Source organism: uncultured Marinococcus sp., from assembly GCF_947493875.1.
GTDB lineage: Bacteria > Bacillota > Bacilli > Bacillales > Marinococcaceae > Marinococcus.
This window is the reverse complement of record NZ_CANLSU010000001.1, coordinates 170,385-226,495: the sequence shown is the minus strand read 5'-3', so window position 1 is coordinate 226,495 and position 56,111 is coordinate 170,385. Positions and strand designations below refer to the sequence as shown.

The 56,111-nt window shown below is 47.0% G+C and carries 62 protein-coding genes and 1 riboswitch (2 of these 63 cut by a window edge); of the genes, 23 read left to right on the top strand and 39 right to left on the bottom strand.

Going from position 1 to position 56,111, the window contains the following annotated elements; genetic code table 11:
- Positions 1–148: the beginning of a DUF488 domain-containing protein gene (locus Q0757_RS01120; protein ID WP_022794027.1), read on the bottom strand. The gene continues 227 nt to the left of window position 1, outside the view; only the first 148 of its 375 coding nucleotides appear in the window; the start codon lies at positions 146–148; its stop codon lies beyond the left edge, outside the window.
- Between the two features lie 11 nt (positions 149–159).
- On the bottom strand, positions 160–867 hold the full coding sequence (locus Q0757_RS01115; RefSeq protein ID WP_022794028.1) for an aspartate/glutamate racemase family protein: 708 nt from the start codon (positions 865–867) through the stop codon (positions 160–162).
- 165 nt (positions 868–1,032) lie between these two features.
- On the opposite strand from Q0757_RS01115, the gene Q0757_RS01110 reads away from it, so the two are divergent.
- Positions 1,033–1,485 carry a flavodoxin domain-containing protein gene (locus Q0757_RS01110; protein WP_022794029.1) on the top strand — a complete coding sequence of 151 codons (453 nt, stop codon included), beginning with the start codon at positions 1,033–1,035 and terminating at the stop codon, positions 1,483–1,485.
- 67 nt (positions 1,486–1,552) lie between these two features.
- Here Q0757_RS01110 and Q0757_RS01105 read toward each other — a convergent pair whose 3' ends face one another.
- The 4 genes from Q0757_RS01105 to tenA are packed head-to-tail and all read right to left on the bottom strand — an operon-like array spanning position 1,553 to position 5,247.
- Positions 1,553–2,329, bottom strand: a complete 777-nt coding sequence (locus tag Q0757_RS01105) for an energy-coupling factor transporter transmembrane protein EcfT (RefSeq protein ID WP_298783856.1) — start codon at positions 2,327–2,329, stop codon at positions 1,553–1,555.
- The gene (locus Q0757_RS01100) at positions 2,304–3,962 is read right to left on the bottom strand and encodes an ABC transporter ATP-binding protein (protein ID WP_298783854.1); all 1,659 of its coding nucleotides are present in this window, start codon (positions 3,960–3,962) and stop codon (positions 2,304–2,306) included. Before Q0757_RS01100 ends, Q0757_RS01105 begins: the two co-directional genes overlap by 26 nt.
- A complete protein-coding gene (locus Q0757_RS01095; protein ID WP_298783853.1) occupies positions 3,959–4,552 on the bottom strand; it encodes an ECF transporter S component in 594 nt (197 codons plus the stop codon). The genes Q0757_RS01100 and Q0757_RS01095 overlap by 4 nt, the downstream gene beginning before the upstream one ends.
- On the bottom strand, positions 4,552–5,247 hold the full coding sequence (tenA, locus tag Q0757_RS01090) for a thiaminase II (RefSeq protein ID WP_298783851.1): 696 nt from the start codon (positions 5,245–5,247) through the stop codon (positions 4,552–4,554). The genes Q0757_RS01095 and tenA overlap by 1 nt, the downstream gene beginning before the upstream one ends.
- Before the next feature lie 137 nt (positions 5,248–5,384).
- Positions 5,385–5,488: riboswitch (TPP riboswitch) on the bottom strand.
- A gap of 118 nt (positions 5,489–5,606) precedes the next feature.
- On the opposite strand from tenA, the gene Q0757_RS01085 reads away from it, so the two are divergent.
- Together Q0757_RS01085 and Q0757_RS01080 are read left to right on the top strand one after the other, a co-directional pair.
- Positions 5,607–6,035 carry a MerR family transcriptional regulator gene (locus tag Q0757_RS01085; RefSeq protein ID WP_298783848.1) on the top strand — a complete coding sequence of 143 codons (429 nt, stop codon included), beginning with the start codon at positions 5,607–5,609 and terminating at the stop codon, positions 6,033–6,035.
- 7 nt (positions 6,036–6,042) lie between these two features.
- Positions 6,043–7,206 (top strand): MFS transporter, encoded by a 1,164-nt coding sequence (locus Q0757_RS01080; protein ID WP_079475932.1) that lies wholly within the window; start codon positions 6,043–6,045, stop codon positions 7,204–7,206.
- A 34-nt stretch (positions 7,207–7,240) separates the two neighbouring features.
- Here Q0757_RS01080 and Q0757_RS01075 read toward each other — a convergent pair whose 3' ends face one another.
- Positions 7,241–7,801, bottom strand: a complete 561-nt coding sequence (locus Q0757_RS01075) for an NADPH-dependent FMN reductase (RefSeq protein WP_298783840.1) — start codon at positions 7,799–7,801, stop codon at positions 7,241–7,243.
- A 64-nt stretch (positions 7,802–7,865) separates the two neighbouring features.
- Positions 7,866–9,170: a DUF2254 domain-containing protein gene (locus Q0757_RS01070; protein ID WP_298783838.1), complete on the bottom strand. Its 1,305-nt coding sequence runs from the start codon at positions 9,168–9,170 to the stop codon at positions 7,866–7,868.
- A 116-nt stretch (positions 9,171–9,286) separates the two neighbouring features.
- On the opposite strand from Q0757_RS01070, the gene map reads away from it, so the two are divergent.
- Positions 9,287–10,042 carry a type I methionyl aminopeptidase gene (gene map / locus Q0757_RS01065; RefSeq protein WP_298783836.1) on the top strand — a complete coding sequence of 252 codons (756 nt, stop codon included), beginning with the start codon at positions 9,287–9,289 and terminating at the stop codon, positions 10,040–10,042.
- A 43-nt stretch (positions 10,043–10,085) separates the two neighbouring features.
- On the opposite strand, the gene Q0757_RS01060 is transcribed toward map, so the two are convergent.
- Entirely contained in the window at positions 10,086–10,247 is a 162-nt protein-coding gene (locus tag Q0757_RS01060; protein WP_176967731.1) for a hypothetical protein, read from the bottom strand.
- A 145-nt stretch (positions 10,248–10,392) separates the two neighbouring features.
- Positions 10,393–10,728: a metal-sulfur cluster assembly factor gene (locus tag Q0757_RS01055; RefSeq protein WP_022794038.1), complete on the bottom strand. Its 336-nt coding sequence runs from the start codon at positions 10,726–10,728 to the stop codon at positions 10,393–10,395.
- A 219-nt stretch (positions 10,729–10,947) separates the two neighbouring features.
- On the opposite strand from Q0757_RS01055, the gene Q0757_RS01050 reads away from it, so the two are divergent.
- Positions 10,948–11,334, top strand: coding sequence for a sulfurtransferase (locus Q0757_RS01050; RefSeq protein ID WP_298783827.1), 387 nt, complete (start codon positions 10,948–10,950; stop codon positions 11,332–11,334).
- A 139-nt stretch (positions 11,335–11,473) separates the two neighbouring features.
- Here the strand turns inward: Q0757_RS01050 and Q0757_RS01045 are convergent, their stop codons facing one another.
- A complete protein-coding gene (locus Q0757_RS01045) occupies positions 11,474–11,776 on the bottom strand; it encodes a hypothetical protein (protein WP_298783826.1) in 303 nt (100 codons plus the stop codon).
- 238 nt (positions 11,777–12,014) lie between these two features.
- Here Q0757_RS01045 and Q0757_RS01040 point away from each other — a divergent pair, with 238 nt between their 5' ends.
- The gene (locus Q0757_RS01040; protein ID WP_298783824.1) at positions 12,015–13,391 is read left to right on the top strand and encodes a sodium:alanine symporter family protein; all 1,377 of its coding nucleotides are present in this window, start codon (positions 12,015–12,017) and stop codon (positions 13,389–13,391) included.
- Between the two features lie 48 nt (positions 13,392–13,439).
- Here the strand turns inward: Q0757_RS01040 and Q0757_RS01035 are convergent, their stop codons facing one another.
- Positions 13,440–14,408, bottom strand: coding sequence for a D-glycerate dehydrogenase (locus Q0757_RS01035; RefSeq protein WP_298783822.1), 969 nt, complete (start codon positions 14,406–14,408; stop codon positions 13,440–13,442).
- 2 nt (positions 14,409–14,410) lie between these two features.
- The gene (locus Q0757_RS01030) at positions 14,411–15,256 is read right to left on the bottom strand and encodes a 50S ribosomal protein L11 methyltransferase (RefSeq protein ID WP_298783820.1); all 846 of its coding nucleotides are present in this window, start codon (positions 15,254–15,256) and stop codon (positions 14,411–14,413) included.
- Between the two features lie 198 nt (positions 15,257–15,454).
- Here Q0757_RS01030 and fumC point away from each other — a divergent pair, with 198 nt between their 5' ends.
- On the top strand, positions 15,455–16,843 hold the full coding sequence (gene fumC / locus Q0757_RS01025) for a class II fumarate hydratase (protein WP_298783819.1): 1,389 nt from the start codon (positions 15,455–15,457) through the stop codon (positions 16,841–16,843).
- 49 nt (positions 16,844–16,892) lie between these two features.
- Here fumC and Q0757_RS01020 read toward each other — a convergent pair whose 3' ends face one another.
- Positions 16,893–18,125, bottom strand: a complete 1,233-nt coding sequence (locus Q0757_RS01020) for a YeeE/YedE family protein (RefSeq protein ID WP_298783817.1) — start codon at positions 18,123–18,125, stop codon at positions 16,893–16,895.
- A 129-nt stretch (positions 18,126–18,254) separates the two neighbouring features.
- Entirely contained in the window at positions 18,255–19,367 is a 1,113-nt protein-coding gene (locus Q0757_RS01015; RefSeq protein ID WP_298783815.1) for an NADH:flavin oxidoreductase, read from the bottom strand.
- 206 nt (positions 19,368–19,573) lie between these two features.
- Here Q0757_RS01015 and Q0757_RS01010 point away from each other — a divergent pair, with 206 nt between their 5' ends.
- Positions 19,574–20,953: a Glu/Leu/Phe/Val dehydrogenase gene (locus Q0757_RS01010; RefSeq protein WP_298783812.1), complete on the top strand. Its 1,380-nt coding sequence runs from the start codon at positions 19,574–19,576 to the stop codon at positions 20,951–20,953.
- A gap of 105 nt (positions 20,954–21,058) precedes the next feature.
- Here the strand turns inward: Q0757_RS01010 and Q0757_RS01005 are convergent, their stop codons facing one another.
- The 4 genes from Q0757_RS01005 to Q0757_RS00990 all read right to left on the bottom strand — a co-directional run bounded on the left by Q0757_RS01005 (position 21,059) and on the right by Q0757_RS00990 (position 25,595).
- On the bottom strand, positions 21,059–21,721 hold the full coding sequence (locus Q0757_RS01005; protein ID WP_298783810.1) for a type 1 glutamine amidotransferase domain-containing protein: 663 nt from the start codon (positions 21,719–21,721) through the stop codon (positions 21,059–21,061).
- A 154-nt stretch (positions 21,722–21,875) separates the two neighbouring features.
- Positions 21,876–23,318 carry a YfcC family protein gene (locus Q0757_RS01000; RefSeq protein ID WP_298783808.1) on the bottom strand — a complete coding sequence of 481 codons (1,443 nt, stop codon included), beginning with the start codon at positions 23,316–23,318 and terminating at the stop codon, positions 21,876–21,878.
- Between the two features lie 224 nt (positions 23,319–23,542).
- Positions 23,543–25,018 (bottom strand): Na+/H+ antiporter NhaC family protein, encoded by a 1,476-nt coding sequence (locus Q0757_RS00995; protein WP_298783806.1) that lies wholly within the window; start codon positions 25,016–25,018, stop codon positions 23,543–23,545.
- A gap of 154 nt (positions 25,019–25,172) precedes the next feature.
- Entirely contained in the window at positions 25,173–25,595 is a 423-nt protein-coding gene (locus Q0757_RS00990; protein ID WP_298783805.1) for a universal stress protein, read from the bottom strand.
- A gap of 239 nt (positions 25,596–25,834) precedes the next feature.
- On the opposite strand from Q0757_RS00990, the gene Q0757_RS00985 reads away from it, so the two are divergent.
- The gene (locus tag Q0757_RS00985; protein WP_298783803.1) at positions 25,835–26,302 is read left to right on the top strand and encodes an NUDIX hydrolase; all 468 of its coding nucleotides are present in this window, start codon (positions 25,835–25,837) and stop codon (positions 26,300–26,302) included.
- Positions 26,303–26,339: 37 nt separating this feature from the next.
- Here Q0757_RS00985 and hemG read toward each other — a convergent pair whose 3' ends face one another.
- Positions 26,340–27,725, bottom strand: coding sequence for a protoporphyrinogen oxidase (hemG, locus tag Q0757_RS00980; protein ID WP_298783800.1), 1,386 nt, complete (start codon positions 27,723–27,725; stop codon positions 26,340–26,342).
- Between the two features lie 181 nt (positions 27,726–27,906).
- Here hemG and Q0757_RS00975 point away from each other — a divergent pair, with 181 nt between their 5' ends.
- Positions 27,907–28,728, top strand: a complete 822-nt coding sequence (locus tag Q0757_RS00975; protein WP_298783798.1) for an SDR family oxidoreductase — start codon at positions 27,907–27,909, stop codon at positions 28,726–28,728.
- Between the two features lie 96 nt (positions 28,729–28,824).
- Here the strand turns inward: Q0757_RS00975 and Q0757_RS00970 are convergent, their stop codons facing one another.
- Both Q0757_RS00970 and Q0757_RS00965 read right to left on the bottom strand, forming a co-directional pair.
- Positions 28,825–29,010, bottom strand: a complete 186-nt coding sequence (locus tag Q0757_RS00970) for a hypothetical protein (protein ID WP_022795241.1) — start codon at positions 29,008–29,010, stop codon at positions 28,825–28,827.
- 143 nt (positions 29,011–29,153) lie between these two features.
- Positions 29,154–29,708, bottom strand: a complete 555-nt coding sequence (locus tag Q0757_RS00965; RefSeq protein ID WP_022795240.1) for a phosphatidylglycerophosphatase A — start codon at positions 29,706–29,708, stop codon at positions 29,154–29,156.
- 127 nt (positions 29,709–29,835) lie between these two features.
- Here Q0757_RS00965 and Q0757_RS00960 point away from each other — a divergent pair, with 127 nt between their 5' ends.
- Both Q0757_RS00960 and Q0757_RS00955 read left to right on the top strand, forming a co-directional pair.
- Positions 29,836–30,561, top strand: a complete 726-nt coding sequence (locus tag Q0757_RS00960) for an esterase family protein (protein WP_298783792.1) — start codon at positions 29,836–29,838, stop codon at positions 30,559–30,561.
- 19 nt (positions 30,562–30,580) lie between these two features.
- A complete protein-coding gene (locus Q0757_RS00955) occupies positions 30,581–31,009 on the top strand; it encodes a GNAT family N-acetyltransferase (protein WP_298784481.1) in 429 nt (142 codons plus the stop codon).
- 10 nt (positions 31,010–31,019) lie between these two features.
- On the opposite strand, the gene Q0757_RS00950 is transcribed toward Q0757_RS00955, so the two are convergent.
- From Q0757_RS00950 to fabI, 3 genes are all read right to left on the bottom strand, one after another.
- On the bottom strand, positions 31,020–31,319 hold the full coding sequence (locus Q0757_RS00950; RefSeq protein WP_298783789.1) for an HNH endonuclease: 300 nt from the start codon (positions 31,317–31,319) through the stop codon (positions 31,020–31,022).
- Between the two features lie 52 nt (positions 31,320–31,371).
- Complete coding sequence (locus Q0757_RS00945) at positions 31,372–31,596, bottom strand: hypothetical protein (RefSeq protein ID WP_298783787.1); 225 nt, start codon at positions 31,594–31,596, stop codon at positions 31,372–31,374.
- A 148-nt stretch (positions 31,597–31,744) separates the two neighbouring features.
- Complete coding sequence (gene fabI, locus Q0757_RS00940) at positions 31,745–32,527, bottom strand: enoyl-ACP reductase FabI (protein WP_298783785.1); 783 nt, start codon at positions 32,525–32,527, stop codon at positions 31,745–31,747.
- A 114-nt stretch (positions 32,528–32,641) separates the two neighbouring features.
- Here fabI and Q0757_RS00935 point away from each other — a divergent pair, with 114 nt between their 5' ends.
- Entirely contained in the window at positions 32,642–33,379 is a 738-nt protein-coding gene (locus tag Q0757_RS00935) for a metallophosphoesterase (RefSeq protein ID WP_298783783.1), read from the top strand.
- On the opposite strand, the gene Q0757_RS00930 is transcribed toward Q0757_RS00935, so the two are convergent.
- From Q0757_RS00930 to Q0757_RS00915, 4 genes are read right to left on the bottom strand one after another with little or no spacing between them, the layout of a single operon-like run.
- Positions 33,355–34,254 (bottom strand): RluA family pseudouridine synthase, encoded by a 900-nt coding sequence (locus Q0757_RS00930; RefSeq protein ID WP_298783781.1) that lies wholly within the window; start codon positions 34,252–34,254, stop codon positions 33,355–33,357. The genes Q0757_RS00935 and Q0757_RS00930 overlap by 25 nt on opposite strands.
- A gap of 4 nt (positions 34,255–34,258) precedes the next feature.
- On the bottom strand, positions 34,259–35,053 hold the full coding sequence (locus Q0757_RS00925; RefSeq protein ID WP_298784479.1) for an NAD kinase: 795 nt from the start codon (positions 35,051–35,053) through the stop codon (positions 34,259–34,261).
- Between the two features lie 23 nt (positions 35,054–35,076).
- Complete coding sequence (locus Q0757_RS00920; RefSeq protein WP_298783779.1) at positions 35,077–35,712, bottom strand: GTP pyrophosphokinase family protein; 636 nt, start codon at positions 35,710–35,712, stop codon at positions 35,077–35,079.
- A gap of 33 nt (positions 35,713–35,745) precedes the next feature.
- Positions 35,746–36,123, bottom strand: a complete 378-nt coding sequence (locus Q0757_RS00915) for a hypothetical protein (RefSeq protein WP_298783777.1) — start codon at positions 36,121–36,123, stop codon at positions 35,746–35,748.
- Between the two features lie 150 nt (positions 36,124–36,273).
- Here Q0757_RS00915 and Q0757_RS00910 point away from each other — a divergent pair, with 150 nt between their 5' ends.
- The 4 genes from Q0757_RS00910 to Q0757_RS00895 all read left to right on the top strand — a co-directional run bounded on the left by Q0757_RS00910 (position 36,274) and on the right by Q0757_RS00895 (position 39,168).
- Positions 36,274–36,861: a CYTH domain-containing protein gene (locus tag Q0757_RS00910; RefSeq protein WP_298783775.1), complete on the top strand. Its 588-nt coding sequence runs from the start codon at positions 36,274–36,276 to the stop codon at positions 36,859–36,861.
- Between the two features lie 75 nt (positions 36,862–36,936).
- Positions 36,937–37,656 carry a lytic transglycosylase domain-containing protein gene (locus Q0757_RS00905; RefSeq protein WP_298783774.1) on the top strand — a complete coding sequence of 240 codons (720 nt, stop codon included), beginning with the start codon at positions 36,937–36,939 and terminating at the stop codon, positions 37,654–37,656.
- A gap of 183 nt (positions 37,657–37,839) precedes the next feature.
- Positions 37,840–38,226: a globin gene (locus tag Q0757_RS00900; RefSeq protein WP_298783772.1), complete on the top strand. Its 387-nt coding sequence runs from the start codon at positions 37,840–37,842 to the stop codon at positions 38,224–38,226.
- Between the two features lie 72 nt (positions 38,227–38,298).
- Positions 38,299–39,168, top strand: coding sequence for a ClpXP adapter SpxH family protein (locus Q0757_RS00895; protein ID WP_298783770.1), 870 nt, complete (start codon positions 38,299–38,301; stop codon positions 39,166–39,168).
- A gap of 44 nt (positions 39,169–39,212) precedes the next feature.
- Here Q0757_RS00895 and pepF read toward each other — a convergent pair whose 3' ends face one another.
- The 7 genes from pepF to Q0757_RS00860 all read right to left on the bottom strand — a co-directional run bounded on the left by pepF (position 39,213) and on the right by Q0757_RS00860 (position 47,794).
- Positions 39,213–41,027: an oligoendopeptidase F gene (pepF, locus tag Q0757_RS00890; RefSeq protein WP_298783768.1), complete on the bottom strand. Its 1,815-nt coding sequence runs from the start codon at positions 41,025–41,027 to the stop codon at positions 39,213–39,215.
- 29 nt (positions 41,028–41,056) lie between these two features.
- Positions 41,057–42,247 carry a competence protein CoiA gene (locus tag Q0757_RS00885; protein ID WP_298783766.1) on the bottom strand — a complete coding sequence of 397 codons (1,191 nt, stop codon included), beginning with the start codon at positions 42,245–42,247 and terminating at the stop codon, positions 41,057–41,059.
- Positions 42,248–42,348: 101 nt separating this feature from the next.
- Positions 42,349–43,011 carry an adaptor protein MecA gene (gene mecA, locus Q0757_RS00880; RefSeq protein WP_022795163.1) on the bottom strand — a complete coding sequence of 221 codons (663 nt, stop codon included), beginning with the start codon at positions 43,009–43,011 and terminating at the stop codon, positions 42,349–42,351.
- A gap of 300 nt (positions 43,012–43,311) precedes the next feature.
- Positions 43,312–43,707: a transcriptional regulator SpxA gene (gene spxA, locus Q0757_RS00875; protein ID WP_022795164.1), complete on the bottom strand. Its 396-nt coding sequence runs from the start codon at positions 43,705–43,707 to the stop codon at positions 43,312–43,314.
- A 381-nt stretch (positions 43,708–44,088) separates the two neighbouring features.
- Positions 44,089–45,540 (bottom strand): aldehyde dehydrogenase, encoded by a 1,452-nt coding sequence (gene aldA / locus Q0757_RS00870; protein ID WP_298783757.1) that lies wholly within the window; start codon positions 45,538–45,540, stop codon positions 44,089–44,091.
- A gap of 267 nt (positions 45,541–45,807) precedes the next feature.
- Positions 45,808–46,380, bottom strand: a complete 573-nt coding sequence (locus tag Q0757_RS00865) for an N-acetyltransferase (protein ID WP_091614512.1) — start codon at positions 46,378–46,380, stop codon at positions 45,808–45,810.
- A 205-nt stretch (positions 46,381–46,585) separates the two neighbouring features.
- Positions 46,586–47,794: a putative glycoside hydrolase gene (locus tag Q0757_RS00860; RefSeq protein ID WP_298783751.1), complete on the bottom strand. Its 1,209-nt coding sequence runs from the start codon at positions 47,792–47,794 to the stop codon at positions 46,586–46,588.
- 320 nt (positions 47,795–48,114) lie between these two features.
- Between Q0757_RS00860 and Q0757_RS00855 the strand changes: the two genes are divergently transcribed.
- On the top strand, positions 48,115–48,642 hold the full coding sequence (locus tag Q0757_RS00855) for an HD domain-containing protein (protein ID WP_022793245.1): 528 nt from the start codon (positions 48,115–48,117) through the stop codon (positions 48,640–48,642).
- Between the two features lie 54 nt (positions 48,643–48,696).
- Here Q0757_RS00855 and Q0757_RS00850 read toward each other — a convergent pair whose 3' ends face one another.
- Both Q0757_RS00850 and Q0757_RS00845 read right to left on the bottom strand, forming a co-directional pair.
- A complete protein-coding gene (locus Q0757_RS00850; protein ID WP_298783746.1) occupies positions 48,697–49,572 on the bottom strand; it encodes an NAD(P)-dependent oxidoreductase in 876 nt (291 codons plus the stop codon).
- A gap of 5 nt (positions 49,573–49,577) precedes the next feature.
- Positions 49,578–49,859, bottom strand: coding sequence for a YciI family protein (locus Q0757_RS00845; RefSeq protein ID WP_298783744.1), 282 nt, complete (start codon positions 49,857–49,859; stop codon positions 49,578–49,580).
- Positions 49,860–50,034: 175 nt separating this feature from the next.
- Here Q0757_RS00845 and Q0757_RS00840 point away from each other — a divergent pair, with 175 nt between their 5' ends.
- The 5 genes from Q0757_RS00840 to Q0757_RS00820 all read left to right on the top strand — a co-directional run bounded on the left by Q0757_RS00840 (position 50,035) and on the right by Q0757_RS00820 (position 55,163).
- Positions 50,035–51,030 (top strand): sodium:calcium antiporter, encoded by a 996-nt coding sequence (locus tag Q0757_RS00840; protein ID WP_298783742.1) that lies wholly within the window; start codon positions 50,035–50,037, stop codon positions 51,028–51,030.
- A 7-nt stretch (positions 51,031–51,037) separates the two neighbouring features.
- Positions 51,038–51,214 (top strand): hypothetical protein, encoded by a 177-nt coding sequence (locus tag Q0757_RS00835; RefSeq protein WP_298783740.1) that lies wholly within the window; start codon positions 51,038–51,040, stop codon positions 51,212–51,214.
- Positions 51,215–51,242: 28 nt separating this feature from the next.
- On the top strand, positions 51,243–52,232 hold the full coding sequence (trpS, locus tag Q0757_RS00830) for a tryptophan--tRNA ligase (RefSeq protein ID WP_298783738.1): 990 nt from the start codon (positions 51,243–51,245) through the stop codon (positions 52,230–52,232).
- Positions 52,233–52,315: 83 nt separating this feature from the next.
- Positions 52,316–52,594 (top strand): hypothetical protein, encoded by a 279-nt coding sequence (locus Q0757_RS00825; RefSeq protein WP_022793239.1) that lies wholly within the window; start codon positions 52,316–52,318, stop codon positions 52,592–52,594.
- A gap of 13 nt (positions 52,595–52,607) precedes the next feature.
- Positions 52,608–55,163, top strand: coding sequence for a CBS domain-containing protein (locus Q0757_RS00820; RefSeq protein ID WP_298783734.1), 2,556 nt, complete (start codon positions 52,608–52,610; stop codon positions 55,161–55,163).
- Between the two features lie 37 nt (positions 55,164–55,200).
- On the opposite strand, the gene fabF is transcribed toward Q0757_RS00820, so the two are convergent.
- Positions 55,201–56,111: the 3' portion of a beta-ketoacyl-ACP synthase II gene (gene fabF / locus Q0757_RS00815; protein WP_298783732.1), read on the bottom strand. It continues 334 nt past the right edge of the window; 911 of the gene's 1,245 nt are visible here — the last part of the coding sequence; its start codon lies beyond the right edge, outside the window; its stop codon occupies positions 55,201–55,203.

Here is a 56,111-nt window from a genome sequence, read left to right as displayed (position 1 = left end):
GCTGCTTGGAAGGAGCAACGTCCCTGGCCCATTCATCCACTTTGGCTTTATCCTTTGCTATTCCCCGCGGCCATACGCCGTCGACTAATACCCGGCGCCCTTCTTTTTCCTCTGTTTCTTCATAAATTCTTTTCAGTTGAATCACCATTACCGCCCTCCCTATGCTTTACTTTCTTCAAACATAAAGTCTACAATCCTGTCTACGTGAACCTGCATCGTATCTAAAAAAGGAATCGAAAAATCTTTTTCAGAAAGAATCATCGGCAGTTCCGTGCAGCCAAGGATCACGGTATCGAGTTTATGTTGTTCAATCATCTCCCTGGTGATCCGTTCAAATTCCTTTTTCGTTTCAGGGTTTACGATGCCATTTTCAAGCTCGCTGACGATTTTTTCGTGTAAATACTGCTGCGTGCTTTCATCTGGCACATAGATGTTTTTCCCTTTTTCTATGAACGGTTTCTTGAAAAAATTCTGCTCCATCGTAAATTTTGTACCAAGCAGCCCAATATTTTCGGCGCCTTGATTTTCTGCTGCTTCCACTGCGGCATCCACAATGCTTAGCATCGGCACCTCGACCTGCTTTTGCACCTCTTCAAATACAAGGTGCGGCGTGTTTGCTGCAATAATGATGCCGTCGACATCCAGCAGTTCAAGCTTCCGGGCTGCATTGCCCAAATACTCAATCAGATCATCCATTCGTTCTTCCGAAATATACTTAAAAATGTTGTACATATTAATACTGTTGATGTACAATTCCGGAAGCACCTGAAGACTGTTCTCCTTTTTCTGATATTTTTTAATAATGGATTGATAATATTCTACCGTTGATTCCGGCCCAAGGCCGCCGATAATACCTATTTGTTTCACTTTTTCTCCCCCTTCACAAAAATACTAATATATATTTTCGATATATATTTTAACATATTTTGCGTACGTTTACCGGGGTGATTGCACAAGCCGGCAGCAGCATATATAATAAGTATACTAAATATGTATTTTAAGCACGAACCTATATAAGAAAGGAATGGACATATGCGAATACTTTTGTTCTATTCCACCATGACTGGAAACACTGAAGATATGGCGATCGACACAGAAGAAGAACTTATCAGCCGCGGGCACGAAGTAGAGCTGATGGACATGATCGCCGATGGGCTTCCAAACGAAGATCCCCTTCCGCATGATCTGCTCATTATGGGCACATATACGTGGGGCGAAGGCGATATTCCTGAAGAAACAGAAGACTTTCTGGAAGACCTTTTCGCCTATGATATTTCCGGCCTTTCGATTTCCATCTTTGGCTCCGGGGATCATGCGTATGAAAACTTCGCCGGAGCTGTGGATGAAATGATCGGGCAATTCCGTGAACGCGGACATAAAGGTGATATTCCCACCATGAAAGTCGATGTGGATGAAATGGATAACATTGCTGAAGATATTAAAAGCTATGTGGACCGCATCGAAGAAAAGTTTTTAGTAAAATAACCGGCAACCCGACTAACCCCGGAGGCCCACGGCCCCTGGGGTTATTTTAATCAATTCCGCTGCCCTGCTACGACAGGGGCAACAGAAAAACGACAGTAATAAACAGTATAAAGCCGGCAGTAAACCAGACGTCCGTTTTTTTATAATTCATTTGCACATACCTCGTTCTTTTTCTCGAGCCGTCAAACCCTTTGGATTCCATCGCCAGGGCTGTTCTTTCTGCTTTTCTTACAGCCCCAGCCATCAGTGGAACTGCCATCCCCTTCCACTCTCTCATTTTGGGCTTCGAGCCCATCCCTCTGATTTGACGGGCTCTGCGGATGACATTCAGTTCTTCCCGCAGCTGTGGAAGAAAACGGTAAGCCGCCATCATCCCGTAGCCGATACTCGGAGGCATGCGCCATTTTTGTATCAGGCTCATCACTAAACCCACGGGAGACGTAGTAAGAACAAAAAGAAGCGACCAGCAGGCAAATACCATTGTCCTTAAGCCGAGCGAGACCCCTGTCTGGATATTCTCAAGAGCGACCGGCATTTGGAATATATAAAAAAGAACCGTAGAACCCCTTTCCTCAGGAAAAACAACCTGAAGCCATACAAAGCTGAAACCAAAGAGAGCAAATGGAAGCAGGAGCACAAGCAACAGCTTTAACGGTATTTTTCCCAGAAATGCAACGGCAGCAACTGTCAGCAGCAGGACAGCGAGCGGGCGCCAAATATCATAAACGAAAATCATACAGATAAATACGACGAAAAGACTGCTCAGCTTCAGCGTAGGGTGGACACGCTGCAAAAAAGCATTTTTAATTTGAAGTTCTTCAAGCATAGCTGCCTGTTTCCCCATGGCGCATCAGCTGTACCACTGGAGGCCGGACGCCGATTTTTTCCAAATTCATGCTTCCATTAAAAAATGGTTCTACGCCCCCATCATAGGTGATTGTCCGCTCTGCCAGCGCAAGAATCCGTACGGCTTTTGTATAAACCAGATCCATATCATGGGTCAGCCAGAGGACCGCTTTTCCACATCGCCGACACTGCTCAATCACTTCAAACAGGGCAGCAGTATTTCGCTTATCGAGCCCAAACGTTGGCTCATCCAAAATCAGAATGGACTGGTTATTCGTAACCATGACCGCTACTGAGAGACGCCTTTTTTCCCCCTGGCTGAGCCGAAATGGATGGCTCTTTCGAAGATGCACGAGCTGAAATTGAATCAGCAGCTCGTTTGTCTGCTGAATAATTTTTTCCTCGCTCAGTCCCTCTATCTCCATTCCGTAGCGTATTTCTTCTTCAACGGTTTGCTTTATAAACTGATGCTCCGGCTGCTGAAAAACAATTCCGAAGGCTTTGGCAATTTCGTGCGGCTTCAGAGTGGCAATATTTTGTCCGTTAACATACACCTCACCGCTTGTAAGAGACTCCCATCCGGTAAGAACCCGCGCGAGTGTGCTCTTTCCTGCTCCGTTGGCACCAACCAGCGCTACCATTTCTCCAGGGGAAAGGGAAAAAGAAACGTTTTCGAAAACCGGCTGCGTTCCATAAGCAAACCCGGCCTGTTTAACCTCCAGGACAGGCGGCTCCAGAGAAGGATCAGACATCTTTGCCGGCTGCGGCAGAGAGGCGCGAACATCGGCAGCAGAGTATTCCGCTGCAAACGTCTCCCATTCCCGTAAAGTGACGGGGAGGAGGGCTTTAGACGTTTCCGGCTGTTTCAACAGCTTCTTTCCGGCTTCTACTGGTTCCGGCAGCCAGACACCCTCTGCTTCGAGTACGGCTGTGTGGGAGCTGAATATACGGCCCGGGCTTCCGTCTGCCGATACCCGGCCGCAGCGGTCCAATACAATCACCCTGCTGATCCAATCCATTACTTCATTTAGCTGATGCTCAATCAAAATTAATGTTTTATCAGGATCTTCTGCAATACGGCCAAGAAGTGCGGCCACTGCTTCACGGCTTACCGGATCGAGCTGGGAGAGCGGTTCATCCAAAATCCAGATCTCCGGATTCACAGCAGCTATACAGGACACAGCTATTTTTTGCTTCATCCCTCCGGAAAGCGTGTCAATACGGGCGTCAATACAAGAAAGCATGCCTGTGAACTGCAAGGCTTCAAGCATCCGGCCTTCGATATCCTCCGCAGGTACGCGCAGGTTCTCAAGCGTAAATACAAGCTCTTCCCGCACTGTCGGCATGCAGAATTGGGTATCGGGATCCTGGAACAACAGAGCCGCCTCTCTGGCAGCCTCTGTAATGCATTTCACCGCTGGATTTTTTCCGAATACGTTCAATTTACCAGACACTTCTGCCTCTACTGAGCGCGGAAGAATTCCCTGAAGGGTCAGTGCCAGCGTACTTTTACCCGAGCCGCTCGGGCCGAGCAGCAGCACGTTTTCCCCAGTACGTATTTCAGCCGAAAAACCCTCTACCGAAGGCTCAGCGTAAGGATATGCAATGGTTACATTCTCTGCATAAATCATACAGCGTTCCTCTGCTGCCCTTCCCGACGCTGGCGGCCAAGAGCAAAGCGGTCGAGAACGCCTGTTTTTACCAGGGCGTCTGTAAAGCTTTTCCCTGCCCACCCGGCTAAAAGAGCACCGCTTATAAGCATGGTTACCAGCATAAATACAACAACAGAACCTGCGTACTGACTGAATCCATAAAGAATATACTGGGTTAAAAATGCAGCAGACGTCCCTGCCATTCCGGCAAGCATTAATACCGGCAGACGAAAGATTCGGTAGAAAAACATGGCAAAAATAATTTCTGCGGCAATCCCCTGCGTGAAGCCGAGAACGAGCACTGCTCCCGCGCTCACAGACCCGGCCATAACTTCAGTGCCAGCCGCAATAAGCTCTGCCAGCAGCGCCGCTCCTGGTTTTTGAATGATATAGGCGCATATTACCGGAGCGAGGATCCAGAAGCCTGCCATCAGTCCGCCCCCAACTGGCCCGAGGACGCCCGTAACAATTTGTCCGAGCAGTACCCAAAGAAGATAAAGGACACCAAGAACAGCTGAAATAAATGAGATAACGACGACATCCCTTAGGTTTAAGCGTTTGTTTATCATTAAGCTTTTTTTCCGTCTGTTAATGTTCTGGCAAAGGGCCAGTCTTTTGCATGATACGCGTCCTCAAAAAACATATACTCGAGCTGGCACCCTTCCATAAATAACGTCCGCCAACGCTGCTTTTCTTCTTCTGTGGCTGTTTCTGCCAGCTCATCAAGGCGGTCAATATATTTGTACATTTCCCGTTCCTCCCGGTCTCCGTAGAAACGAATCCAGTCGTTAAACGGATGGCCCTCGTTCGGATTCACTTCTTTCATCAGCCTTTCCCCCACATACAAATACACCCACGGGCAGGCGAGCGTTACCGCAATCACATCGCCAAGTGTGCCCTTTTCAGCATGGTGCAGCATGTGAAGCACGTAATGCTGGGAAGCCGGGGCAAGCGCGTAGCCCTGCAATTCTTCATAAGCCACTCCCGCCTGCGCACATAAATTATGGTGCGGGTGCGTTTCACTGTTTAACACAAAATCAATGGTATCTTTAAACATGATCATGTCTTCTCTGGACGTGCATTTTGTTATCCCAATTGCTTTTGCCTTGATCATGGCATTTAAGTATTCAAAATCCTGCTTCACGTAATGGATAAGAGCTTCTTTTGGGACATCTCCTTTCCCGATGCCCTGCACAAATGGGTTTTCCCAGCAGGCTTCAAAAATGTGCTCTGTGTCCTGCCATAAAAGCTCTGAAAATTTCATTGTTACTTCCTCCTTTAAATTAGGAGGGAACCACTACGGGCAGTAAAGACCAATGGAGCAAAAAAAGCCACTCCATTGGTGGAGTGGCTTCGAATAAACGTCCGCTATTATAAAGCTGCTGCTTCTGATATAGACGTATTCTACCGTCTCCACTTTCCTACGCTGGCCTTAACCAGATCAGGTTCAAAGGGATTAAGGATAGTCCTTATCTCAGCCGTTACCGGCACCCCTAGCGGATTCCCTATTAAGTTGTCTACACTGTATCACATTATTTCAGAAAGTCAAAGCCCTATTTTGCCTTTACAAAATATGACGTTAACGTTAAGGTTATATCATGAAACTTATCAGGAGGGTGATGCATGCTGTACAAAATTGAAGAAGCCGCTCAAACCACAGGCTTAACGAAACGTGCAATACGTTATTATGAACAAATTGGTCTTATATCAGCACCAGAGCGTACAGAAAAAGGAACCAGAGTGTACGATGACCAGGATATTGAACGTCTGCAGAATGTAGTAACCGCAAAGGAGGTTCTTGGTTTTTCTCTTCAGGAGCTGCAGCAGTATCTCGATTTGAAAGAGCAGGTAAAAACAGTCTATAGCCACTACCAGTCGGTACAGGAAACGACGATGCAGCACGAGGATTTGAAACAAATTTCTGATAGCCTTCAGGCCCAGATTGATATGCTCGACCAAAAAATCAACCAGATGACAACGTTTAAAACGGAAATGGAAAATCTGAAAAAACAAGCTGACAACGTATTATCTTCATTCAATAAGGAGAAGTGACTGCTTTATGAATATTCAAACCAGGGCACGGTGGATTACGATCTTCGCCACATTTTTAGCTTTTATGGGTATCGGCGTCGTGGACCCCGTCCTTCCTTCCATCGCGGCTTCTATCGGTGCTTCTCACTGGCAGGTGGAGCTGCTTTTTACGTCCTATATTTTAGTGATGGCCTGCATGATGATTCCTGCCGGGATCCTTTCGAGCCGGTTTGGTGATAAACGGCTGATGAGCGCCGGGCTTTTGATCGTTACAGCCTTCGCCCTGCTTTGCAGTGTGGCGGGAGGCATTACTGAACTGGCCCTTTTTCGCGGCGGCTGGGGGCTTGGCAACGCTATGTTTTTCGCCACTGCTATGACCCTGTTAATCGCTCTCTCGAGGAGCGTGGAAACAGCGGTAGGTATGTATGAGGCGGCAATTGGCCTGGGCCTCGCCGGCGGTCCGCTTGTAGGCGGCCTTCTCGGGGATCTATCCTGGCGTGCTCCTTTTTTTGGTACAAGTCTTTTAATGCTTATCGCTTTTATTTTAGTTATCTTTTTCGTCCATCCGCCCGCTCCTAAAAAAGCTAAAGCTACGGCTGGATGGCAGGAGCTTCGTCATCTTTTTACACACGGGCCGTTCATTAAGGGTGCGCTTGCCGGCATGTTTTATTATTATGGTTTTTTTGTCGTGCTTGCTTACTCCCCTTTAATTTTATCTTTAACTTCTATTCAAATCGGTCTCGTCTTTTTTGGATGGGGATTATGCCTGGCCTTCGGCTCGGCTGTTTTATCGAGAAGGCTTGAGAGGCGGTTTACTCCTGTGAAATTACTGCCGTTCACCCTCTCTGCTTTTATTTTAACGCTTTTAGGATTGTTTTTTGCGTCCTCCTCAGTATTAATGATTATGTTCATCGTACTTTCAGGATTATTTTCCGGCCTGAATAATTCTTTATTTACCAGCCATGTAATGGAGCATTCGCCTTACGAGCGCAGTATTTCTTCTGGAGCATATAATTTCCTTCGCTGGCTTGGCGCTGCTTTTGCACCGGTCATGTCGGGATTAATCGGTAATTCATTATCAGCCCATCTTCCATACCTGGTCGCCGGTGTTCTTGGCGCAGCAGCTTTATTGTTTATTGGATGGAGCAGAACAGATCTGCAAACCGAACAGACCGAAGCTCCAAAAGCGTAAAAAAATCCCTGCAGATATTTCTGCAGGGATTTTTTTATGCCCGGTTGGCTACAGCCGTTGCTTCCTGATAAAAGCGTTCAAATTCGGCTACGACATTATCGAGAAAATCAATTGTGCCCTGGTCCGTTAAGTTTCCGTTTTCGTCCATTTTTTCATGCACAGCTCCAATAAGCACTTCATTTCCGGGAAGTACTTTTGCACTCATGCCCGGAGCGCTCAAAATCTGGCGCAGATGCATCTGCGCTTTCACGGTGCCCAGACCGCCAAGAGAAGCTCCCACCAGCATGGTTGGTTTGCCGGCAAAGTCGTAATCGACCCGGGAATTCCAATCCAGAGCATTTTTAAGCACGCCGGAAATTGAACCATTGTATTCCGGGGTTGCAATAAGTACGGCGTCCGCTTCACGTACAGAACGCTTGTACTCCTGCACATAGTCCGGAGCATTGCTTTCCTCGTCCTGATCATAGTGCGGAAGATCGCGGATATCTAAAATATCAATATCCATGATGTCGCTGTAACGGTCCTGCATGTACTCCACTAATTTTCCGTTAAAGGATTCCTGACGGATACTTCCTACAATAGCTGCTACTTTCATTTGATCTTTCATCCTTTCGTGTTGAACTTCATTTATATATCATACACACACGTTACTGGCTGTTTCAAGTTATCTGCTTACTTTTTGTAAGTGCCTGATGCAGAGCTGTATCCTTTTCCTGTACACGCTTTTCCCAGTACTCCCTGTCCCAGTCCGCAAGCTGTTCCTCATCGACCGCCTGCTCCATGTAACGGGAAAATGATTCCACTTCCTTTAGCACAGACGAATCTCCTGTCTTCACAAGCATCGTCAGTGCTTCCATGCAGGCCGCCATTACCGAAATATCTTCACGGCCGTAAAGCCTGAGCTGGTAAAAGCTTTTATATAAATATTCTCTAAAGGGCTTTACAGGCATAAATAACCGCAGTTCATCCTGATTGTCGGCAAAGTATTGATCGTTTTTGTGCTCATAGCTGAGTTCAGAAAGCAGCGCGCCAATACGGTTTATACAGTTGGCTGCTGTATGCGGATCGTTGATCGCCGGGGAAATGGCCCGCAGCGCTATTTCTACAATTTTCTGCATGGAAAATTCTATGTCCTGAACATTGCTTCTCTCCTCGCCCACTAATAAAAAATTCCGTAATATTTTCGGGGATAAACTATGCTTTGACCAATAGCGAAATAAAGGCTCTCCCTGATGAACATAGTCTCCCACCTGAAACAAGCATTCAACGACGGCTTCCTGCTGTCGGGCCCATTCAATCAGTTCAGGCATTTTCACCATATTGGTATACCCTGACCGTTCGGCATGAACAATGGTTTCTTCGTCATTCCGGAAATCATCGCTCCATTCGCTGAAGCTGTTCACGCCGGAATATGTGTATGCATCCCGAATCACCTTAGAAGCATCGGCCCGTATGTTGCTAATTAAATGATTCACCTGCAGCCACTGGGTGGAGTGATAAATGAAGATTATAAAAAAAGCAAGACAGCCAAGCGCCACAAGAACTGTCAGCATCGGCATCAAAATTTGGTTGTTACCCTCGCTTGAAAAGAGCAGCATATTTACCAGGGTAAACAGCACCCCAAATGTAAACACGCCAAGCGTATGCTGCGTCGTCGGGCTTTTCATAAAATCCTGAAGGGCTCTTGGCGTAAACTGTGTCGCATACGTTGTCAGAACGACCATTATCGAAGAAAAGCTGATGGTGGTCAGTGTCAGCAACGCCGTTACTAATGCACTGTACAGGGAAGTAGCAGTGTTATTTTCTACGAGCAGCATAGAAGGGACATTGTTATAAACAGGACGCAGGAGCTGCTGGTCCATAATAGAAGTTCCTATTACTATAATCAAACTAAGAATGCCGTAGCAGCCCGGAACGAACCAAAACTTGTCCCTGATCTGTACGTACCATTTCTGTTGCTTCATGATTTCCCCCATTTCTATCGTGCAATTCTGCAATTATAAAGGAAATCATCAAACAATGCATTTCTTAAACGAATGTTTTACAATAGTATTTGATACTGAATAAAAGGAGACAGACGATGGTAACGTTAAAGACAGAACGAGAGATTGAACTTATGCACGAAGCGGGGAAAATTCTTGCTGCCTGTCATAAAGAAATCGCCAAAATGGTCAAACCCGGTGTCACCACGAAACAAATTGACGATTTTGCTGAAAAATTTCTGGCAGAGCGCGGTGCCACTCCTGAACAAAAAGGCTTTCAAGGATACAAATACGCAACCTGTGCCTCCGTAAATGATGAAATCTGTCACGGCTTTCCAAGAGCCCGTCCTCTTGAAAATGGTGATCTCGTTACAATTGATATGGTAGTGAATTTAAACGGGGCTCTGGCGGATTCTGCCTGGACCTATGCCGTTGGTGACGTAAGCAGTGAACTCGAACGGCTGATGGAGGTTACAGAATCATCTTTATATAAAGGTATTGAACAGGCCAAAGCGGGCAACCGGATTGGTGATATCGGACACGCGATTCAAACATATGTCGAAAAAGAGGGATTTTCGGTCGTCCGGGACTTTACCGGACACGGCATCGGGCCCACCCTCCACGAAGATCCACAGATTCCTCATTTCGGCGCCCCGGGCAAAGGCGGCCGCTTAAAACCGGGCCACGTTATTACGATCGAGCCAATGGTCAACACCGGCGGCTGGCAGAGCAAAATGACCTCCAACGGGTGGACCGCCACCACCCGGGACGGAGGGTATTCCGCCCAGTACGAGCACACTATCGCGATCACAGAAGAAGGCCCGGTTATTTTAACGGGCCAGGAGAGCATATAAACGTCAAAAAGCGCGGCCTTTAGGGGGCCGCGCTTTTCATTACTTATAAATTTTCAATCTTATTGTCTTCATAGTCCTGCTGACGTGCTGCTTCGACCTGCATGATGTTTTCAATCGTGCGAACCGATTCCTCTACGCTCATGCTGTGAGACTGCTGCATCCCTTTGTCGATCATTTCAGTTGTGTTCAGTTGACTGTTTGTCAAAACAATAATGCCTCCTTTGAGTATGTTTACATAATAAACCATTTTCCAGTATATTTCAACCGAAAATTTTATTTTTTCTGATTAGTGAAAATAATTGCAGAATAAAAAGAAGCCGGCTGGATTGCTCCAACCGGCTTCCCTTTCATCAATCCGGAATACCTAAAGCGATCTTTGCGTAACGGGACATTTTGTCTTTGCTCCAAGGTGGATTCCAAACAATATCCACGTCCACTTCGCTGATTTCTCCGTATTCCTTCAGATCATTCATGGCGAAATTAATATCGTTAACGATTGTACCTGCAAGTGGGCAGCCCATTGCAGTCAGGGTCATTTCGATATTCGCCTGTCTGTCGTCATCAACTGTTACTGTATACACAAGGCCCAGGTTTACGATATCAATACCGAGCTCCGGATCAATTACATTTTCCAGTTCCGCCCAAACTCGTTCTTCCAATTCTCTTTTTTCTTCTGTTTCTGGCATGGAAGCTTCACCTCCTACTTTCTGTATTAACCTTATCAAAAATTACTTCCCCCTGAAACCAATATGCTTGAATTTCCTAAGAATAATTAATAGCATGAAATTGTTATAGGTGATCTATAAAGGGGTAAGTGTAAAAGCAGCGTAAGCAAAGTTCTTGAATCTGTTCGTAAAAAAATATAGAATATGAATCGCTATAAGAAAGGAATGAGGAGTGCGTTGATGCTTTTTTGGCTTAGTATTACCATAGTTGTTATTGTTCTCGTTATGATACCGGCATTTAAACGCTGGATGCCCGTTTTACGCGTTCCTTGTTCTTCCCTTCCTCAAATTCAGGAGACCGGTGTCCACATTCTGGACGTCCGCGAATACCAGGAATCAGACCGCAACCCGGTACGCGGAGCGTTTGCTCTTCCGTATCCGTATCTAAAACGACATTTACAGACCGTTCCGAAAAAAGAAGTGTTTCTCGTTGCTCCTGATAAGGTTTCAAGAAATCTAAGCACCCGGCTGCTGCTTAAAAATGGTTTTACCGTCACCGGCTACGCTGTGGTGCGAAGAGGCGAGCAGGGCTATCCGCCGGTCAAGCTCCCGTGCAGCGGTTCGTAATATGTACATAAAGCAGGCAGCCATTAAACCGGCTGCCTGCTTTATGCTTTAATATTTTAAGTGATTGCCTCTTTAAGTTAAAAATAACGATCCAGGCTGTATCACCTGCACCGCTATTCACTCTTAATTATTTTCCGTCTTATGAAAAACCGTTTAACGGTCCGGTGCCTACAAGCGTTACTACGTCTTCGTTAGCCACGCCGGCATTGTCCAGTGCTTCTACGGACACGAGGCCGTACATGCTTCCTTTATCAGTTTCAAATGTTAAATGCTTCTTTTCGTTATTTTTCAGGGCATCTGTGAAGAAACGCTGATTTTCGACTCCGTACAGCTTCACTTCCCAATCTTCTCCGTTATCATCACGGACCTCTAATTCACCATCTGTATAACGGAGCTGTTCTTTCTCCTCTGTAAAAACTTCATCTACTTTTACTTTTTTCATTGTCTAGTCCTCCTTCATCCGATTACGTCTACCTATACGAATGCCCGAATCTTTTCTCCCTAAAACATCATATTCTAAATCTTTTAAAGAAATTACTGTTTTTCTCCCCTGGAAATTTTCATAATTTTTACAAAACATGTACCCAATTTATTATTTTTATAGTAAACTTTTCTAACAAACTGTTCACGTCTTTATAACATCTTATGTACAGTTACATTATGGAAAGGAGTTGTTACATATGTCAGGTTTTATGAACAGCCTTGAAGAATTACTTACCACCATCAGCGGCATTGTGTGGGGCCCTCCATTTTTAATTCTTATTTTGGGGACAGGTATCTTTTTAACAGTTCGTTTAGGGTTTTTGCAATTTTCTACTCTTCCTTATGCCTTAAAGCTTGCCTTTTCCAAGCAGGACAAAAAATCAGAGGGGGACATCTCCCACTTTCAATCGCTGATGACCGCTCTGGCTGCGACTGTCGGGACTGGTAACATCGCAGGCGTTGCTACAGCTGTGGTGATCGGCGGCCCGGGTGCTGTCTTCTGGATGTGGATCAGTGCACTATTTGGAATGGCTACAAAATACGGGGAAGCTATTCTGGCTGTGAAGTACCGGGTTCAGGATGAACGCGGCCGCATGGCCGGCGGACCGATGTACTACATAGAAAAAGGGCTCGGATGGAAATGGCTGGCCGTCCTGTTTGCCGTATTTGCTGCAATTGCCGCATTTGGGATCGGCAACACTGTCCAATCCAACTCTGTTGCCGATGTGCTGGACTCCAACTGGAATGTGCCTACCTGGATCACCGGTATTGCGCTCAGTATTTTAACCGGGGTTGTGATTCTTGGCGGCATCAAATCGATTGGCCGGGTCGTTTCATTTATTGTTCCGGTTATGGCTGTCTTTTATGTGGTCGGTGGCCTGATTGTTATTTTTGGCAATTTGGATCTCGTTCCGGCCGCAGTCGGCTCCATCGTTTCCGATGCATTCACCGGCCAGGCCGCAGCCGGCGGAGCCGTTGGGGTTGTGATTCAGTACGGAGTGGCACGCGGTGTTTTCTCCAACGAAGCAGGACTTGGCTCCGCCCCAATTGCGGCAGCTGCTGCGCGTACCGATTACCCGGGGCGGCAGGCTCTCGTCTCCATGACTCAGGTTTTTATTGATACGATCATTATTTGCTCCATTACCGGTATTTCTCTTGTGATGGGCCAAAGCTTTGTAAGCGGTGATTTAGACGGAGCTCCGCTGACTGCCGCCACATTTGAACACTTCCTGGGACCTGCAGGAAGCATTATTGTTTCTGTAGGACTCATTTTCTTCGCCTATTCTACTATTCTGGGCTGGTCCTACTACGGAGAACGCTGTATTTATTACCTTTTCAAAACGTATAGGGCTGTTTTTGCCTACCGCGTCGTTTTCGTTATCGCTGTATTCTTTGGCGCTGTGGTTCAGTTCGGAATTGTCTGGTCACTTGCAGACACGATGAACGGCCTGATGGCAGCTCCAAACCTGATCGCCCTCCTGGGGCTTTCCGGAGTCATCACCGCGGAAACAGTTCGCTTCCGCAAGCGAATGAAGGAAGAAAAAAATGGTACAGCTACCTGGAACAAGTCATAACACAACTAAAGCAACCCGCCAGCCCGTTTCAGGCTCGCGGGTTGCTTTTTATTTTCCGGGCACTTCATGCGTGAGTGGAAGCCCCTGGAGCCCCTGTAAAATATGATCTGCAGTCATATCCGCCATCTCCCGGCGCGTTTTTTCGCTGGCGCTGCCGATATGCGGGAGCGCCACAACATTGGACAGGCTGAGGAGAGGATGGTCTGCACCGATAGGTTCATTTTCAAACACATCAAGACCGGCGCTGAAAATCTCTCCTTCCCGAAGCGCATCCACAAGCGCTTCCTCATCTACAGTCGTGCCTCTTGAGGTATTAATAAACACAGCTGATTTTTTCATTTTACGAAAAGCTTCCGCGTTTATCAGCTTTTCTGTTTCCGGGGTGGCCGGTGCCAGCACGCAGATAAAGTCAGCCTGCTCCAAAAGTTCATCCAGCTCCGCGTATACAGCGCCCGTCCGTTCTTCCGCTTCCCGCTTCCGCGAACGATTATGATAAAGTATGTTCATATCAAAACCACCAGCCCTTTTAGCCACCGCTTCTCCAATACGCCCCATGCCGATAATACCCAGGGTTGCACCGTAAATATCCTGTCCTGTAAATGCAAACGGCGCCCAGGACCCCCATTCATTCTTACGGATAGTGTCCATGGCCTCCGGCAGCCTTCGTGCTGCGGTCATCATTAAAGCAAAAGTGAGATCCGCTGTCGTTTCTGTCAGTATGCCGGGAGTATGGGCCACCTTAACCCCCTTTTCCTCTGCCGCTTCCAGATCAATGTTATTATATCCAACTGCCATTGTTGCTATTATTTTTAACCGCGGCGCCTGTTCAATAACGTTTCTCGTCACCGGCTCCGACACAGTACAGAACAATCCATCTGCTTCCGCTGTTCTCCGGACTAACTCCTCCTCGGGAACCGCTTCGTTTTTATCCCACACGTCCAGCACAACTTCCTGTTCGAGCTTTTCTGTCAGCCAGTGAGGCATTGGTCTTGTAACAAAAACATGTGGCTTTGTCATTCTCAGACTCTCCTTTGAAATAATATAGTGTGCCATTCATTCGTCTGTTTGTGCCAAACATCCTCATAATTGTTATCCCCGAATGCTTTTTTCACACGTTCCACCGACCAGTCCACCAGCCCGGATATGATAATGACCCGGGGAAGCGCTTCTATAGAATCAGCGCGTTCAAGCCAGCGCAGCGCAATATCTGCCCCGATATTGATAACCGCTAAATCGTATGCCTCATACGGAAAGACCGTATCAACTACGTTCTGTTCGCACACCTGAATTTGATTTTCCACACCGTTTAACGCTGCCTGCTGCTCTATTTCCCTAGTTACCGGCTCCACGTCATAAGCAGTTACATCCAAGCCTTTTTTTGCAAGGGCAATCGACAGCACTCCACTTCCTGCACCAATGTCTGCTGCCTTCGTCCCTTCCGCCCGGGCGACGATACATTCAAGAGCATCTCTTGTTGTTTCGTGGATGCCTGTGCCAAATGCGCCCTGCGGATCAAGCCACAGCTCCCGTTCCTCCTGTTTTTTCGGAAACGGTGGATACACAAGCTTCCATCCGTTCGTCAGTTTGACGTTATCATAGGAAGATTCTGTCCATTCCGGCGGCTCCCATTCGTGCAAATCGTGAGCGTGCACCTCAAGCATTCGGCCTAATTCATCTTTAGACGCATTTTCTACGTAGACATACAGTCTGCTTTTTTCCCCGCTGCTGAATTCATATGTATATCCGTCTTCGTCCTTCATTGTCTGTATGGCTTCATCAATATAGAAAGTATAAATGTCATGTTCATAGAGCCGCAGGCTCCACGCTTCATTATCCCCGGACGGGACTTCGAGTGAATACCACATATAAGCTGCCCCCTTTTCGTAAAAATTATAGCAGAACTAATGTTCACTCAGCATTTATTTTTTTTGCCTGACATCTGTAATATGAAATTAGTATTTCTCGTTTGAAATGCCTTTCTTTTTTTTCGAATGTTCTTTAATCTAGAGAAAGAGTGCTTACTCTAATTACCTTATTGATACTAGTAGGAGGTCGACCTATCGATGGACTATCGCGTAGAAAAAGATACACTTGGAGACATGCATGTACCGAAGGACAAGCATTGGGGTGCCCAGACCCAGCGCAGCCTGGAAAACTTTAAAATCGGCCAGGAAACTATGCCGATCGATGTCGTATATGCGTTTGCCATTTTAAAACGCTCTGCGGCTCTTGCAAACAAACGCCTGGATAAGCTTGAAGCGGAAAAGGCCGACGCCATCGTTGAAGCCTGTGACGAGGTTCTTTCCGGAAAACTCGATGACCACTTTCCACTCGTTGTCTGGCAGACCGGAAGCGGTACCCAGTCGAATATGAACATGAACGAAGTAGTGGCCCGCCGCGCTTCCCAGCTGCTCGAAGAAAAAGGATCCTCCGAAAGCGTGCATCCAAACGACGACGTCAACCGCTCCCAGAGCTCAAACGATACCTTTCCAACGGCGATGCACGTAGCCGCTGTGCAAAAAGTAGAGGATCAGCTTCTCCCTGCCGTGGAAGCACTTCGTGCAACTCTGGAGAATAAAATGAATGCGTTTGAAGATGTCATTAAAATCGGCCGCACGCATCTTCAGGATGCTACTCCGCTTACGCTTGGCCAGGAGGTCAGTGGCTGGCACCGGATGCTCGAGCGTTCCGCTGAAATGATTACAGAAAGCATCGATCATGTGAAGGACCTTGCGATCGGCGGAACAGCTGTTGGGACAGGCATTAACGCCCACCCAAGATTCGGGGAATACGTAGCTGAAGAAATCAGCTCCTACACCGGGAAGGAATTCCGTTCTGCCCCAAATAAATTTCACGCTCTCACCAGCCATGACGAAATTTCTTACGCGCATGGAGCATTAAAAGCACTGGCAGCAGATGCCATGAAAATTGCAAATGACGTACGCTGGCTTGCAAGCGGTCCCCGCTGCGGTATCGGCGAAATTTCCATCCCGGCAAATGAACCGGGAAGCTCCATTATGCCTGGTAAAGTGAATCCGACCCAGAGCGAAGCATTGACAATGGTTGCAGCACAGGTAATGGGTAACGACGCCACAATCGGTTTTGCTGCCAGTCAGGGCAACTTTGAACTCAACGTGTTTAAGCCGGTTATTGTTTACAATTTCCTGCAGTCAAGCTACCTTCTTGCTGATGCGCTCGTTTCCTTTAATGATAAATGTGCGGTCGGTATTGAAGAAAATCAGGAACGCATTGACGCTCACCTGCGAAATTCCCTAATGCTCGTCACTGCACTGAATCCGCATATCGGGTACGAAAATGCGGCGAAAATTGCCAAATCGGCCCATGCTAACGGACAGACGCTGAAGGAAGCCGTGCTTGAAAGCGGCATGCTGAATGAAGAAGAGTTTGAATTAATTGTCGATCCAGCGAAAATGGTTTCCCCTAGTGAATAAGAAATGATAACAATGCCTCCCAGGCAGACAACGTCCTGGGAGGCATTTTTTATTTATCGGCTCTTCTGCCTTCTCTGTACCGGTACAAAGGCAGTTGACTGCTGAGGTAATAGGCCGTATACACACCAAGTACAGCCATGACAAGCCATATCCACGCGTGCAGACTAAAGGAGGCGATACCGCTGAAATACGCACCAATATTGGCACCAAATGAAATACTGGCCCCGTATCCCATCAGCCCTCCCCCAATCAGGGCGATTAAAGCAACCCGCAGGGGGATGCCCGAAAACCGGAGCTGGCGGTTCATCGCTAAAGTGACTACAGTGCCGGAAATCACACCGAAATTAATAATGCTCATGGAATCCATCAGTACCGATTGATGAAGGGCAACAAACTGGCCCTGTTCAAACCAGTATGTCCAGCCGCTCACATCCATTCCAAGAGCCATGGCTATCTTTGAGCCCCATAGAGAAAAGGAAGCTGTCAGCTTCCACGGCTCTCCCTGCACGAGAAAAATGAGCGCATTTAATACGGCCAGGATAACAGCACCGACCCATAGGGGCCAGGAGCCAAAAATTATCCGGCTCCAGCTTGCAGCCGAAGGCAGCGGCGGAAGTGCCGGAGGCCTTGTTCGTTTTTTATGCACATACGAGCCAAAAGCAACTAATCCGAGAAAAACCATTTGAATGACCCAGGCCCATATGTAACCGATTCCTGTATCCACCGCCAGCGATACTGGATCAAACGAAGGAAGGGAGGTGTTCCAAAAGCCAAAATGGGCAGCCCCTCCCACTGCCCCCGCCGTAAAACCGGCCAATGTGCAAATCAAAGCGGTTCTGCCGCCCTCTGCTTCATAGAATGAGGAGGGGGCAAGACCGCTGCCTATTTCCATACCAAAACCGAATATGAAAGCACCGGCTATCAATCCGATGCTCACAGCAGAGAGCGCTGGAATAGGGACGGTGCCAAATAAAGCTGGACTGATAATAAAAATAGCAGCTGAAAAAGTCGATACGAGAATGAGCATCAGCATATGAGCCCGGAGCATTTCAGTATTGCCCTTTTCAATAATCTGCCGGTAAACGGCCGAGAAGCCGAAGCGGGCGTGAAAAAGGGAAAAGCCAAGAAAAAAGCCAATCCAGAGCAGAATGACATACTGCCAGCCCGATACCTGGTAAGAAATGAAAGAAAGTGCAAGTACAATAAGTACGCATACTAGCGAAACGATATTTTGTGGATTGTTTAAAACAGAGGTTCCTGCTGCGGTGTTCGTTTTTTTCATTTATTTCTCCTGACTAAATATGTATTAGAACACTCTTCCTCTTTTCCCTCACCGTCATCATTCACACATCCAATATAAAAAAACTCCCCGGCATCGGCCGGAGAGTTCATGATTCACAGACAATCGGACTTAATACAGCTCACTTAATGCGTCTTTGGTAAACGGAACCAGATCTTCCGTTCTGCCCTCCTGCATCTTTTTCGCCCAGGCCGGATCCGTTAACAGCGGACGGCCCACTGCAACCAGGTCAAATTCATCATTTTCGAGCCGGTTGACTAATTCCTGGATATCATCATTTTCTGCTTTATCGAAGCTTGTAAAAACGCCGTTCAACCCTACAGACCCTACCGTAACAGAAGGCTTGCCGGTTAAATATTTCGTCCAGCCTGCAAGATTCAATGAAGAACCTTCAAATTCCGGCTCCCAGAAGCGGCGGGTGGAGCAGTGGAAGACGTCTACACCTGCTTCAGACAGCGGCTCCAGAAACTGGGACAGTTCGTCTGCCGTGGCTGCAAGCTTCGCTTCAAAATCAGACATTTTCCACTGCGAAAACCGGAAGAAAATAGGGAAATCTTCGCCTACAGCCCGGCGGCAGGCTTCGATTACCTCCACGGCAAACCTGGTCCGTTCGACAAAGTTCCCGCCGTACTGATCTGTACGCTTATTGGTCTGCTCCCAGAAAAACTGGTCAATTAAATATCCGTGGGCACCGTGGATTTCAATGCCGTCAAAGCCAATACGCTTCGCCGCAGCCGCAGCGTCTGCATAAGCCTGTACCAGTTCATCGATTTCCTTCTCTGTCAGCGGCGTAGATACTGCTTCGCCGCTTAAAGCTAAACCGGAGGGCCCAATTGGCATAGCCTCAGAGTTCGGCTCTGCTCCAACCGGCCGGGTCATGCCCACGTGCCATAGCTGGGGAATGATTTTTCCTCCCGCTTCATGCACTGCCTCTACAACCTTTCCCCATCCTTCCAGGGCTTTTTCGCCGTAAAATGCCGGCACTCCCGGGTCTTCCACGCTGGCAGGATGATTGATGCCGGTCCCTTCCGTAACAATCAGTCCCACATTATTTTCAGCCCGGCGCCGGTAATAGGCGACAACGTCTTCGTTTGGTATGCCGCCCGGGGAAAACCCTCTTGTCATCGGGGCCATTACTGTTCTGTTTTCAAGATGCAGATCTTTTATTTGAAAGGGCTCAAATAAAGGAGCTGCCGCCTGCTGATTGGATGTTTCCTCTGTCATTATTACGACTTCCTTTCTCGTGCACATAATATAAGCAGTATACAAAAATTAGTATGCACGCATCGTTTTTTCAAACGCAACTTATCCGCTCAAAGGCTACAATTTTTTAATGACAATTTTCCCGAATCCGTTTGCAGTGTTCTGAAAAGTGGTATCCTTTACTAGAACTACTTACATAGGTACAAATACCTTAAGGAGGACATAATATGTCAGATAAAGCGACAAAGATTATTCAGGAATCGCTCGATGCATTGATGCAGGATAAGACTTTCCTGCCCGACTATGAAGGACAGGAGCGCGAAACAGCCTTTTCCTCTCTTATTTCCATCCTTTCCACTCCCAACCATGTACACAAATCGTTTCTCCGTGTTCCCCTTCAAAACGGCGAAGTAGTACGCGTGCCCGCGTACCGGGTGCAGCACAACGACACCATGGGGCCTTATAAAGGCGGCGTGCGCTTTCATGAGAGCGTAAATGAAGATGAGGTCTCTTCCCTTGCTTCTCTGATGACCATTAAAAATGCTCTCCATGACGTCCCGTTTGGCGGTGGCAAAGGCGGCATCAGCATTAACCCAAAGGAATTCAGCAAAAAAGAATTAAACCTCGTATGCAAAAAATACGTCCAGTACTTTAACGATGTGATCGGGCCGGATAAGGATATTCCTGCCCCGGACGCCGGAACGAGTGCCAGAGAAATGGACTGGATGATGGCTGAATACAAAAATATTAACCCCGGTATCCCGTACCGTGGAAGCTTTACCGGCAAAAGCGTAAAAAATAGCGGCTCTCTTGGCAGAAGAGAAGCCACCGGAAAAGGTGTTTACTTTACGTTACGCTACCTGCTCCATGACTTTCTGAAAAACCGGCGCGATGAATTCCAGACATCGGAAAATAAATTTTTCAAAACTGCGCTTGAATTCTATGGCCGGCCGCTTTCCATAGCTGTTCAGGGCTTCGGAAATGTAGGATCAATTACTGCAATACAGGCGTATAACTGTGATTATCTCGATACGAAGGTGGTTTCTGTAAGCGACCAGAATGTCACGCTGTACAATGAAGACGGTCTCGACATTCCTGCTCTTCTTGATTTCTCCAACGATCATAACGGGGATCTTCCCACTACGGAAGCGGAGATTCATGATATTGGCATTAGTGCCGATATACGGGACCGTGACGATATTCTCTCCCTCGATGTAGACGCTCTATTTTTCGCCGCTCTCGGCGGAGTCGTTCATAAAGATAATGTGCAGGATATTAAAGCCTCTATTCTTATTGAAGGGGCCAATGCCCCTATTACATCCGAGGCCGATGCCATTTTGGCCGAACAGGGTGTTGTCATTATCCCTGACATCCTTGCCAACGCCGGCGGCGTTATCGTATCCTATTCCGAATGGCTGCAGGGGCGGGAGACACTGTATTATTCTGAAGAGCAGGTCACAAAGATTTTGTACGATAAAATGAAAGAAACGATGGACCGCGTGCTTCCCGAGTTTTTCGGCGATCCTTTTGCTCTCCGCCAGAACTGCTATATTCATTCCATCACCTCACTCTGTACAATGCTTCATATTCGCGGAAAATTATATTAATCCAACAAATGAGACCGTGCGGCAGCCGCACGGTCTTTTCTGCAAAAAAGTCCCGGCCTCCAACGCTTCGTTGGAAAGCCGGGACTTTCTTTTTTTCAGCCAGCTTTAGCTGCCCAGTTTTTGAACGAATTCTTTGGCTACAGCTTCTGTCGACTGCGGATTTTGTCCGGTGATCAGGAAACCATCGGATTCCACGTGCTCACTCCAGTTTGGTGCCGTAACGAATTCGGCTCCAAGCTCACGAAGACGGCTTTCAAGCAGAAACGGCATGTGTGCTGTGAGGCCGGTATCTTCTTCTTCAGAATCCGTAAAAGCGTTCACCCGCTTACCGGAAACAAGCGGCTCCCCGTTTGAAAGAGTAACGTTAACCAGTGCCGCCGGGCCGTGGCAGACAGAGGCCACGTATTTGTCCGCTTCATAAAATTCACGGATCAGTTCCTGGACTTTTTGACTTTCCGGCAAATCAAACATTGCGCCGTGTCCTCCAGGAATGAAAATGGCATCAAAATCTGAAGCAGAAACGGTATCCACCTGTACTGTCTCATCGAGGTATTTTTCTGCATCCAGAATTTCCTGGCGCGTTTCCTGCTGCACGCTTCCTTCATCAATCGGCGGCTTTCCGCCGTCTACACTTGCGATAGTTACATTATAGCCTTTGTTTTGAAATTCAATATATGCTTCCGCAAATTCGGAAAGCCACAGGCCTGTTTTTGCTTCATTGTTCACTTTGGAATGACTTGTTACAACCATTAATACGTTTTTTGCCATGACGATTGTCACCCTTTCCACAATTACTTTCTGATTTAGCCTGAAAGAATGTAAAGATGCTTTTCCTCTCTCTCATCTTTTCAAACATCCTTCAAGCTGATGCAGAACCTATTCTACTCATAACCGGCAGCTATGCAAAGCAAACTGCTCACGCTCAGCCGTTCCACTGCAGCAGCTGGGCTCCTGTTAAAAAGATTATTGCGATCCCCATCCAGATAAGAAGCAGAGGAAAATAAAATTTCACCCATTTGTGCCATGGGACCCCGGCAAGCGCGAGCGTAGCCATGAAATAGCCGGAGGTGGGAAAAATAATATTACCTAAGCCGTCCCCCAGCTGATAAGCAAGTACGGAGGTCTGCCGTGTCACTCCAAGAAGGTCCGAAAGTGGTGCCATGATCGGCATTGTAACGAGCGCCTGCCCGCTTCCTGACGGAACCAGGAAGTTAAATAAAAATTGAATGACGAACATTCCGACAGCGCTGAGTACGACTGGCATACCGCTTACTGCTGTGCCCAGGCCATGGACTATTGTATCCATGATCTGTCCTTCCTCCATCACTACGGCTACCGCTCTTGCAACGCCGACAATCATAGCCCCGACCAGTACATCCCGAAAGCCTTCATTGAAACCATCGCAAACCTGAGTCGGTGTCAGCCCTGCAATCATGCCGACCACAATGCCCATTATGATAAACAATCCAGCCATTTCAAGCATGAACCACCCCTGAGCGAGTACACCATAAACGAGTATTCCAAAAAATATGAAAATAAATGCGGAAGCAATTTTTTGACGTTTATGAAAAGTATACGTTTTTGTATCATCCGTATGCAGGTATAATGATCGTTTTTCTTCGTCTTCTTCATAGGTCAGGCTCATTTCCGGCCGCTGTTTTACTTTTCTTGCGTATCTGATGACCCAAAGAACTCCGATAACAGCCAGTGTCAAAAATAATGCGATACGCAGCCCAAGCCCTGAGTATAATGGTACGTCTGCTACCTGCTGGCCAAGCCCAGTGTTAATTGGATTCAGAAAGCCGGCGGTAAAACCTGCAGTAGTAGCGATTAGCGCAATAGCCGCTGCGGTCACTGAGTCGTACTTTAAGGCGATCATCAGCGGTAAAATAACAGGCACGTATACAAGACTGAGCTCCTGGGTGCCTATCAGGCTGCATATGAACGCAAAAACAAACATCAGTACAGGTACTACCGCAAGGCTTTTGTTTGAAAATTTCCGCGTTAACCGATCCACAGCAATTTCAATAATACCGGTGCGGCGAAGCACCATAAACATACCGCCAATCACGAAGGTGAAAAATACTACTTCAGCTGCCGCGACCAGACCATTCGGCACGGCAAGCATAAAATCAACGATTCCTATCGGATCCGAAGCGATCTGCTGGTAGGAATCAGGATCAATCGTTGTTCTTCCTTCCGGTCCCGGGATTTCCTCAAATGTCCCGGCAGGAACTATGTAGGTGGCAATCGCTGCTAAAGCAGTAAAAATGAATAAAATGACGTAAATATGAGGCATTTGAAACCTGCGTTTTTTCTCAGGCTGCGGCTGCTGCATTTCCATCTCTTCTGTGCGATCTTTCATTTATTCTCCACCTTTTTTGAATTTCTTACGTTTTATATTAGAGAATTCAAAGGCAGAGTTCATTGGTTATTCTGATTCAAATTAGAAACTTTTTTCATGCATTTTCACTAATTTTTTTCATTATGGTATTGTTGTTTCGCAGATAATATAACAACAGCCTCTGTTTTTTCAAAAATTTCCTGTAAACAAAACAAAGCGCGCTGCCGAAGCAGCACGCTATTGGTTTATTCTGAAGGACGTTCGCGAAGCTCTTCCCCGTTCTTTCCTTCGTACCGGCGCCCCCATCCGGTAATTGCTGCAAGCAGCATAATCAGGACAAGAAACCACCCCTGGAAGACGAATGGAAATACTGCAGTAGGCTCGACTACCGGCAGCCAGTTATACTGCTCCTGCATTGTCTGGATCGTAGACCAGCCAAGAAGCACCGGAGCTCCCCACGGAAAAATGTAGCCAAGCGCAGATGTTACTGCGTCAAGCAGATTCGCCCGGCGGTAACGGTGAATCCTGTACTTTTCCCCGATATCGCGGACAAACGGGGCCGCAGCAATTTCTGCAGCCGTGTTGATAGTAATGGAACTGTTCAACAGAGCTACAATGCCCCACATTGAAAGTTCTGCCCGGCGTACGGAATTTTTAATCCAGCGAACCAGGCCGTTGGTAATCGCCTGCATCGTTCCACCGAGTCTCATCAGATAAGCTGCCGCCACAATTAATAAAATCAATATGGCCATGTTCACATAGCCGGTGATACCATCGATTAACGCGCCTTCAACTACCGCATCTGCTTCAGGGTTAAAACGAATAATGTCCGAAAAGGAACCAAGACCGGAAATTACAATTAACGGAATGGCAGACACAATTCCCCACGTTAACGAAGTGATTAAATGCTGGCCGGATAATGCCAATATAAGCACGAGTAAAAATGGCAGAAGCATAATCAGGCCTCCCGGCGATACGTCCTCCACCACGCTTGCTGTGGAAACCCCGGCGGCAGCACTGCCGTCTCCCCCGCCAAATACCGCAAATAATACGGCACTTGGAATAGCTGCTGCAATGGCGTACTTGAATCTGCTGCGCACCACACCCGGTACATCCGCATTCTGTGTCGTTGCGGAAACGATCGTAGTATCAGAAACAGGAGCAAGGTTGTCGCCAAAGACTGCACCGGCAAGTATTGCAGCGAACAGCATTACCGGATCTGCCCCTGTAGCTACACCGGCCGGAAACATCAGCGTACAGAACGCCACGGTCGTACCGTAGCCGGTGCCGACTGCTGTCGAGAAGACTGCAGCAAGCAGGAATGTTACTGCGGTGAACAGGCCGCCAGTCACACCTGTGGCTATTCCTGTCCATACAAGCCCTTCCACCAAACCGCCTACCTGAAGCACCTGTGCAAACATTCCTGCATAAAACCAGGCTACCATGGCGATTACGCCGATAGGCTGGGCCAGACCGTCAAACAGGCCCTGGGCGTAGTCTGCCCACCGGCTTTTACTAAACAGCATGCCAAGAGTCAGTCCGATCACTGCCCCCAGGACCAGTCCAATCTCAGAGGTCAGCTGAAGGACACTGGTGGTGATCGCCCAGACAACAAAAAACAACAGTGGCACTGCAGCACCGAACGCCCCAAGCCTGAAATCCAATTTTTCGATAGATTTTGCCCCTACGGCTCTCTCTAACTTCTCTTCTTGTTCTGCCATGTGGAAAACTCCTATGTATAATATTTATTCAGCACGAAAACCATTCTATCACTCCTGTGCCTGTTTGTAATGGACAAACGTACACCAGGAAAAGAATTTTGATAATAAAAAAGCTGCCTGTAGAAAAAGCAGCTTTTATATCAGCACTGCACAACTATTTTACAACAAGCACAGGATGACGGATCTGTTCCACGATTTTTCTGCTTACGCTGCCAATAACCATTTTCTGCAGCGGGTTCAGCCCCCTGCTTCCCACGACAACACAATCGAATTCATATTCATTTGCGTACTCACTAATAGCCGCTGCCGGGTCCCCGTGGAGCACCACTTTTTCTGCTCTTATTCCTTCTTCGCTCAGCCGTTCGACCGCCGGCTGCAGGATTTCTTCTTCATTCTGCTTCCGGATGTACAATTCGTGTTCGCTGAGTCTGCTTGATTTCGTCTGGGCGGAGGTCGTGGCATAAACTACCTCTGCATAAACTTCGGAAAGCTCCGGCGCAATGCTTTCAATCGCTTTTTCCACTGCACGGGCAGAGTGGTCGGAGCCGTCTACTGCAATTAATAATCGTTTAAACATACAAGCGTCCCCCTGTTACTTTGCTCTCGATTTCCTGCTTTTAATGTATTGTTCCCGGTTTTTAATCAGTTTATACAGTATTTTTCCTGCAATAACGGCGAAATGTATTTCCATCCCGGGTATGATTGATTCTTTCACTTTAACATACCATATTTTTACGTATGAATATGAATACTGGTTTTCTCCTGCTCATATTTTCATGATATGGTAGAGAAAATATTACGGAGAGGGGGGTTCATATGGGATATGTAGAAAATTTAAGGCGGCTCGTCGGAAAAGAAACAGTAATTCTCGTAGGCGCTCTCGTTATTGCAGAAAACGATGAAGGCCGTATTTTGCTGCAGGAAAGAACCAGTCCTCCGGGGAGCTGGAGCTTTCCCGGAGGTTTAATGGAGCTCGGGGAAGCAGCTGAAGAAACAGCCGTGCGGGAAACCCTGGAAGAAACTGGTCTCCGAGCCCAAGGCCTCCGTCTGTTTAATGTTTACTCCGGGGAGGATACGTTTGTGATCGCACCGAACGGGGACCCTTTTTACTGTGTAATTATTGCCTATACCGCTGAACATTTAGAAGGCACCATCCAGCCTGATCCTAATGAGTCAGCATCGGTGGCTTTCCTGGACCCTTCGGCCCTGCCTGAAACAATCGTAGACGGCCAGCAGGCGGTTATGAAGGATTACCTGCACCACAGACATTCAATTGATACGTAATGAAGCACGCCCTTTCCCGATGGAAGAGGCGTGCTTTTTAAATATCTTTGTACAGAGCTTCTGCCGTATTTACCCCGTTTTGAATACAGGCTCCGATACCAACCCCGTAATACGAAGCACCGGCCACATAAATGCCTGGAAATTTCTCCTTCAGCAGCCCTTCAAGCTCCTCAACAGCTGCCTGATGCCCAATATGATAGTTTGGCATCAGCTGTTCCCAGTCTGTTACTTCAAGACTTACAGGCTGCTGTTCGATATGCAGGCTTTTCTTCAGGTCGTTTAGCGCTGTCTGCTTTATCAGTTCTTCTCCACCTTCCTGCATTCGCTGATACGCAGGCTTGGAGCTTTTGTAAAACAAACGCACCAGCACGTTTTCCCCTTTCGACGTATGCCTCCATTTCCGGTTGCTCCATGTGCACGCATTACATTCAAGGTCGCTGTTTTCAGAAACGATAAACCCCGTCCCGTCCCTTGGCAGACTGTCCGGTGGCAGGGAAAAACCAGCATATACACTTAATAGAGATGAGCTTTGGAACTGATTAAATATCTTTGTCATTTCTTCATCCTGCAGTATCTCCGCCGCAGTCCGATGAGGCGCAGCTATAACTACAGCATCCGTGTCCAGGCTCTCTCCGCTGTCAAGCTTCACCTGATACGCTTCCCCTTTCTTTGTAATATGCTCCACCTGCCGTTTTAACAGCACCTCTGTATCGGTTAGCTTTGAAAGCAGCGCCTCCGGCAGCGAAGACAAACCATTTCGAAAGGAAATGAATTTTTTTCCTGCCCCCGCTCCGAACACTTTTTTGTTTTTAGCAACTCCCCGCATGATGCTTCCAAAATCATTTTTATAATCCACCAGATACGGCAGCGTCGATGCCATAGTAAGGGAGTAAATATCCCCCGAGTACACGCCGGACAAAACCGGTGCAATCTGATTTTTCACCAGTTCACGGCCCAGGAAGGATTCGAGAAACTCCCCTACTGAGCTTTCTTTCGTAAAATTTTTATTCCTTTTTACGTAGTCCCCAAATGCCTGGGCCTTTCCTTTCCAGGAAATAAGCGGACTTTTTAAAAGCGACACAGGTCCTGATGGAATGCCAAAGACTGCATCCTTTGGGAGCGGGTACAGCTGGTCTTTTACATACAGGTATGACACTCCGGTGCTGTTATACACCATTTCTTCTTCAAGACCTATTTCTTTAACCAGCGGAAGCACCGCGCTGTGCCTGGCTACAACAGAATCCGCCCCCGTCTCCATAATAAAATCTTCATGATGGACGGTCCGTATTTTACCGCCTGCTTTATCTTCTTTTTCCACGAGTGTCAATTCGATATCGCTGCTGCTTTCCAGTTTCCATTTCTGCAGGTAATACAGAACGGTAAGCCCTGTAATTCCCCCGCCGACTACGGTAATACGTTTCATCAGTCTTCCTCTTTTCTGTGTTCTAACGATTTTTATGCTCTCCCTAAAATTATGCCGCCGTTCTTTATTTGATGCAAATATATAAAATCATTTTATGCATTCGTTTACAAATGTTTACCAGGAGACTGGAACAGGTATTAGTATCAGGCTGATACCCGCTATTTTTGAAAGGAGAATATCTATGGGGAAATTAAACGGAAAAACGGCAGTTATAACTGGAGCCGCGAACGGAATTGGAAAAGCCACTGCGACGGTATTTGCTGAAGAAGGAGCAGAGGTCATCTGCGCTGATGTGAATGAAAGCGATTTGCATGAGACTGTCTCTTCCATCAATAATAATAACGGAAAAGCTGCTTCTGTTAAGCTCGACGTTTCAAGCGAATCAAGCGTTCAGGAGTTTGCAGAGCATATGAACAATACTTACGGAACCATCGATATTTTGTTCAACAACGCCGGTATTGATCAGGAGGGAGGCAAGCTTCATGAATATCCGGTGGAATTGTTCGACCAGATCATGAGTGTTGATCTGCGGGGAACCTTTTTAGTGAGCAAATATATTATACCGTTAATGCTTGAAAAAGGCGGTTCTATAATCAATGTCTCTTCCATGTCGGGGCTTGCTGCCGACCTGGACCGTTCAGGCTATAACGCGGCCAAGGGCGGTATTACAAATATGACAAAAGCAATGGCGATTGATTACGGACGTAATAAAATCAGGGCGAATGCTCTCGCCCCAGGGACTATTGAAACTCCGTTGATTGATGATCTTGCCGGCAGCCAGGAGGAAGAAAGCGGCCGGCAGTTCCGCGAGGCACAAAAATGGGTCACTCCGATGGGGCGCCTTGGAGATCCAAGGGAAATGGCCACGGTAGCTCTTTTTCTTGCCTCGGACGACAGCTCTTTTGTTACCGGGGAAACTATTTTAGCTGACGGCGGGCTGATGGCCTACACCTGGCCGGGAAAAATGCTGTTTGAACAAGGATGGAAGGAAAGCACTGAATAGCTTGTCATAACTAAGAGCCGTTTTATGCCCTCGGCATAAAACGGCTCTTACCTTTTCTTATTCAATCTATTTTTCGTGAAGCTGTATGTGTAAGCTTTAAGCTTCATCGTACGTATATCGCACCACATATTTATTGGATCGCAGCTTTCTTATTTCTACGAGTGGTCCCAGTTCATATCCGTTGTGCCAGTTTTCCTCCAGCTTTGCTTTGAGACAGCCGGCCTGAAACTTTGAATGGAAGGTCTTTTTCCAGTATATCCAGCGTGGTTTGGTTTCTTGCACTAGAATTTCTACCCCTTTACCTTATATTTATAATTGCTTTTTCTCTACATAATTGTACTCCCAATCGTTTTATTTGTTAAGCACAATGATTATCCGCACAAAAACCCCGCAGCCGAAAAACTGCGGGGTTACTCATGATTTTTTCAGCCGATCAGTTCTTCATCTTCCCGGTGTTTAATCTGCCTGCTCGTGCGCTCTTCTTCCTTGTCACGCATCCGGTGTGCAAGACGTGCAGAAGCACTCGATGCAATGCTTGCGACCAGATCATCCAAAAAGGTGTGCACTTTATCTTCGCTTGTGTCCAGTTCGTTAATAATACCGTCCTTGGCTTTATCCAAATATCCAAATGTAGTAACGGCTATACTCCCGAACCCAAATACCGAACCAAGCGCCACTGTCTCATCAATACCAAATAAGCCTTCATCCGTATCAACCAGTGACTGCAGCGGCTCGGACAGCTGGTTATTTTCAGCCAGCTTGTCGATTTCCACGCCCACCAGGATAGCATGCTGGATTTCCCTTTTATACAATACAGCATCCACGCTTTCCAGGCAGTCATCCATCGTCAGATTCGGAGCATATTTTGCCTGCATATTATATACGATATCTGCAATGTCCTGAAGGGAAACTCCGCGCTCCTCGAGCATATCCCTTGCTGCTTTTTCTACTTTTTCACTTGATACTTTTTCTTTAGTCATATTGCTGCCTCCTTTATCGAGTGCAATCCGGAATACATAAAAGCCCTTAAAATTATGTTACAATAGCTATTGCAACAATAAGGGACTTCACTAATACTATTTCCCTATGAAAGGATTGTGAAACGTCATGGACGGTACCCAGCAGGATGTCACATTTCACAGTGAAATATTGGATCACTCTTTTGATTTACGTATCTACACCCCGGATGGATTCACTCCCATGTCTACATATCATTTAATTATTGCCCAGGACGGCAAGGATTACTTCCGGCTCGGCCATTTAGTCCGCTACGCCGAACAGGCGATGGAGGAAGGTGCTCCCGACACCGTCATCGTAGGCGTCCCCTATCCTTCTGTGCGCCAGCGCAGAAACTGGTACCATCCCGATGAGGACGGCCACACTGATTACCTTCAATTTATGGCCTCAGAACTCCTTCCATTTATGGAAAAAGAGTATCACGCGGAATCCTCGCCTCAGGAAAGAACACTGCTTGGCGATTCACTCGGCGGCACGGTGTCTTTAATGGCTGCTCTTCGTTATCCTAACATTTTTCAGCGGGTCGTGATGCATTCACCGCTTGTTAACGACACCGTATTCAACGCCCTGAAAAACTCGGAGGACTGGCCTTCCTTTACGATGTACCACACTATTGGTACAAAAGAGCAGGAGGTAGATACGACGGCCGGTACGGTCGAAGATTTTCTAAAACCAAATCGCGATCTGTATGAGTACCTTTCAGCCAAGGCGTCCCACTATCATTATAAAGAGCTCGAGGGCGGGCATTTATGGAAGGTGTGGGAGCAGGACGTGCTTCATTCGCTTGCTTATATGTTTGATATTGAACTAGATTGAGAAAGGACTGCGTTTTATGATTGAAGTGTACGAAGTCAGTAACAGGCAGCAGCTTGAAGATGCCTTCCGGGTCCGTTTTGAGGTTTTTGTCGAGGAACAGAACGTGCCCGAGGAAGAAGAAATTGATGAATTTGAAGAAGAGGCCATCCATTTCGTCGTATATGACGGCGAACGGGCCATTGGAGCATCACGGATCCGGTTTGAAGAGGAGTATGCTAAAGCGGAGCGTGTATGTATTTATGCTTCCTTCCGTGGCACTGGAAGCGGACGTCTGCTCATGCAGGCCATGGAATATAAAGCTCTGGAAATGGAAAAGCCCGTCATGAAGCTTAATGCACAAAAATACGCTTCCGGCTTTTATCAATCCCTCGGATACGAAGTCACGTCCGGAGAGTTTATGGATGCCGGCATCCCCCATGTTGAAATGAAAAAGTCCATTAGCTGGTGAGCAGAGATGCTCACCTTTTTTTCGTATTCGACCGTCTTACCTTCACCCTTTTTTCTCCCCGCTGCTTTCGTATCCATTTAATAAACCTCCAGATTTTTTCATCGTTTTGAAGCTGTTCGATCGTGCTCAGCCTTACTGCCAGTTCTTTATTACTGTATAAAGCATGTATCTGCCTGTGACAGGCTTTGCACAGCCAGGCAGTGGCCCCGTGCGTTCCTCCTTCATCCTTTGGCACCAGGTGGTGCACCGTGCGTTCGACTTCTTCTCTTCCGCAAAGCTCGCACGTCCCCACCGATTTTTCCTGTTTCAACCACTTTCCTCCTTTTCCAAAATAAAAAGAGAACTGCCGGATGGCAGCTCTCTCAGGCAAGCGTATGAATGCGCCGCCCTTTTTTATTTTCTTCTTCTAAAATACGCTCATGCCTCTTTTCGAGTGCCTTATAAGCTTCCTGCTGCTCACTCGAATATCGTTTCGGTTCTACCGGCTGCACCCGCTGCACGCGGTGTACTCCCGGCTTAGCCGGCGGCTGCTGGCGATTGGCATAATTAACGGCTGATGCATTAATATATGGAACTACAAGTGCCATGTTCAGACCCTCCTCCACTGTTTACAAGCATGGATTGCTGAAAAAATGATCACTAGTATTCTTTACCCTTTTTTCCATATATTAAGCATTTCAATCCGTTATCAAATGGTAATAATGCAGTACTCGCCATGTTTCTGCAGATCTGCTTTTACATACCGTACGCGTGATAGCCTCCGTCAACATGGATAACTTCACCTGTAATTCCACTCGACATTCCGCTCATCAGAAAGGCAGTGGTGTCTCCGACTTCTTTTTGGGTAACTGTGCGACGCAGCGGGGCATGCTCCTCCATAGCCTTAATGGTATCATTAAAGCCGGAAACGCCTTTAGCTGCCAGTGTACGAATCGGACCGGCTGAGATTGCATTAACTCTAATGTCGTCTGCACCAAGATCATTTGCCAAATAGCGGGTACTCGCTTCCAAAGAAGCCTTCGCTACGCCCATGACGTTATAATTTTTCACGATCCGCTCTGCCCCGAGGTAGCTCATCGTCACAAAGGAGCCTCCCTCTGTCATTAAATCGAACTCTTTTACCGCCTTCGCTACAGCCGTAAAGGAGTACGCGCTGATTTCCTGGGCCAAAAGAAACCCTTCACGTGTAGCATTCAAGTATTCCCCTTCGAGCTCTTCTCTTTTCGCATAAGCCAGGGAATGAACGACACCGTGAATCGTTCCCGTTTCTTCTTTAATTTTTGCAAAGCACTCGCGGATCTGTTCGTCATTGGTAACATCACACTGAACGACGAGCGGTTCTTTCTGGTCCAGCGAATCCGCCAATTTTCTGACACTTTTTTCGGTGCGCTGCTGTCCGTATGTAAATACTAAATCGGCTCCTGCTTCCGCCAGGCTTTCAGCAGCTCCCCAGGCTATGCTTCTTTTATTGGCAACACCCATGATGACAAACGTTTTTCCTTCTAATGATAATTGCATCGTTGTCTCTCCTTTAGATATGATTGTATCAATATCAAATAATTTCTTTACCTTTATATCATTGAACCGCAGGGCTGTCCAACAGCCGTCATTTTTTAGAGGGGAGAGGTCTGAGTGAACAGACATTTTGACTTTATCAGCGACATTCACGGCTGCGCACACGAAATGAACGAAATACTTTCAGAACTCGGCTATGATCATAATCAAAATTACAGGCATCCCAGTGGCCGTCAGCTTATAATCGTTGGCGACATCACCGACCGCGGCCCGAATTCTATAGAGGTCATCCGTATAACGGACCAAATGGTTAAAGGCGGAAATGCCCTGTATTTGCCCGGAAACCATTGCGACAAACTATACCGCTGGTTTTTAGGGCGCCCGGTCCAGGTAGGCCACGGGCTTGAAAAGACTATCCAGGAGTGGGAAGCACTTCTACCGGACGAGCAGCAGGAGGTGAAGCAGAAATTTATGCACCTGTTTGAACAGGCACCGCTGTATCAGCTGTTCGACGATGGAAATGTTCTTGCGTCCCACGGCGGCATGCAGGAGGAGTTGATCGGCCGTACGGACCGCAGGGCCCGCAATGTCGTTTTGTACGGACCGACAAAGCTAAACGCCAATCGCGAACCTGAGCGTATAGACTGGGCCCCCTCGTACAGCGGAAGGCCTTTCGTCATTTACGGGCATACTCCTGTATGGGAAGCGAGACTTGTCGGCCGGACCGTAAATATCGATACGGGCTGTTCGTTTGGAAACAAGCTTACCGCCTATCGTTACCCGGAGCATGAATTCGTCGAGGTGCCTTCCACTCTGCCGCTGCAGCCGGATCACTTAAATACCTTCAGCCGCTGAGAAGCCAGAAAATCATTAATATCTTCAGGGAGCGGAGCCGTGACAGTGATCATTGTTTCCTGTACCGGATGAAAGAAATCCAGACGGCAGGCGTGCAGCGCCTGTCTTTTCAAATATTCATTTTCATTTCCATACAGCGTATCACCAGCAAGCGGAAAACCGGACGCAGAGGCATGCACGCGGATTTGATGCGTCCGTCCGGTTTTTAGCCCAAACTTTAAAACGGTATGCTCAGGCAGTGCTTCGATCACCTCTGCGGTGGTCACAGCTCTTTTGCCGTCCGGTGCTGCTATTTGTTCCACCAGACTCTCCGTGCTCGGACGGATCGGAACATCGATATACGTAAATTCCTGCGGCCACCTGCCTTCGACCATCCCGATGTACTCTTTTCTGGATCCGGCATCCATATGTTTTTCCATGCGGGAGTGAGCGTAGGCATGGCAGGCAAATGGCACGATACCGCTCGTTCCACGATCGAGCCTTGATACCGGGTGGATGGCAGAATGTATATTTTTGCTTCGCAGATAGCCGGCAAGTCTCCCTGCGAGTGATTCCTCCCCTACTGCTCTACCTGGAAGCGTCGGCAGTCCCGCAGGCTTGTTGACGACGATTACGTCCTCATCCTCATACAACACCTCCAGCTGCTCCCGGGACTCTTTAAAATGAGCCGGCACCGTTCCCGATGGAATGCTTATCTGCAGCTCGTCCCCAGCGTTTAACCGGTCGTTTCCACGGGCCTGTTCCCCGTTTATATACAGGGGGAGTGTATCAATTTTCTTCCACACACGTCGCGAAACATCCTTATACTGGCTCAAAAACCTTTTTATCTCCCGGCCCTCTGCATCGGCAGGCACCTTCCATGTAATCGTCCGCATCGCTTTACTCCCCGATAAACGATTCCTTCACGCGCTTCCAGAAAGGAAACGGGCGGAAGCGGGCGAATCTTACTTTTTCCTCTGCTACCCGGTACTGAATGGACTCAATGCCCTGATCGACAAGAGTGATGTGGTCAATAGTGATCTGCATATCCACATCGTTCACCGGGCGCAGAAGACAGGTATGGTGCTGCGGCAGAATTAACGGCGAGCCGATCGTACGGTAGACCCGGTTATTGATGCTTGCCATTTCGGCTATTTGAATACTTGATAAGGAAGGGTGCAGTATCGCTCCACCCAGGGATTTGTTATACGCCGTGCTGCCGGACGGCGTGGAAATACATAAGCCGTCTCCGCGAAACGTTTCAAAATGTTCGCCTTTAATGTCTACATTGCACACGAGAGATCCCTCGAGCGTTTTTACCATACACTCGTTTAAGGCTAAATACCGTTCGAATCTCGTATGTTCATTGTAACGGACAATTACCTCAAGAAGCGGGTACTCCACCACCTGAAACGGCGTTTTTGCAAGGTGAATCACCAGCTTCTCCACTTCTTCAGGCTGCCAGTCTGCATAAAAACCGAGGTGGCCGGTATGTATACCTACAAAGCAGACGTCTTCAAGTGATTCATAATAATGATGGAACGCCTGCAGCAGTGTGCCGTCGCCCCCTACAGTAATAACGATATCCGGATGAATTTCGTCGTGAATCAGACCGAATTCATTTAGGTATGAAAGCACTTTGTCCCTGATTTCATTGGAGGTGTCATCTCCCCGGGACGTAACATTATATCGCATATTTTCATCGGTGGACGGGATACTCATGTATTTGGACCCTCACTTTCCCTGTTTTGCATATAGATACGCTGTGCTTCCCGTACCTCGCCTTTAATTTTGGACATTTCTTCATCGAGTTGAAATGCAGCTTCGGCAGCCCGCTGCAGCCGGTGTTTAATATCCTCCGGAATTTCGCCGCTGTACTTGTAGTTTAAAGAATGTTCAATAGTAGCCCAGAAATTCATGGCCATGGTCCGTACCTGAATCTCTGTGAGGACGTCCTTTCGGCCGCCGATCGTGTGCACAGGATAAGAAACGACCATATGAAAAGAACGGTAGCCACTCTCTTTTTTCTCCTTAATGTAATCCCGTTCCTCCAAAACCTCAAAATCCTGTCTTGTCCGCATCAGCTCCACAATGGTATCAATGTCGCTCACAAATTGGCAGACAATGCGAATACCTGCGATGTCCTGCATTTTTGTGTCGATCTCATCGAGCGGAATATCTTTGCGCTGAGCTTTATCAAGAATGCTTGTCACCGGCTTGACCCTGCCTGTCACAAACTCGATCGGGGTGTGCTGTGAAGACATCTGGTACTGCTCTCTTAACCCTTTTAATTTCACCTTTATTTCCTCTACCGCCTGCATATAAGGCGAAAGGAATGTCTGCCAGTTACTCATGGTTTACCACCACTCATTTACATTATTATGAGGTTATACGTTAAACGCTTCTTCAAATGCAGATACCATTTCAGTACCGTAATTCCCGTTTCCGGGCACATTATCCATTAAATAATCAATTTCTTCATGAAAATTTTCTAAATGCAGGGCACTTCCGCTTTTTATATAAACATGTTTTTCGTTATCATAAGCCTTTTTCAAAAGCGGCCACACTCTTTTTGGAATACGCAGCTGCACAAATTCGTCTTCCATATCCAGGACATAAACAAGCGTTAAAGCATCGGAATCTGCAAGCATTTGTCCACCGTCCCGTAATTTTTGCCATTCTTTTTCCGGCCATTCTTCCACCGGATACATTATTAATGATTCATTTTCTTCTTCGTAATGATTTACAGTTAGTATATGCTGCATGTCATAATTCCTCCAACACAGGGAAAGTATACGTTTCTTGTCTGTACCTAATTTTATCATAACTTATGTACACAGACAGAGCGCAAACCATATGATAAGATAATGCATAGCGTTTTTCCAGTAATTCGGTATCAGAAAGGAAGATTCACCATGGCGAAAGAACAGGAAATTGAAGCGAAGAACCTTCTAACGGAGAAGGAGTTTTCCTCTCTTGCAGCAAGCTTCGCTCTTGAGGAAAACGATTTTTCTTCGCAGAAAAATACATACTTTGATACCAGCAGCTTCGACCTGCGTGCCCGAAAATCTGCTTTGCGTATACGCGAGCGTGCTGGTTCTTTCACTTTAACGTTAAAGGAGCCCGCCCAGGAGGGGCTCACCGAATGGAATCAGAACATTACTGTCCAGGAGGCACAGGAAGCAATCACAGGCGGGAAACTGCCTGCCGGTGACGTTGCCGGACGCCTTCAGACGCTGATTGGCTCCGGGCTTGTTGAAAATATAGGCACCCTCACGACCTACCGGGCCACCCAGCCTTTCCGGACGGGAGAAATCTTTTTTGACCGAAGTCATTACCTGGGGGCCACCGATTATGAGCTTGAAATAGAAGGACCAAGCGAAAAAGACGTCTCTGCCTGGATGAATGAACTGGCAGAGCAGCATCAATTTCCCTTGCGCAGCACACCAAACAAAATTGAACGTCTCTTTCAGCGCAGCCGGGAGCAGAATGAAAAACAGTAACATACGCACATTGTTCTTCATTTGAAATACTGGTATATTTTTCTTATCTGAATCTTATTAGTGGGGTGAATGTTTTTGACGATTTCTTCCTCTCTTTTCCCGTCTTCAACCAATGCAGCTGCAGGAAACAGCCAGCCGTCCGCCCCTTCGCAAACAGCTTCTGCTGCTGGGCGTTTCGGTTCTTTTTTATACGATTCCCTGAAATCAACTCAGGCCATCATGTCTGAACAGAGCAGCAGCGGCTTCAGCCCCGTCTCCTCCTCATTGTTCTTAAACCCTGTGAGTGCCAGCAGCTATTTCAACCATTTAGGAGACGAAGCATCCAGTGCTTCCACGGAGCCTGCCGCCAAAGAAGTAAAAAAAGAAACGGCTCCCGCCTCCGAAAATATTTCTTCGTCTAAACAGACTTCAGGCTCAGGCATTGTGCAGACAATTGAGCGTTTATCTGAAAAATACGGCGTAGACAGTAAGCTTGTTCGTGCTCTGGTAAAGCAGGAATCCGGCTTCAATCCGGACGCTAAAAGTCATGCCGGTGCTATGGGACTGATGCAGCTGATGCCGGGTACTGCTTCTATGCTGAAGGTAAAGGACCCAATGGACCCGGAACAAAACCTCGATGGCGGGATTCGCTATTTAAGAGATATGCTAAGTAAATACAATGGCAACAAAACACTTGCTCTTGCCGCCTACAACGCCGGCCCGGGCAACGTGGATAAATATGACGGCATCCCACCATTTAAAGAAACCCAGAAATACGTGCCTAATGTACTTGCTAACTATCAGGATCTTGTATAATCCGTTTTAAAAACAACTCCATCCCGGGGTTGTTTTTTTGCCCCGGGTTCCTTTTCGTTCAAAATATTTGCGGTTGCCGGGTCTCATTGCTAGAATAAAAATTGAAAATACAATAATTACGTTTTGTCCCAGTGCTTTGTCTTTTCAGGTATGAACGTCAAAACGTTGTTCCGGAGGTTCACTATGGCTGCTTTCAAATCGAGCTTTAACCAGATTGGCGAAGAAAAACTTTCCGAGCTGATTGATACGTTTTACGGAAAGGTTGGCGCCCATCCGGATCTGGCTCCTATTTTTCCGGACGACCTTACGGAAACTGCCCGTAAACAAAAGCAATTTATGACTCAATTTTTAGGCGGTCCGCCTTTATATACAGAAGAACATGGTCATCCCCGCCTGCGGGCCCGCCACCTCCCGTTCCCAATTACGGAAACACGGGCGAAGGCCTGGCTGTTATGCATGGATGAAGCGATGGAAGAAATAAATATGGAAGACGACGTCAGACAGGAAATGTTTCAGCGGCTTGTGGTGACAGCACAGCACATGATAAATACTACTGAAGAAAATTCATAATGAAAGGAGCGTGAACTGGTCATGGGCAACGAGCATTTTTCTTTTTGTGATGACAGTTCCGGTTCCTGCAGTATGCCGCAGTCTACCGACACACATTTATCGAAAAAGCCGCTTGAATTATATATTTTTATGGATCCATTATGCCCGGAGTGCTGGGCGTTTGAGCCTGTATTAAAAAAGCTGCTCATCGAATACGGCCACTATTTCACGCCAAAGCTTCTGCTCACTTCAAACATTGAATGCTGGAGTGAAGAAAAACAGAAGCCGGTGAAAGAAGATATGAAAAAAGAAATGGCTTTGTTTTATGAGGAAGTGGCTACCCGTACCGGCATGCCGGCAGACGGAAGCGTGTGGCTGAAGCACTCGGCTCCTTCTGCTTACATTCCTGCGCTCGCCATGAAGGCTGCAGAAATGCAGGGAAAGCAGCTGGCTTCAGTGTTTTTCCGGAATATTAGAGAGAATTTGTTTCTGCATGGCCAGGACATCTCCACAGAAGAAACGCTTATCCAGATTGCGGAAGCTACCGGGCTGGACATTGAAGAATTTCAGCGCGATATACATTCTGCCTGTACCCGGAAAGCTCTGAATTGCGATATCAGAACCTCCCGCGAGATGGAGGTCGATCAAGCTCCAACATTCGTGTTTTTTAACGATCACGTTGAAGATGGAGGACTGAAGGTTTCCGGGCTGTATCCCTATCAGGTCTACGAAGAAATTCTCTCTGACATGCTCGGGCACGCTCCGGAGCCTTCTCATTCACTAACGCTTGAAAGGTTTCTCTCCCGCTATCCGCGAATTACGACCAAAGAGGTCTCTGTCGTATTCGACTGGAGTGAAAAGGAAGCTGAAAAGCAGCTGAAACAGCTTGTGCTGTTAAGAAAAATGAAGCATGTGCCGTTAAAAAATGGAGCCTACTGGGAGTATGTGCCTTCCGTTACCTGAAAAAAAAATCCGCGGAGATGTAAACGCATCTCCGCGGATTTTTTTTATTGAAGCAGCAGTTCTTCCAGTTCATTTAGGGTATCTTCGAAGGACTTCATGGCCAGTTCAATCGGAGTCGAAGTAGTCATGTCGACTCCTGCTTTTTTGAGAACTTCGATCGGATAATCCGAGCTTCCCGATTTTAGGAACTGCAGGTAGCGTTCCACCGCAGGCTCCCCTTCTTCAACAATCTGCTGGGACAAAGCAGCCGCAGCGCTGTAGCCGGTGGCATACTGATAAACATAAAAGTTCATATAAAAATGAGGAATCCTTGCCCACTCAAGCGCAATATCATCATCGAGCGTCATATGCGGCCCGAAATACTGTTCATTTAACTCATAATAAAGCGCGTTCAGCAGATCGGGCGTCAGTGCTTCCCCTGCTTCTGCCTTTTCATGGATTAACTGCTCAAACTCAGCAAACATTGTCTGACGGAACACCGTTCCCCGGAAGCCTTCGAGGTACTGGTTCAATAAATACGCTTTTTCTGTTTTATTTGTCGTTTTTGCCAGTAAGTGCCTGGTAAGCAGCGCTTCATTGACAGTAGAAGCTACCTCAGCCACGAAAATGGTGTAATCAGCATAAGGATAAGGCTGATTTTGATGAGTCAGATAGCTGTGCATCGAATGTCCGAGTTCATGGGCCAGCGTGTATACATTGTTAATACTGTCCTGCCAGTTCATTAAAATATACGGCATTGTCCCATAAGCTCCGGAGGAATAGGCTCCGCTCCGTTTTCCAACGTTTTCATAAACGTCTACCCAGCCTTTTTCAAATCCGCCGGCAATTGTTTCTGTGTATTCCTTTCCCAGCGGCTGCAGCGCTTCAAGAACGGTTTCTTTTGCTTCCTCGTACGTCATTTTCATGTCAATGTCCTTGACCAGCGGCGTATACAAATCATAGTTATGAATCTCATCGAGTTCAAGCACCTGCTTACGCAGCTTCACATAACGGTGAAGCAGTGGGAGATAATCATGAACGGTCGAAATAAGCTGGTCATACACCTTCTCCGGAATATGATTATTGCTCAGCGCAGCTTCTCTAGCTGAACGATATTTACGGACACTTGCATTAAAAGTATTCTTTTTCACCTGTCCGCCCAGCGTGCTTGAAATTGTATTTTTAAACCTGCTGTAGGTGCTGTAGACAGCTTTAAAAGCCTCTTCGCGCACACGGCGGTCGTCGCTTTCCAGAAAGTTCAGCAGACGTCCGTGTGTCACCTGGGCATCGTTTCCGTTCTCATCCTTTATGGACGGAAATTCCATATCTGCATTATTTAGCATGCCAAAGGTGTTTCCCGGCACAGCCATCACTTCAGAAGCCTGGGCAAGAAGTGCTTCTTCTGATTCTGTCAGCACATGCGGGCGTTCTTTATTGATAGCATCAAGTGCGTGTTCATACAACCGGAGTTCCGGCTCTTCCTCATAAAATGCTTGAATTGTTTTTTCAGGGATAGTCAAAATTTCCGGCACGAGGAAAGCGGTAGCCTGACCAAGCTGGCTCGCCAGTCTTCTTGCACGGTCCTCCATTCCCTGATACAGCGATTCATTTGTATTTTGATCATAACGCATATGCGCATAAACAAATAAGCGACTGAAACGCTCTGTAATTTTATCCTGCTGCTGCAGGGCTTCATACAGCATATGACCCGATTCTCCGAGGCGTCCTTTATACGACTCGATTGCCGGAATCAGGCTTTGAATGTGCTTGAATTCGTCTTCCCATTCTTCATTGCTTGAAAAAATATCCTCTAAATTCCATTTATACTGTTCACTGATTTCTTCGCGTTTTGGCAGTTGTTCTACAGCAGATGAACTCAATGGAACGCACCTCCCTTTATCTTTCTCTTCTATTGTATCGAACTATTTCCAGTTGTTCCAATGAATCGTTTTTCTGCCTCAAGCTTTTTAGTATATGCCGTGAATTTTCTGGCTAAACTGCGATCCTGCGACCATCCCTTTTCCGCCGATGCTTCAAACGACAGATCTTTTTTCAAGTGCCAGCGCCCGTGATGAACACAGACCGTCTTGCGGGCCTTCAGCCATTGCAAAAAATGCCAGACCGCATGACGCAGATAAACTTCCGTACGTAAACCAGGGCGTATCAATGAAGAAAGCAATGGATCCTTTTGCACTAGAATTAAAATATTGTTCAATGTATCATTTTTTTGGTGAATAACCCGGTAAAACAACAGGGTCTGCCATACGAGCGGCGGGCCCCGGAAAACATAACAATACGGTGTCGGCCAGCCGAGGTCCGCAGGATGAAGACTAATATGAGAGAGGTGCCGGGTATATATATCCAGGCTGCCCCAATATTGTGCGCACCCTTTAAATTGATAAGACGAAAAGCGCCACTTGCTTTTATGTGCAAGTATTTCTTCAATACAGTTAAATGAAAGCTTCAAAGGAGTGAAAAAACACTCCAGCTTTATATCAGCCAGAGGGATTCTTAAGGCACACGCTGCTATGCGCCTGGGCGAAGCTTCAAAAAGCGGCTGCACGATCGAAAGCTCCCGGGAAGAGGGATTCAGCACAGGCACCGCATTAAAATATCCGGAAAGTATAGAAGACCATACTGCTTCGTTCCAAAACCAGCTCCCAGCATTTTTTCGCTGCACCAGTTTTGAAGAAAAAAACCACAGTGAAAGGATTCCTTTTTCTGCATATGTACGGCTTCTCGTCAAAAGCTGTGGTGAATCAATCGTACTCCTTTGTATCTCCAGCGCCACTTCGCGCTCTGTCCACTGGACGAATACGTCCGCCCTTCTTCCCTCCTCCGGCAGCTGCTTCTCAATAACTGGAGAAAGATTTTGATCTTTAAGCCAGCTGGCAAGCAGGGTCTTCCCCTGGGTGTGCTCCCTGGATTCTCCAAAAAGCAGGCGGCAGTCTGCACGCCGGGAATGAACAAAATGAGGACGGGCATTTGATTTGTTACGCAGATGTACTTCGTGCCCGCACTCCGGGCAGTAGTAAGGGGGAGAATTGGCGGAATCCAGGCTTGAAACTGCCCGGCCGTCCGCATTGAGAGCATTAAACATGAGATCAGCCTTCTTTCCGGGGGATAAAATGCGGGGAGGGGGTATGTAAAATAAAAATAAAAGACCAGCGTCACACGCCAGCCTTTTAGAGATACACACAATTATGAAAAGTTTTCATTGAAGGTTTGGAGACCATATTCAGATGCAATCGTCGTACCATACTCACGTATACGGAAAATGGACAGATCAGATTCATTACCATACTCCAGCACGTGACTCACCATGTTGTCCTGTTCATCCTCTGTATAACGCTGATCGAATACTAAATAGAGATAATACCGATTTTCAAAGAAATATACTTCGTTGTGAACATCCGATACATGGAAGGCCTTACTCAAGCTGATCAAATCCTCCATGTCCTGGAAGGAAATAACGATTTCCAGATCCTCAGACTCAAGAGATCCGTTTCTGTCTGATTTAGACGAACGGTATTGTTCATCAAGCATGTCCACGATATTATCGTCCACCGGAGCTTCCTCTTTGTTTTCTGATACCGGAATTTCAAGCTTCACATTTCCATCGGTGACCTGACCTCTAGTGACGACAATTTCCATACCCTGATCAAGTGCCTGTACCTGAATCCATAACGGTCCTTCTATTTCAAAGTTTTCTAAGTCGTGAGCTTCATTAATCATATCAAAGAATAACTCTTCTCCACGTTCACGGTTATACCAAATCTCATCCCGATCGAAACCGCGGTCTTCAATATCCGTGTACGTAATGTAAAACTTCACTGTCGACTCGTTGATTCTTTCGATTTCCACTATTCTTCTCCCTCCTCAAGCTAGGGTCGTCTTCTACTTACTATGAAATACTATACCCTAACAATAACATATAGTAATCCTTTTAATCATAGCGCCGTACTGGACCCTTTGTGAGTTGTGCTCATCCCAGGATGCAACGTTCGTTGAGGGAGCGGAGCATCAATAATTTAACACTGGTTTGGTTTTATATTTTCAGATAAAATCACACTCATGTCAAGGAAAGAAACTCATTTTAGCAAAACAAAGCGTAATTATAAAAAGAAGAAAAATTCCGACCGGCGCCGAAATTTTTCTTTCTTTTTAGTTTACCATTTTTTGCGCTTCCATCAAGTTAAAAGTACGGACTTTTCTTGGAAGGAAGCGACGGATTTCAGCTTCATTGTATCCAACCTGTAAACGTTTATCATCATAAATGATCGGCCGTCTCAACAGACCGGGATGTTCACTGATTAACTGGAAAAGGCGCTGCAATGGAAGGTTTTCCATTTCCACGTCTAATTCCTGAAATACTTTTGAGCGGCGGGAGACGATTTCATCGGTGCCGTCCTCCGTCAGGCGGACAATTTCTTTCACTTCATCCACAGTTAAAGGTTCCGCAAAAATATTTCTTTCATTATAAGCGATCTCATGTTCGTCCAACCATGCTTTCGCTTTCCGACAGGATGTACAACTTGGAGATGTAAGCAATGTCACCATGTTAACAAATCTCTCCTTCCCCAACTATGGGAGTAAAATGGGCGAAAACAACGTATAATATTCTCTGCTTTTTAGTCACAGGATTATTATACAATAATTATTCTAATTTGAAAAGAGGTTTTAACTGGTTTGTGAATGATTATACTTTTGGACTTTAATTCAACAATACTTTATTTATACCTCTTCAACATGGTTTTAAAACTTTCTAAGCGCACAATTTGTTAACGTTTTGTGACAATCCATTTAAACTGTTCACTTTTTACTTTAAATGAACGATTCTCAATTACCTGGTTTGTTTTTCAACAACTCATTTAATTGTTTCCGCCCTTACCATATATACGTTAGAAATTGGCTGAAGGTTCATCCTCCAGCCAAATTTCTTTAATTTTTTTCATTATTGTACTGCATATAAACAACGTGAGTAGCTAAGAAGTCTTCCACTCCATGCTTGCCATCGGCGCCGCCAAGTCCGGATTTCCGGAAGCCGGCGTGATAGCCCTGGACAGCTTCGAAATTTTCCCGGTTGACGTACGTTTCGCCAAAGCGCAGTTCGTTGACAACTCTCATAATTTCATTCATATCCTCACTATAAACGGAGGAAGAAAGACCGAATACAGTATCGTTGCCTTTTTCAATTGCTTCATCAAGCGTTTGGAACGTATCGATAGGGATAACCGGACCAAAAATTTCATCCTGCATGATTTCCATGTCATGCCGGGCGTTGCTGATCACCGTCGGCTTATAAAAATAACCTTTATTTTGATCGCCTGGTTCACCGCCGGCAACTACTTTTGCTCCGTCTTTTTTAGCACTTTCCACCATCGCGTGCACTTCATCGAGGCGGTCTTTGCTCACGAGCGGGCCGACGTCAGCATTTTTGGATGCGCGCGGGTCTCCCATTGTTTTTTGTTCGAACGCTTCCTGCAGACGTTTGGTAAATTCTTCAGCTATGCTTTCATGCACATATACCCGTTCTGCGTTTGTACAGGCCTGGCCGTTATTAGCAAGCCGGGAGGTCGTAATGTGCTTCACTGCAGTATCAATATCTGCGTTCGCCGTTACAATGGCCGGTGCCTTCCCGCCGAGTTCGAGATTAACTTTTGTAATGTTCTGCGCCGCAGCCTCCATTACTTTCGTTCCTGCAGGCACGCTTCCGGTCATTGTTATCATGTCTACATTTTCATGGGAAGCCAGAGCATTTCCTATTTCTGAGCCTGTGCCTGTGATCAGGTTGTAAACCCCTTTTGGCACTTCGTCCATTTCTTCGATAAGCTTTGTAAATTCGACAGCTGTATTTGGCGTCTGCTGGCTTGGCTTCAGCACAATCGTGCAGCCGGTGACAAGCGCTGTTGCCACTTTTCTGGCCAGAATAAACACTGGAAAGTTCCACGGCACAATACCGCCGACAACGCCAATAGGTTTTTTATAAATAAAGATATTCTCATTTTCACGGTCGCTTGGCAGGATCTCTCCTTCTATTCTTCTTGCCCACTCGGACATATAGCGGAAATAATCAATGGCAAGATCCACTTCACCGCTTGCCAGACCATAATCTTTGCCCTGCTCTTCCTGAAGAAGGTCAATAAACCGGTCTTTATTCTCTTCTATTTTATCTCCAAGGGCACGGACAATTTTTCCGCGTTCGATATTTGGTGTCAGCTCCCACCCTTTTTGGGCAGCAGAGGCGGCTGCAACAGCTTTGTCCACATCCTCTTTTGTCGCTTTTACCGTTCGGGAAATCGTTTCTTCCGTAGCCGGATTTTCAATTTCAATATATTCATCACTAGAAGCGTTTACGTATTCTCCGTTAATGTACAGTTGATGTGTCTGCATCAGAAACCCTCCAATTTTTATTACAAATTAAGGTTTTCCACCGCAGCCCGACTCTTAAACCTTTCGTCAAAAAAAGCGCAGCTTCTATGAGCTGCGCCTGCACTGTATTAAGCGGTGTGTCTTGAAGGAGTCGGAACGCCCTTTTCGGGCGATTTTTCTTTATTCAGGCCCTTGAGGTTCTTTTTAAGCATATCTCTGAGCACTTCTCTTTTCATTTTCCTGCGTTTTTTTGCAACCGCATTTTTCATAACCTCTTCGCCCTCCTTTCTAAGCGTTCTTCAATTCGTCTTTGTCATCATACGTAAGAACTTCCGTCACGTCCTGATACGCTTTTCCGTAGATTTCTTCATCCTTATACGTATGAATGTTTTTGTACGTATGCTTCATTTTTTCATAAATAACTTCTTCCGAGGCATCGTCCGGCGACCAGTATAAAATTTCGAGCGTATTCACTTCATTGGTTGCCAGGGAAATTCTGCTGTAGCCAATGGATTTCGCCTGACGAAAGCCGGCTCTTTCATAAAAACGGAATCGTTTTGTCGTATCACTCTCTTCGTAATCAAGAGGCTCCACTTCCAGAATAATCGGTTTATTCTTACTTTTCAGACTGTCAAGTAATTTCTGCCCGAGCCCTTCCCCTCTTGCTTCTTTCGATACCAGCAAATAATCGATAAAAACAAATTCCTCTGTCTCTACATACATCATAACATGAAGAGGCCCTTCATCCTTATGGTAAATATCACCTTTTTCATCCAGCAGAACTTCCATATGCTTTTTTGATTTCATCTCTTCAACTGGAAAGTATTGGTTCAATTTTTCGTACCAGTTTAGTTTAGACATAATGACCCCCAAATTTGTGTTATCTTCATTATAACGCGAATACCTTTATATAGTAAGTGTCTTCAGTACTTATTTAAGACTCTTGAGAGCGCTTTTCCCGGCATATTAACCTCACAGTGGGACGTTGTTGCATTTGCTCTTTCTCGCTCGTGCGCACAGCAAAAAGGAGCGGTCTTTAACTTCCGCCCCCCCTGGATTATGCTTTTTACGGCGTATAATCCGTACCTTTGGAATAAGAGTTCTGGGCATCCCACAGCAGGTACTCTTCAATACCGTTATCCTGCAGCGCCTGGATTTGTGCCTCCACTTCGGCGCTTCCGTACTGAAGATAATTACCGCTTCCCAAATAGCTTGCAGTAAAGTCCTGAATCCACGGCCGGGTTGTCGGCTGCTCCTCAAGACCAGATAAAATCTTGTTTTCTGCCTCCGCATAGGCATCGATAACCTCGTACGGCTTTGTATCCGGCTTGTCGATATTAAAATAGCCGCTTCCCCAGTGGCTTGGGTAAATCATGGAGCTGATAACATCTACATTCTCAGAGATTAACCGAAAATCCTGGCCGATGCCCGGCGCCCGTTCCTGGGTGGCAGAATAGCCGAAGATATCTGCTGAAACATTTACATTATATTTAGTCTGAAGCGTCTCTTCAGAATAGGCGACGAAATCCGTAACAGCATCCACTCGTTCCTGTACATTGTCGTCTCCGCTATCATAATCTCCCGTGGAATATTTGAGCTGGTCATCCCTTGTTTCAAATCCTTCCGGGAAACGTATATAATCAAACTGAATATCCTGGAAACCAAGCCTGGCTGCCTCTTCCGCTATCTGAAGATTATAATCCCAGACCTCTTTCATAAAAGGGTTTGTAAACATATGGCCGCTTCCATTCGACCATGTGTCCCCCCCGCTTGTCTGATAGGAGTATTCCGGATGCTTGTTGGCAAGTACATTATCCTTAAAAGTTGTGATTCTTGCGATCGGGTATATGTCATGCTCTTCCAGTTTTTTCATCAGCGCTTCGGGGTCTTTGATCATATTTTTTCCTATATCAGGGAGGTCTGATCCTTCCGGGACGCTGAACGTTAAGTTTCCGTGATCATCTTTAATATCTATTACCATGGAATTTAAATCTGTCGAGTCAACCAGATCAATTAACTTATCCATCCGATCGCCTCCCGCCGAATGGCCAGTAACATATATTCCTTTGACCCCTTCTTCCGGATAGCTGAAATTAAGTCCCGAATCATATGTAAAGCGCGGCATGCTGCCTGCAAGTGTTAATGTATGTCCACCGGTTGTCATTGAAGCCAGATCGTTTCCGTTTCCTTCGTCCGCCTTTGCCTCTGCTGCAGTCAATCCCGAGGTAACAGTTAATGCAGCAGCTAAGGCCCAAATACCTAAATTTTTTTTCATGTTGTCCCTGCCTTTATTATTTTTTGTAAAAAAAGCAATCCAATAGTCACTATTTAATGGAATTTTTTTCTTAGTTTAATTATACGTTTAAATATATATATTACCAACCATCTTTTTTATTTTCCGCTAATTTTTGTTACTTAATATTCATATTTAAATAATTATTGAATGTTAGTTAATCTTTCATTTCTCTTGCATTCTGGGCATTTAGTTATTATAATGTTAAAAATATCTTTAAAACTTGCGATACTTCCACAGGGTCCTCAGCCTTCATCGGCCGGGGTCCCTTTTGCAAAATAATCTATAAAGGAGGAGCACCAATGAGCAGAGTGACGATGATTGATATTTACAAGCACCCTATTACTCAAAAATATGTCCGCCGTTCCGGACTCGCCCATGCCATCCGCGTGGCTGATATAGCATTAGAGCTTGCCAGAGAACGAAACGTGGATGTGGATTTAGCAGTGAAAGCCGGTTTTCTGCACGATATGGGCCATTATCTTTTTTACAAAAATGGAAAATGGGATTTCGAAGAATACCGTACAAACGACATTCACGCCATCAAAGGAGCAGAGCGTGCGCACAAGCTCTTAATCCGGCTCGGCGAAGATCCGTCACGGGCAAAGGAGGTCAGTATGGCTGTTTTACTTCATACCGATTCCTATCTCCCGGCTGCCAATATTCAGCGGACCCCGCTGCAGCAGGTGGTGGCTGATGCAGATGAACTCGATGAAGAGCCGTCCGGACGCCATCACTACCGGACTATCACTGAAGAAGAGGCCTTCACCCGCCTGTCTTCTCTTGACGATCGTCTTGAGCAGGCCGTTGCTGAAGCTATGCATTCGTAAAACGTAAAGAACCCGCCTTCACGCAGGAAGGCAGGTTCCGTGTCTACATATTTTTTATTTTTCGTTGTTTTTCACGTAGTAAAACAAGCTGCTCATGTCTTTTTTTCCAAACCCTTCATGCTCCGCCCCCTCGAATAAAGAAAGGACTTCTCTTCCTGCCCTGGGATGTACTCCAACACGATCACTCATTTCATTGGCCAGCCCAAGATCCTTTAAAAGCAGTTCCAGAGCAAATCCGGGTTCCTCTTTGTTTTCATGAATGAATTCCGTATAGTGCCGGTCATAGATTTTGCTTTGTCCCATGCTGTTTGTGATAACGGAATGAAGCATTTCCAGATCGACTCCGGCTTTTTCCGCCATCGTTAACCCTTCGCTTACCGCTGCAGTATGCATACCTACCATGTACTGATTAATCAGCTTTACTTTTGTGCCTTTGCCGATGCTCCCGGCATACGTAATATTTTTTCCCACTGCTTCAAAAATCGCTCCAGCTTTTTCAAAAGCCTGTTCGCTTCCGCCAACCATTACAGCAAGTGTTCCGGCTTCAGCCCCTGTCGTACCGCCGCTTACCGGGGCATCCAGATAGTCTACACCCTTTTGCGCCGCCTCTGCTTCAATCTTTTCATGCAGTTCTGCAGAGACGGTACTGAAATCAATCACGAGAAGTCCGTGCGAGGCGTTTGTAATAACGCCGTTTTCACCGAGCATCATTTCTTCTACATGCTCCGGTTTTGGAAGACAGGTCATGACGATATCCATCTGTTCAGCCGCCTCTGCCGGGGTAATGCCGGTAGTACCCCCGGCTTCCTGAAAGCGGTCTTCTTTTTCGTTTCCTTTATTGATCCCGTAGACATCGAATCCTTTATTCAAAATATTCAGGGCCATCGGCATGCCCATGTTTCCAAGTCCGATGAAAGCAGCTTTTTTCATAAGTACTATTCCCCTTTCGTCCATACATGTGATTTCATATCCCACTCATGCATATGGTAGTCCCGGGCGCCAAGCTGTATGTAAGGATCCTGTTCCACTATTTTCCGGACAGCCTCCTCTTCTTCTCCGCGATACATGATTAAACCGCCGGCGCCGTCGACGAAACGTCCATACGCAAGCACATTTCCATTCAGCTCTTCATCTTCGAGAAACTTCAAATGCTGCGGGCGGTACTTTTGTGATTTTTCTTCATCCTTCATGGTGAGTAAGACGGCAAATATCTTCATTGTAGTCCTCCTTTGAATTCTTTCTACTTTATTATAGTCGTTGTCATCCAATATTTACATAGATGAAGGGGTTTTCACGCTTCTTCCTTTTGACCTTGGGGGGAAGTTACGATACACTAACCCTGTTCTAAAGCGTTTTACATTGAAGTTAATGTTTGTGAGAGGAGATATATCGTTGGTCTTTTTATTCTTTTTTGTGGCAGCTGTCGTTACAGTCATCGCAGCTACCAAGCTGTCTTCGTACTCCGACATCATCAGTGAAAAATCTTCTCTTGGCGGTATGATGGTCGGTACCCTTTTGCTGGCCGGGGCCACTTCGCTGCCCGAGGTTACCACCAGCTTAACGGCCGTATTTTTGGATAACCCGGACATTGCGGTTGGAAACGTGCTCGGGAGTAACCTGTTTAATATTCTTATCATTGCTGTATTCGATATTTTTTATCGGCGTAAGCAGCTGTTTAACCGCGTCTCGCCCGGCCATACATACACTGCCGGTCTGGGGGCCGTGCTTGCTTTTGTCACAGGAGCGGCTTTTCTACTGCAGCTTTCCTGGAGCGTTTTTGGCGTCGGCGTTGATGCGCTCACTCTTCTGGTCCTCTATGCAGCAGGGATTGTCTGGGCCAACCGTCAGAATGAAGGCGTCATTCCTGATGAGGAAGAAGAGGACGTGAAAAAGCCCGATATCTCCCTGCGCCAGGCTGGAACGGGGTTTATTATCGCTGCTTTATTTACGCTCGCTGCCGGTACGGTTCTCACTACCACCGGTGACCGTATCGCTGTCATCACCGGACTCGGGTCGAGTTTTATCGGAAGTTTTTTAATCGCTGCTTCGACCTCGCTTCCCGAAGCCGTTTCCGTTTATGTAGCGATGAAGCTGAAAAACTACAACCTGGCTCTCGGATCCATTTTGGGCAGCAACCTCTTCAATTTGACCCTGCTTGCCCTGAGCGATATTTTCTACAGAGGCGAACCGATCATTTCCGCTGCAAGCCGGACAAATCTGGTGACTTCTCTTGGCATCACGCTCCTAGCTGCCATAATATTTTATGCTGTCCTCCGGGGCAGTAAACGAAAAACACCGATCTTTTATCTTTGGCCCTCCATCACACTTGTCATCGTTTATTTTATTGCTTCGTATTTAACCTTTATTGGTCTCGGATCAGAGTGGTGATGAAGCTATGACAGACCGGATACGTTTATGGATGGCCGTAACAGCTTTCTTGTGGGTGGCAGCGCTTGTCCTTCAGGCGCGGTTGTCCGATGTCCCCGCCTGGCCGGGATTTCTGCTTTTTATTCTACTCGTATTTGAATGGGCCGCTGTGCTTATCCTTAAGTATAAAGGCCGACAGGAATAAGTTTTTGACAACGAAAGGATGTATACTTATGAAAACCGTTTTTTCCGGCGTCCAGCCGAGTGGTACGCCAACCATCGGCAACTATTTAGGAGCAATAAAACATTTTGTCGACTTACAGAAAGACTACCGGAGCTTTTTTTGTATCGTAAACCAGCACGCCATTACAGTACCACAAAATAAGAAGGAGCTTCAGCACAACACCCGGAGCCTCGCAGCTTTGTATATCGCTGCCGGGCTTGACCCTGAAAAAGCAACCATCTTTATTCAATCGGAAGTTCCTGCCCACGCCCAGCTTGGGTGGATGCTGCAATGCATCGCCTATATCGGGGAGCTTGAGCGCATGACCCAGTTTAAGGACAAAGCGGAGGGCCGCTCGGGTGTGCCCGGCGCTCTTTTGACCTACCCGCCGCTGATGGCTGCGGACATCCTGTTATACGGTACAGAGATTGTCCCTGTTGGAGAAGACCAGAAGCAGCACCTCGAGCTGACGCGGACACTCGCGGAACGGTTTAACCAGCAGTACAACGATATATTCACTGTTCCGGAAACAAAAATCGCGGGCAGTGGAGCCCGGATTATGTCTCTTCAGAACCCAGAGAAAAAAATGAGCAAATCCGACTCCAATCAAAAGGCTTTTATCTCCATGCTTGATGATGAAAAGACGATCATGAAAAAAATGAAAAGCGCTGTTACCGATTCCGGTCGGGAGATTCGCTATGATCCTGAAAACAAACCCGGAGTAAGCAACCTCCTTACTATTTACGCCATTTCCAAAAACATCAGCATCGAAGAGGCAGTGCAGAAGCTCAGCTCAGAAAGCTACGGCTCTCTTAAAGAAGAGACCGGTGCCGCCGTTACTGATATTCTCGTACCGCTTCAGAAGCGCCACGCGGAGCTGATGAACTCTTCGGAGCTCGATAACATCCTGGACCAGGGGGCCGAAACGGCCCGTCAGGCTTCCTCAAAAATGCTCGCAAAAGCAGAGCGTGCCATGGGTCTTGAACGAAAAAAACGGTAGAAGCTCCCAAGTCGGGAGCTTTTATTTTTTCCTTCCCGGGTATTAGTATAGGGAAAACACATCTCGCACATGGAGGGTCGCAAGTGACTGTACGAGAAGAAAAGCAAAAACAGCTGCGGGAACTACTGAAGGAGTCCGAACAGCTGCAGCAGTCCATCAATCAGCTTGCCCGGGAGCTTGCGAACGAAACCCGGGTACTGCAGGTGCACTTATACAAAGAGCAGAAGGACCAGCTTGAAGATATCACCCGCTATTTTGACGAGGTGAACATGGAGGCTGATCAGACGCGCCCCGAGGCCATTCTTACGATGGCTCTCAATCATTTCCACAGCCATTTGATGCATGTGAAAAATAACGACTAAGGAGGCAGCTGCCATGGATGTAATTTTAACCCACCGCCATATGGACTTTGACGCTCTCGCTTCTGCTGTAGCTGCTTCCAGACTTTATCCGGAAGCCCGCCTCGTTCTGCAGGACGACCAGTCCGAGGAAGTCAACGAGTACCTCGCTCTTTTTAAGGATGAATTCCCGTTTGTTTCCTCCCGGCATATCGACTGGGACGATCTGCATACAGTGATTTTAACCGATGTCTCCGAGCCGGATCGGGCCAGGGATGGTCTTGCCTTTTCCTCGGCTCCTTACTGGATCATTTATGACCATCACACAAATAAAGAAACACCTGATTCAACGGAGGCCTCTATTGATGCCCGGATTGAACCGACAGGAGCTGCTGTCACTATTCTCATTGAAGAATTGATGCAGCGCCAGCTTTCTCTTACTCCGGTCGAGGCTACCCTTTTTGCTCTTGGTCTTTATACCGATACCGGATCGCTCGTCTATCCTAGTACAACGCTTAGAGACCTTCAGGCTGCTGTATTTTTAATGGAGCAGGGGATGAATTTGGATACCGTCGGTCAATACATGGAGGATTCACTTTCTCCGGATCAGCAGTATGCTCTGCGGGCCTACCTCGGAGCAGCAGAGGTCATTGAGCGCGAAGGGCTTCAGCTGTTGATTACCAAATTCGATTCCGGCGACAAGCATATCGGCGGCTTGAATACCGTTACCTCCAATTTAATAGAAACAACCGGTGCGAGCGCTGTCATTACTTTAACCAGGGCCCAGGGCAAAATATTTGTTATCGGGCGCTCGGCCACCGACCGTATTCACCTCCCCGACATTTTAGCCCCCTTCGGCGGAGGCGGCCACTCCCGTGCCGGATCGGCCACTATCAAGGATCAGCTGCTCGACGATGTTTACGACCAGATCAAATCACAGCTTCAATCTGCAATCGGCCGCTCCATTACGGCAGAAGAACTGATGAGCAGACCCGTAAAAACACTGAAGCCTGAAACGACGATCCGGGAGGCAGAAGATATGGTGCTCCGTTACGGACACAGCGGCTTTCCGGTAGTAAACGACCAATATGAATTAGTCGGCATTATTTCCCGTCGTGATATTGATAAAGCCATGCACCATCAGCTCGGACACGCTCCGGTCAAAGGCTATATGAGTTCCAATCTCCATACCGCAGCCCCCTATCACCGGTTTGAAGAACTGCAGCAGCAGATGGTCCACCATAACGTCGGACGGCTCCCTATCATTGATCACCGCGGAGCATTAATTGGCCTCGTCTCGCGCAGTGATATTATTGCCCGTCTGCGTGAAGATTCCACTGCCTCCGAAACCGTCAATATGGAAGAGAATATGCGCATGACTCTGCCGGACTCTATCCAGCAGTGGCTTCGGGCCGTTGGAGAGGAGGGCGCCCGGCAGCATCTGCGCACCTATCTGATCGGTGGAGTCGTTCGCGATATTATTTTGCAGAAGGAAAATGAAGATATTGACATTGCCGTTGAAGGCGACGGTATAGCCTTCGCTTCGGACATTGCTTCTAAATGGCACGGCGAACTCCACAAGCACGAAGCCTTTGGCACTGCTACGATTACCTGGCCGGACGGGTTAAAAATGGATATCGCAAGCTCCCGGACCGAATTTTATGAAAAACCCGGATCCCTGCCGGACGTGGAGAGCTCCACCCTGAAAGAAGACCTGTTTCGGAGGGATTTTACGATCAACGCCATGGCTCTTGCTCTTCACCCCGAAGAGTTTGGGGATCTCATCGACCACTTTTCTGGGCTCGAGGATTTAAAACGGGGGGCCATACGGGTGCTCCACAATTTAAGCTTTGTGGAAGACCCGACCCGTATCCTCCGTGCCGTCCGCTTTGAACACCGTTTTGGCTTTGCGATGGATCATGAGACGGAAGCGTTTATTGCGCAGGCGGTTAATGCTATTCATGCGCTGTCTACTGATAGAATACTCGCTGAATTTCAGCGCCTGACTGCCGAAATGCCTCCCGCCCAGCTGTTTTATCGTCTTCAGAAGCTTGATGTTTTATCTGCGTTCCTTCCTGGCGCTGTATGGGACGACCCGGCCGAACGGCTTCTTCCGTATATTACCAGTCTCCAGTCATCATTGTTTATGACCCTGCTTCCGTTATTTCTACAGGAAAGCGGGCGGGTGCTTTCTGCCGAGCGGGTCGCCGTCCGGAAACAGGATAAACAGCTTGTCCGGCACGTACACCACCTGCTCGATGAAAGCTGGGATGCCTCCATCGAAAAACCCGGTGATTTTCACCGCACTGCTGCCCATGTGTCCCCTCTTTCTGTTGAAATTGCTGCTTACTGCCTTGAATACAGTGCCGGGCACCCGGAAAAAGCGGCTCTGCTCAGACAGTACCAGGACAAGTGGCAGGACCTGCCGTCGTGGGTTTCTGGCGCTGAACTTCAACGTCTTGGCCTCCGTCCCGGACCGCTTTATAAATTCATTATCAGCGAAACCGAAAAAGGGATTATTAACGAAGAAATTACTTCCTCCCAAGAAGCACTGGATTACGCTGAATCTCTTATTCACAGCTATCAGTCTTAAATACAAAAAAAGCCTGGGCACAGGGGCCCAGACTTTTTTATGCCTGCCATTTTTTAAATGCCAGCGTAGCATTATGTCCGCCAAAACCAAAGGTATTGCTTAAAACGGCCTGGATATCACCTTTCCGGGCTTCGTTTGGCACATAATCAAGATCACATTCCGGATCCGGCTCGTGCAGGTTAATAGTTGGAGGTACGACGTTATCCTTTAAAGAAAGAATACTAAATATTGCCTCAATACCTCCGGTCGCTCCAAGCAGATGACCGGTCATCGATTTGGTGGAGCTCATCCATACATTGTCTGCATGCTCCTGAAATACCTTTCGTACAGCTGTCGTTTCAAATTTATCATTGTACTGTGTACTCGTACCATGGGCGTTAATGTACTGAATGTCTTCAGCTGTAAGTCCCGCATCATCCATAGCCATCTGCATGGAGCGCTGGGCACCTTCACCGTCCGGCGCCGGAGCGGTCAGATGATACGCATCCCCGGTAGAGCCGTAGCCGACGATTTCAGCGTAGATTTCTGCCCCTCTCGCTTCGGCGGATTCCAGGCTTTCAAGCATCAGTATGCCCGCTCCTTCGCCCATCACAAACCCGTCCCGGTTTTTATCAAACGGACGCGACGCCGTATTCGGATCTTCATTCATGGTGATCGCCTTGGCTGAACTAAAGCCGGCAATCGCCATTTTTGTGATCGGAGCTTCTGTGCCGCCCGTAATCATAGCATCAGCATCGCCGCGCTGAATCACTTTGTACGCGTCCCCAATCGAGTTGGAGCCTGTGGCACATGCTGTCACCGTACAGGAATTCACTCCTTTGGCACCTGTGTAAATGGACACCTGGCCGGAAGCCATATCCGGGATCATCATTGGTACAAAGAACGGGCTGACGCGTTTATAGCCGCGCTCCATAAAGTTCTGAAACTGGGTTTCGTACGTTTCCATGC

Bases quoted from the DNA above. Each gene is read 5' to 3' on its own strand.
- Q0757_RS01070 (WP_298783838.1), bottom strand. From the start codon at position 9,170: ATGAAGCAACAGAAATGGTACGTACAGATCAGGGACAAGTTTTGGTTC.
- Q0757_RS01005 (WP_298783810.1), bottom strand. From the start codon at position 21,721: ATGGCAAAAAACGTATTAATGGTTGTAACAAGTCATTCCAAAGTGAAC.
- Q0757_RS01075 (WP_298783840.1), bottom strand. From the start codon at position 7,801: ATGAAAGTAGCAGCTATTGTAGGAAGTATCCGTCAGGAATCCTTTAAC.
- Q0757_RS01035 (WP_298783822.1), bottom strand. From the start codon at position 14,408: ATGACAAAGCCACATGTTTTTGTTACAAGACCAATGCCTCACTGGCTG.
- Q0757_RS00850 (WP_298783746.1), bottom strand. From the start codon at position 49,572: ATGAAAAAAGCTGCTTTCATCGGACTTGGAAACATGGGCATGCCGATG.
- Q0757_RS00910 (WP_298783775.1), top strand. From the start codon at position 36,274: ATGGCGAAAGAACAGGAAATTGAAGCGAAGAACCTTCTAACGGAGAAG.
- Q0757_RS00820 (WP_298783734.1), top strand. From the start codon at position 52,608: ATGGATGTAATTTTAACCCACCGCCATATGGACTTTGACGCTCTCGCT.
- Q0757_RS01110 (WP_022794029.1), top strand. From the start codon at position 1,033: ATGCGAATACTTTTGTTCTATTCCACCATGACTGGAAACACTGAAGAT.
- spxA (WP_022795164.1), bottom strand. From the start codon at position 43,707: ATGGTGACATTGCTTACATCTCCAAGTTGTACATCCTGTCGGAAAGCG.
- Q0757_RS00860 (WP_298783751.1), bottom strand. From the start codon at position 47,794: ATGAAAAAAAATTTAGGTATTTGGGCCTTAGCTGCTGCATTAACTGTT.
- Q0757_RS01055 (WP_022794038.1), bottom strand. From the start codon at position 10,728: ATGCCAGAAACAGAAGAAAAAAGAGAATTGGAAGAACGAGTTTGGGCG.
- hemG (WP_298783800.1), bottom strand. From the start codon at position 27,725: ATGAAACGTATTACCGTAGTCGGCGGGGGAATTACAGGGCTTACCGTT.
- Q0757_RS00835 (WP_298783740.1), top strand. From the start codon at position 51,038: ATGACAGACCGGATACGTTTATGGATGGCCGTAACAGCTTTCTTGTGG.
- Q0757_RS01045 (WP_298783826.1), bottom strand. From the start codon at position 11,776: ATGAAAAAAGTAAAAGTAGATGAAGTTTTTACAGAGGAGAAAGAACAG.
- Q0757_RS01015 (WP_298783815.1), bottom strand. From the start codon at position 19,367: ATGACAGAGGAAACATCCAATCAGCAGGCGGCAGCTCCTTTATTTGAG.
- Q0757_RS00965 (WP_022795240.1), bottom strand. From the start codon at position 29,708: ATGACTAAAGAAAAAGTATCAAGTGAAAAAGTAGAAAAAGCAGCAAGG.
- Q0757_RS01100 (WP_298783854.1), bottom strand. From the start codon at position 3,962: ATGATTTATGCAGAGAATGTAACCATTGCATATCCTTACGCTGAGCCT.
- Q0757_RS00930 (WP_298783781.1), bottom strand. From the start codon at position 34,254: ATGCGGACGATTACATGGAAGGTGCCTGCCGATGCAGAGGGCCGGGAG.
- Q0757_RS00995 (WP_298783806.1), bottom strand. From the start codon at position 25,018: ATGGCAGAACAAGAAGAGAAGTTAGAGAGAGCCGTAGGGGCAAAATCT.
- Q0757_RS01000 (WP_298783808.1), bottom strand. From the start codon at position 23,318: ATGAAAGATCGCACAGAAGAGATGGAAATGCAGCAGCCGCAGCCTGAG.
- fabI (WP_298783785.1), bottom strand. From the start codon at position 32,527: ATGCAATTATCATTAGAAGGAAAAACGTTTGTCATCATGGGTGTTGCC.
- Q0757_RS00945 (WP_298783787.1), bottom strand. From the start codon at position 31,596: ATGGCACTTGTAGTTCCATATATTAATGCATCAGCCGTTAATTATGCC.
- Q0757_RS00990 (WP_298783805.1), bottom strand. From the start codon at position 25,595: ATGTTTAAACGATTATTAATTGCAGTAGACGGCTCCGACCACTCTGCC.
- aldA (WP_298783757.1), bottom strand. From the start codon at position 45,540: ATGCAGACACATCAACTGTACATTAACGGAGAATACGTAAACGCTTCT.
- Q0757_RS00865 (WP_091614512.1), bottom strand. From the start codon at position 46,380: ATGTCTAAACTAAACTGGTACGAAAAATTGAACCAATACTTTCCAGTT.
- Q0757_RS00855 (WP_022793245.1), top strand. From the start codon at position 48,115: ATGAGCAGAGTGACGATGATTGATATTTACAAGCACCCTATTACTCAA.
- Q0757_RS01020 (WP_298783817.1), bottom strand. From the start codon at position 18,125: ATGAAAAAAACGAACACCGCAGCAGGAACCTCTGTTTTAAACAATCCA.
- Q0757_RS00845 (WP_298783744.1), bottom strand. From the start codon at position 49,859: ATGAAGATATTTGCCGTCTTACTCACCATGAAGGATGAAGAAAAATCA.
- Q0757_RS00925 (WP_298784479.1), bottom strand. From the start codon at position 35,053: ATGCGATATAATGTTACGTCCCGGGGAGATGACACCTCCAATGAAATC.
- fumC (WP_298783819.1), top strand. From the start codon at position 15,455: ATGGACTATCGCGTAGAAAAAGATACACTTGGAGACATGCATGTACCG.
- Q0757_RS00915 (WP_298783777.1), bottom strand. From the start codon at position 36,123: ATGCAGCATATACTAACTGTAAATCATTACGAAGAAGAAAATGAATCA.
- map (WP_298783836.1), top strand. From the start codon at position 9,287: ATGGTAACGTTAAAGACAGAACGAGAGATTGAACTTATGCACGAAGCG.
- Q0757_RS01095 (WP_298783853.1), bottom strand. From the start codon at position 4,552: ATGATAAACAAACGCTTAAACCTAAGGGATGTCGTCGTTATCTCATTT.
- Q0757_RS01030 (WP_298783820.1), bottom strand. From the start codon at position 15,256: ATGTGGTATTCACTCGAAGTCCCGTCCGGGGATAATGAAGCGTGGAGC.
- Q0757_RS00985 (WP_298783803.1), top strand. From the start codon at position 25,835: ATGGGATATGTAGAAAATTTAAGGCGGCTCGTCGGAAAAGAAACAGTA.
- Q0757_RS01010 (WP_298783812.1), top strand. From the start codon at position 19,574: ATGTCAGATAAAGCGACAAAGATTATTCAGGAATCGCTCGATGCATTG.
- Q0757_RS00900 (WP_298783772.1), top strand. From the start codon at position 37,840: ATGGCTGCTTTCAAATCGAGCTTTAACCAGATTGGCGAAGAAAAACTT.
- Q0757_RS00975 (WP_298783798.1), top strand. From the start codon at position 27,907: ATGGGGAAATTAAACGGAAAAACGGCAGTTATAACTGGAGCCGCGAAC.
- Q0757_RS00920 (WP_298783779.1), bottom strand. From the start codon at position 35,712: ATGAGTAACTGGCAGACATTCCTTTCGCCTTATATGCAGGCGGTAGAG.
- Q0757_RS01105 (WP_298783856.1), bottom strand. From the start codon at position 2,329: ATGGGGAAACAGGCAGCTATGCTTGAAGAACTTCAAATTAAAAATGCT.
- Q0757_RS00960 (WP_298783792.1), top strand. From the start codon at position 29,836: ATGGACGGTACCCAGCAGGATGTCACATTTCACAGTGAAATATTGGAT.
- Q0757_RS01040 (WP_298783824.1), top strand. From the start codon at position 12,015: ATGTCAGGTTTTATGAACAGCCTTGAAGAATTACTTACCACCATCAGC.
- Q0757_RS00895 (WP_298783770.1), top strand. From the start codon at position 38,299: ATGCCGCAGTCTACCGACACACATTTATCGAAAAAGCCGCTTGAATTA.
- Q0757_RS01050 (WP_298783827.1), top strand. From the start codon at position 10,948: ATGCTTTTTTGGCTTAGTATTACCATAGTTGTTATTGTTCTCGTTATG.
- Q0757_RS00885 (WP_298783766.1), bottom strand. From the start codon at position 42,247: ATGTTTAATGCTCTCAATGCGGACGGCCGGGCAGTTTCAAGCCTGGAT.
- tenA (WP_298783851.1), bottom strand. From the start codon at position 5,247: ATGAAATTTTCAGAGCTTTTATGGCAGGACACAGAGCACATTTTTGAA.
- trpS (WP_298783738.1), top strand. From the start codon at position 51,243: ATGAAAACCGTTTTTTCCGGCGTCCAGCCGAGTGGTACGCCAACCATC.
- Q0757_RS01085 (WP_298783848.1), top strand. From the start codon at position 5,607: ATGCTGTACAAAATTGAAGAAGCCGCTCAAACCACAGGCTTAACGAAA.
- Q0757_RS01080 (WP_079475932.1), top strand. From the start codon at position 6,043: ATGAATATTCAAACCAGGGCACGGTGGATTACGATCTTCGCCACATTT.